This is a genomic window from Acetobacter sp. DmW_136 (assembly GCF_008690365.1).
GTDB lineage: Bacteria > Pseudomonadota > Alphaproteobacteria > Acetobacterales > Acetobacteraceae > Acetobacter > Acetobacter oryzifermentans.
This window is the reverse complement of record NZ_VHON01000020.1, coordinates 1-53,830: the sequence shown is the minus strand read 5'-3', so window position 1 is coordinate 53,830 and position 53,830 is coordinate 1. Positions and strand designations below refer to the sequence as shown.

Genomic DNA, 53,830 nt, shown 5'->3' with positions numbered 1-53,830 from the left:
CGTCAATATTCCAGATCGGGCTCCTGTGGGATGACTGAATTCTACAAAATGACCCGAAATTGCCTCAAGTGTGAGAAATCCGCGTCGAACTCGCAGGTTTGTTCGTGGGGGTCATTCTCCTTGTTATGACGATCGCTGTTCTGATTTGCGGTCCCGATTTTGTGCTGCCCCATAAACTGACCTTTGCGGGTCTGGGCTAAGTCTCAAAAGAGAGGAACTCATCATGACCAAACATGAACGTGTCGATCTCTATCAGGATGTGACCAACCGCATCGTGGAGCAGTTGGAAAATGGAGTGGCGCCATGGGTGCAGCCCTGGTCTAATACTGCTTCAGGTCCGTCGCTCCCGCTCAATGTCACCACAGGTCGTCGATATAGTGGCATCAACGTACTGCTTTTGTGGGGAACAGTACAGATGCGCGGTTTTACCTCTCAGAGATGGCTGACGTTTAATCAGGCGCGCAAAGTTGGTGGCAATGTCAGGAAGGGTGAAAAAGGCACGACTGTTTTCTATGCGGACAGATTTGTGCCCGGTGGTCAGGATGCAGGTGAGGACGCGCGTGCCATTCCCTTTTTGAAGCGCTTTACGGTTTTCAACATTGACCAGTGTGAGAACCTGCCCGAAGAAATGGCAGGATCAGTCGCGCCGCTACCGGAGCGCGTGATCGTCCCTCATGCAGAAGCGCTGCTGCAGGCCACAGGTGCGGACATCCGGATTGGTGGAGACAAGGCATTTTATGCCCCGGATCCAGACTATATCCATCTTCCCCCACAGAATGCCTATTATGAGCAAATTAACTGGTACCGCACGGCCTTTCACGAAACTGCGCATTGGAGCGGCCATAAGAACCGTCTGGACCGTGACCTGTCAGGGCGGTTCGGTTCACACAAATACATGGCAGAGGAGATCGTGGCTGAACTGACGGCAGCATTTGTTCTTGCCGAATTGAACATCACGCCAACAGTTCGACATGCCGATTACATTGGAAGTTGGATTGCCATGTTGAAGGATGAAAAGCGTGCGGTTTTTGCTGCGGCCCGTCTCGCATCACAGGCAGCGGTGTAGCGGGCCGCATAATTTGGAACTGCCAGCCAGATAATTTGGAACCCAAAAAATACCGTCTTAGGCTCGACGTGCGCGCCTATTAATGCCTCTTAAAGAGGTCTTAATAGGCCTCTAACAATCAGTGACAGGCTGAGATACCTCTGCCGGAAATGGATACGGCGGCAGCGGCCTGAACTGCCGTAGCGGTCGTCCAGCCGCAGCATCCAAATCATGGACGATCAACCGCACTGCAATTGCCTCCGCATAGACGTCCTGAACTGCTTCAGCGAGCGTCCACTCCCTACGCCTTAGCGTATCCAGCGCTGCAGCTTGAGCGTGATCGCGCTCTGCGAGAGCTTCCGCCAGATCCAGTGCTTGTTGCCCGGCATCCAGCTTGTCGCGTCGGGCCTGGGCACGGAAGCGTGCCAGACTGCCGCACCATCCTGCTACCAAACCGCCCGCTCCCTGCACGAGGCCACCGTACGAATGCCACAGATCAACCAAGCCAATCACCCGACTACAACACCTCTGTTCAGCATAAAACGCCGAATATTTGCAGCCATCGACTGCACTTCAGGCTGCGTCATCGCTCGATTTGACCCGCACCAAAACGACAATTGCGCACCCAGGCACGGGCCGTTCCCGATATCAGCATCGTACGATCCACCCACCACGAGATTTGACGTTGCTACGTTATAGCCTGTCCCCATCGGGCCAGCAGATAACGCCTGGCTGGGAGCATTTGTGAGATCATAAAACGTCACCGTCTTGGTCGCCACAGACTGCACCAACGCCACCAAAATTGGGGCAGTCCCAATCGGAACAGGTATAGACGGGTTAAAAATTTGGTGGAGGGTGCTGAACCCAGAATAAACGCCCTGAGAGAAACCCTGCCAATTAAATGTGTCAGCTGATTGTGCATTGGCCTGCACCACAACGCCAGACAAGCTCGTCCCGCCCAGAATATTGCCGAACGGGATCACTCCCAGCATCCCAGCCACCACCGGATTGCCTTGGCCTGTTGCCGCTGTGGCTGCATTGAAAAAATCAGGCACCACAACTGCAAACGCGGTAAAATCGCCAGAACCGGGTAAATTACTGATAATCGCAGATTTAGTATTGTTTACGATAATACTGTTTGCGCGCACGATAATATCTGCTGCGCCCGTAACAGTTGGCGCTTTTGCACCTGCTGCCTGATTTATCAAGCCATCTGTAACGCTACCAGATCCAGTGCGATCTCCGAACACATACCAATCAGTAATCGTAGCGTCAGATGCAGGCACAAACTCCAGAGACCGCGCGAACGACGTATTTGCGAGAGAAATTTTCAGGCCCATATCAGGCTCCATAATGGGGGAAAGGGTTGCGGATACAGGTGCCATGCTGGGGGCGTGACGCAACAGACAACAGCTTCGGGGGAGACCACGCACCAGTCAAAACATCGGGCCATTTCCCAACGGCATCGCTGTAACTAATGCCGTTGCCCTGTGCATCTAGGTAAACACGCAGCATCGTGTTGCCGTCGGCATCATCACCGAGATACAACGCACTCGGCCCTTCCACTCCGCTACCCCAGCCTGCCCAGTTGCCAGAGGTCTGCACCGTGTACGGGCCAGTCGGGCTGGTGGCTGTGGCGATCTGGATTTGACGCGCGGCTTCATCCTTGAAAAACAGTACCCACTGCCCCTTGATGCACAGCGGGAAACTGTCGATAACCTGCGGATATCCAGCTAGCGTGATGAGCTGCGGCACCGACCACGAAATTAACAAATCATCCAGCGGATGCATCTCGTAAACCTGGCTGCCGCCTGTCCCGATTATACAATGCACCACCAGCCGCAATTGGCCGTCCGCAGGGTCATGGTACCATTCCGGTGCCCACGTTTGATGTGCCGACACGCCATTTAGCGCACACTGCACGTCTGTCACAAAATCCCAGTGCCGACCGTCCGTAGACTGCCAGACTGAAAACCTGTCTTGATAACCCGCGGCGAACGAACTCGCAGTGCACGCCAACACAAACCGGCCGCCATGATACGTGATACTGGCGTCTCGCATTGTGTGTTCGGCATCAAACAGCATTTCCGTTGGCACATGCTGCCACGCCACGCCGTCGTCTGACGACAACATCACCAGGCCCTCAATACCGCCCGCCTCGTTTCCGGCCTGCGTCGTCTGGAACGCGCTATAAAGAAAGCGCCCAAATACCGGCTGCAGACTGTGTTTGGACTGCAGCGCACGCACCACGTCATCGTATTCTCGGCCCGTCAGAACACGATCCCACACCAGCAGTTCAGCCAGATCGCCAACGAAAAAATCAGTGAGAATGCCTGATGCTGAATATGATGCACCAATCAGACCGCCGCTACCACCACACACTAATGGTGTTGCCGTAAGCGCCCGCGCAACGGGCGTTGCGTGCGTCAAACCCACAGCCGCCGCAATGGTGTCTCCGTCATACGTCGCGCCGAGTATCTGCCAGTGCCCCAACGCTGCATTAAGCCTACCCGCGAACCCACTCACAGACGCAGACGTGCCAACCTGCAGCCCTTGCGCCCGGGCATACGCTCCGGGCACTCCCATTGGAATATACCCCCGCAACGACCACGCTGGGGTGCCAGCAGTAGCGCTATCGCTCCCCATAATGACCGGCTGCGCAGAGGCAGTCGAAACCGTATTGCGATAGACTGCAATAATAGTGCCCGGCGTAAATGGCAGCGCATGCGAGAGCGCTGACGTGCCGTCAAACCGCACGGCATATCCGGCTGCTGTCGCAAACCGCACAGGCGTGCCCGTTTTGACAGTAACCTGCCACGGGCTGGCAACACGGCTAGACCACGATTGCACCACACCACTGTCGTCAGTAACAACACCCACAGCAGCGTCCAGCCATAGCGCAGGCGCGTGCTGTGCAATCCGTTGCTCGTAGTCCGGCGCGTCCAGATCCACGTAGGAACCGTCAGATCCCACTAACCGCAGTGCTGACGGCTGGGAGGTATCAGCATCCAATGCGCTGCCGTCACACAGCCCCAACCCCAGCACATGCAGTGCTCCATCCTGCGCAACCTGCAGCGCAACATTGCCAGCCGCATCCCGGATCTGGAAAGGCAGCGCGGCGTCTGCCGATATTTCATGACTACCCACCAGGACAGATCGCAGCGCGTAGAGAGACTGTGCCACTGCCACCCATGAGGCACGAGCAAAATACTGCCAGTGGCCGTTAGTAAACCAGATACCGTCACCAACATTCCATGCTGCCGCACCGTCTACAGACGTTGTGCCGGCCACCGCCACCAGATACAGATCTCCCTCATTCCCCACACCACTATCCAGTTGGGGGCTATTTTTTGCGGCGTCCCAATATCCGCAATAAACTAACGGGGCGTCCCCATTCAGGGCCGCAGTCAGCATCACTTTAACCGCAGCGGCATCAGACGTAACGCCAGCAACCGCATTGGTTGCAGACGCCAGCAGCGGCACAGCCTGATCTGCAGCAGTTTTTGCATCAGCAGCATGCTGCTCTGCCACAACTGCAGATTTATCAGACTCAGCCGCAGCACCTTGAGACGTTACAGCTGACGACGCGGCTGCAACCACATTGGCTTCCAGATCATTGATATTTGTCCCGATATTTGCAGCCGCCTGCATTGCTGCCAGCTGCACAACCGCATCCAGAGACAAGGTGATCAGTTCGTCGTCGGTTTTGGTGATGAGCAGTTGCCCCTGGTCATCAACCCGGACATCTGCAATCCCGACACCAGGAGTGCCGGGCGTACCGGGCGCACTCCCAGCAATCAGGACATTAACCGGCCCGTTACTCTGCGCCTGATCCACACCAATACTCATTGTGTCACCCTATCCACGATTGCAATCGTGACCGTTCCTGTTTGTACAATTGTGCCGTCCAGTTTGCTGATACGCACATCCGTGCGCAGCATTCCTAATGGCCAGCCGGACGTGTCGCCCGGATAACTCAGTGTGTATGTGCCGGGCTGATCCGGAACAGCCGCAGGCACCAGTGGCGCAATCAGCGCGTTCTGGCTGTCCCTAAGTTCCGCAGCAATTACCGCGCCACCCAGATCAATCGGCGCGCCCTGCGCGTCCTGATTGATGCACGTCACCAAAAATGTAGTGCCGCGCTTGAACACAAAATCGCTCATGACGGGTAACCGAATGATGTTACAGTTACTTCACCGCCCTGCGCCCATGCGCCATTAGTCGGATATTTTGCCCATAGCCGGGCCTGCGTATTATTTTCGACTACAGCAGACACAGCATACACATTTGCTCCTGTGTCACAGGCTGTCACAAATGAATGCGTTTTCCATCCCGATGGAATATCAACAAGCCAACCTGCTTCTGGGCAGGGGCTTGGTATGGGTGCAGAAAAAACTTGGCAATGCATCCCCTCTGGCAACGGCAACTCTGATTTCAGAGCACAGTTGTTGATCTGGTTTTGTAGGCTGGCATCTGCCTCTTCGCGAGCATTCGCCTCAGATATAACAGCGTTTACTCGCGCCTGCGTTTCAGCCTGCACGTCAGCGTTCCATGCCAACGCCGCGATCTGCGTATTGCCAGAATATGCAAAATATGCGCGCCCATCTTCTGGATTAACACAGATAGATGTCCCTGAAATCGCGCCCGTGATACCGGGATTGGTGTTTGCAACAACCCCGTCAAGATCAGCAGCCTTTAAAAACTTATTTCCATTCTGGTCATAGATGTAACCATCACCACGAAAATAGAAATTTTCTTGCGTGCCATCAAATGCCGTAAACTGCAGGAGTGCGCCTACTCTGTAATCGCCCCCTTTGCCGTTTACGTCTGCCACAGATAACGAAACCGCCATCTTGCCGTAGCCGCACGCCGTTATCCCATCAGACCATACATAATCGCCAACCTGAATAGCTCCACCAGCTCCAGATCCACCAGACATCACGCGTGCATTGCCAGCGATAATCCAACCATCAGAGGTTACCCACGCTGCGGTATCACCGCTTTTGAGGAAATAACCTTCTTCAGATCCTGACATGATCTTGTTAATAGCTTTAAATACTTGCGTCAGATCATCGGCATCAGGCGTCAAACCTGCGCCTGTAATGAGATTCATGAGCTCTTCTTGCACCGCTGTGCGATCTGCCGCGATCAGCGATGTGCCTGCAATTCCGTTCGGCTTGTCGCGATCCTGATAAACGCGCTTTCCATCAACGGTGATATATCCAGCGGCTTTCGTCCTATCCATCAGGCTGCCTCATCTGCGTATTCAAATACAATTTCTGTTTCCGCCTGTTTGTTGCGCAATATCGGGCATTCCAGACCGGTGTTGCGGTTGGGCAGCGTAATCACGACAACAGCCAGATCAGCTGGCGTGCTGCACACAGCAGCAGCGCAAACCGCATCATCACCATCGCAGACATAGGGTTCGATCTCGGTGATCGTGATGTGATATCCGGCTGCGGCTGCCAGTTGCTGATAGTAGGCGAGCGACTGGCCGCCAGATGCAATCCAGCGCTGGAACGCCAGTTGCTGGCGCTGCGCAATCGTCAGCACGCCTTGGTCACGTCCGCACGGATCTGGACCTAAAACAGCCTCATAATCAGCCAGCAATTTTGTCGCGTTTTGCGGGCTGATTTCCAGAGCCAGAGATTCAATATCCCCCTCAATCTGCGCCAATGTTGCGCAGAACGGCAGCAGCAATTTGGCTAGGTTCCCATCAGCGCTGCGGTTCCATGGTGCACCAGGCGGAATGAAATCGCTCAGCCACTCAGCACGGATGTCATCAGCCGTCCTGCTCATGATGCGGTCTGCCACGTTACCGTGCCTAGAACGGCCAGTTCATTGTTCGGCAGCGTTTCGTCAGCAGTCGGGTTCAGCAGGTCATTGCTGTTGCCATTGATAGTGCTGATGATCGCATCTAGTTCTTCGCGATAGATGCGCCCGCCAATACCTTTGCCGGGATAATACACTGTCAGCTGAGCGGTAATCTGATCACGCGCATCAACCGTGTCTGGGTCTAGCTGGATCGTCACGTCACGTGTGACAATCTGCGCCGCAACCACATACGCGTTCCCACGCACAGGCCGCACACTGTCAATATAGGCCTGTATTTGTTGCACCTGGGCATCCGTGGCCGCAACAGGTCCGTTCATAGCTACAACAATGCCAACAGTGCCTGCACCCAGCCAGCCCGGCACTACGTTCACGTATGCTGCACCGGCTTCCTGAGCCCATTTCTGGTAATCGGCAACTGTGCCGCCACCATCGGGGTTGCGAATATTGGCGATAATACGTGCACGCCACGCCTCTACGGGCTCAATCGCAGCACCGCCCGCAATCCCTTGCGGATCTACAATGGCAGACGTCACGCCAGCCACAGGCGTTACAAGGGTCAGTTCCGTCCCTCCGGCCAGATTTCCAGATGTGCCGGTAGCACTCGCCCGCACGGGCGCAGATACAGTTGCACCTGCAGCAATGCTCGTGGCAGTTGTGACCAGCCACTGAATTGCGCCATCAGAAACCAACGCTGTATCAATGGGCAGCGTCACTGCTGAACTGGCCGTTACCAGCACGTTGCCAATAGCGGCCGTTGCCGCCTTGCGCGGTGTGCTCCACATTTCGGCATGCTGCGGCAACAGGCCGTTTTCCGTTGCTGTGGTGACCAGCAATTCCAGACAATAATCCCGCTGCCACGCATAAACCTCACGCATAGCCAGCGCCCACACAGCACCCAGAACCTGCTCTAATGTGGCAGGCGCATTTGGGTCCAGACGTACAATCGTGCCGTCATCGGCAACAAACTGCTGCGCCAGCATCGCGGATGCCAGACGTTGAACCAGCTGCTTGGTTGTGGGAATTGCTAAGGGCATTACGCAGTGCCCACTTGGCGGGTGACAGACAAAGCCCCAACAGAGCATGTCACGGCAATACCACCAGTCCCTGCAAAGGCTGCACTGGTGGCAATTTCAACATTCCAGAAGGATGCAATGCTGTCAGTTGCTTCAGCCGCGTAGGACGCAGCATGCAGTCGATCAACGTCTGACATTTTGCCGCGAGACAGAAGCCAGCTTCTGCTGCCCAGTCGCACGCCATCTTCCAGCAAAATATCGCCAATCCATCCGCGCCGGGCCAGAATTCCCTGACTCTGGCCCGGCAGTAATGGCAGATCTGTAGGCAATACGTCATCCGTTGCCGCGCGCCTGTCTGAACACAGGGCAATCAGCATGGAGGTGCCCAAGGTACGATCAACCGCGAGCGTGCCCCGGCCTGCGCCGGATGGCTGAATAACAACATCCAGCTTGCCGGTCGCATCGGTCTTCATTTTCAGGGTTGTCGGGGCACTGCTCTGCATGCCGCTGATTATAAATCAAGACGAAAGCATGCATTACCAAGCATGTTTTCGACATCAGGTTGGCGCTGAGGTAGGAGATCCCGGTTCGCCGCTGGTATGCGTGTGGTCTTTCAGGCTGACTGCATCAGCCACAACATCTTTCTTGCCTGTCACAGTGCCACCAGATGTGACGTCACCTGATACGGACAGATCGCCCTGCACGGAAGCCCCATCTTGGGTGACTGTCAAAACAGTCTGTCCGGCAACGCGCACCAACATTTGTTGGGCAGCATCTACCATCACAATCTTACCGCCTTGCAGGAAAATCTTCTGGCCGACGCTGTCATACAGCACTGTTTCGCCTTCAGCCAGATTACCCATACGGGCTTTTTCAGGATTGGACGGAGGCAAGGCAATAGGGTCGCTATGGTCTCCGCCTGCGTGCAACATGACTGTAATGGCACCATCATGCGGAACATGGCTGGCCAAGCCGTAAATTTGATAAACGGGCACCTGTGTGCGTGTGCGCCCCACATGGGTATCAACCGTTAGCGTCTGGTTCGCGCCACTGTCATCCAGATCACGGACAACACCGCGCACAAACAGATTGCGCACCCCCATAAACAGACTTTGCAGCATGCGGCTCATTTGGCGCTCGCATTTATCAGGCCGCTGCGGCGCGTGCCTTTTTTCACGCGGTCAGCATCACCTGTCAGATCATACGTGTCAGGTGGCACAACGCTAATGCGCGTGGTGTATCCTTCCTGATCTGCCACGTAGGTTACAGCCGCAATCAACATGTCCTGATCTAATCCGGCATACGGGTCTTTCACATAAACCAGCGCGTTAGGCAGCCACAAATCACCATTCGCGCCTGCATATCCCTTCACTGTGTAAACCCGCATTGTGCCGTGCGCACGTGTTGTGCGCATGCGCCAATCGGCCTGATCCTGCACCGTCCACGGCGTTGCATCCGTGCGCGGTTTCCGTGCCTTACGTGACGGCCGACGTGTGCTTCCATGATAGGCGGCAGCAACCGGACCCGGATCTGCTGTCAGCCCTGAAGCACTGCTGTCCAATTGTATTTCAGGTGCTGTTTGCGCTGCAACAGATCCTCCAGATTGTGTGGCAGCCTGAAAAACGACAGGACGGTAGCGCCGCATGGATGGATCTATGGCATGCCCCAAACACAGCACGGCACGTGCTTCATTGTGCGTTGCAGTAGGCTGTGCTGGCGCCGTGCCATTATCATCGGACAAAGGGGATGCTGTTGCATCCAGAGCAGCTTTTTTGGGCCTTAAAAGGCTCTTAAAAGCCCCTTTAACAAAGATGTCGGAATAATGCTGCCGCACATCAATGTTGAAATCCAAACGGGTAATATTAACACCGACCCGCAAATCTTCAGGCGCGCGTGTTGTTCCTGCCTTGGTCAGTTTCAGGCCGCCTATGCCATCAGAAACAACTAAAACACCGCGCTGACGGCTCAGCTTCTCAATGGTGCTCATGGCCGGTTCCGATGGCTCAACGGCAACCAGAGTGAACGGTGCGCCTGGGTCAATATCGCTGGAAACGGCAATCCCAAATGGCTTTACCAAATTGCCGACAACTGTTGTCAGATCAATCTGTCTGTATTCACCTGGTCCCAATGGGGCTGCACAGCAGTCCACCAGATCCCCAACAACGTCACGGCCCGAAAATATCATGCCTTCGTCATCGCCGCCGCCGTTGTCAGAAATCGCGCCCTGAATATTGTCAACATAGCCACGCAGGACAGTCTGCCCCGACACTTTTATGAGAACCTCATCATTCTCCCGAATACGCGCAAATTCAGGCACGTCTCCGCCAAATGCTTCATACAGGCGTTCTGTATCCAGATATCGGATACGGAAGGCACCGGCGATATCTGCCAGATCCCGACCGACCTCACAGGCTGTCCAGTCGTGCAGCGTCACGCCGTTGACCTGAACCGTCATCAGGCGGGTTTTTGTTGTTACCGAAACTGTCATGCCACGTCCGTTGGCTGCAGCACCTGCACGGTGCCCGGTCCGCACAATGCTGGGTGAGAGAGCTGATTGCGCACAATCAGATCAGCCCACACATCCTCCACTTCCTCCGGGTTTTCACCGGCAATCGCATACGCAACCAACCAGGCGCTCATCTGCCGCGAAACAGGAACATTCAGAACTGCAGGCAGACGGCCAAGACGTTCCGAAATATCGGCCGTGATTGCTGCCTTGGCATCCTGCAGGGCTGCCAGAAGCCCACTGGTTGGAATGCTGGCACCAGTGGTTGCATCCAGCGCTTCAATATTGTCGGCCAGTGTATCCAGAGCAGCCAGTAACGTATTACGCCAGGACAACGCATCCTCTTGGCTCGTGTAATCAATGCCAGAAGCCACAGCCACAGCCTGCGTCACGGTGAAAACCTGTGACGCCAGAGACAGAGAGAGCACAGCAGCCGGAGACGCCCCTTGAGCGGCGGCACTTTGGCCTGCACTTTGCAACTGATCACTGCCTGATAACAGTAACGAGGCTGTGGTGCGCGGATCTAGGGCATCATTCTGCGTTCCGCTCACTTCCTCGGCCGGAGCAATGGCGGCCGTGGCATCGGGAGAGGCCGCCGCGACTAATGCGGCCGGAACACCTACCAGCAAATCCGAAACCTGATCAGCAAACGTGGTGTCTGTGTTTGAAACAGGAACCGTCACGCCTGTGCTTAACGCATTCAATGGGGTTGCTGCTGCACTCTGCACATTCAGCTGTGCGGTAGATCCGGTCAAACCATCCCACACCCCATGCGCCTGATTGATTGTGCTACTCACAGCACTCACCAGAGCCAGTGGCAGCGTTAATGGTGACAGCACATTCCGCACCGTTAAAACCGCCTGATCCACCAGCGCATCCGCCTGTGTCAGAACATTGGTCAGCGTATCCGTAATGCTGCTGAATAGCCCCTTATCTGCGGTAACTTGGGGCGCACGCACGAAAATGGCTTCAAACGTGGCAACACGGAGGGAACGGTCAGAAAATGAAACCGTGCCAGGCTGCAACAGCTTACATTGCAGAACACCCCACCATGGATGCACCAATGTGCCAGTTCCGGCCGTCATCAGAGCGGCACGCATCCGCTTGGCGCGAATAACGTAATCATCTCCAACAATAATGCCCTGCACACGGATTGGCCCGTCAAATGCGCCAAAATCCTGTGTGCGAAAATCATCACGGCCAGGAAACCAGATCTGCACAATCCGGCGACCTGCCTGATCCTGCGAATTCGGCATGAAAAATGTCACACCGCGCCAGCTGGCCGTAGCCAGAGCAGATCCGATCAGGCCAGCACCCAAACTACCTACCAGGCCAAGCTGACTACCAAGGGAACCAGCACCAAGCCCTGCCATACTCAATGCACTGCTCATGGATTGTTCACCATGCGCCCTCGGTCAGGCGCGATGCTGACAGATCCACGCGGCCCCGATGTCTGGCGTACAGCCAATCCCGGATCATGCGTCACGTGCAGCCCAAACTGCGCACCGCTGCCCGCAGGCATTCCGGCCGGAACTGGAGATGGTGCGCTTGGATGCGCCAGCCAGGAATCCATGGCATGCCCAATTTTAGTAGAGGCAAACCACTCGTCCATGGCGTGCAGCGGCTGCATCAAGATGTGGCCAAGCCACTGCGCCCATCCGCTGATCCAGTTTCCCAGACTGGTCAGCATGGGTTTGATTTTATCCCAGTTTTTCCAGGCTAGATAACCCACGGTCACGGCTGCTGTTACGGCCGCAATAGCAATGCCAACTGGCCCCAAACCCGCAACAACGCCAACACCCAAACGCCCGATCCACATCAACAAACTGCCCAAGCGTGCAAACGGCATCTTTATGATGCTCACGCCTAGTCGGGCTAAACGCGACAGCCAGCCAGCAGTCAACGCATCCACCAATGTAAAACCCGCCTTCAGCGGAATCATTACAGCACCCAGAGCACCCAATGCAGCAGTCAATCCCAACACTGCACCCACACCGGTTACCATCGCTGTAGCCGCTCCATGCACGTGCTTGTCTAACCAGACAAATGTATTGGATATAAGATGCAGAGCTTTTGTCCCGACATTAAGAACAGGAACAAACGCTGTGCCAATCTGACGTTCAACCTGCCCCAGAGCATCTTCAAATGCCTGCACCCGGATCAATGTTGACTGCAGGCCAGTATCATAGTCTTTGGTAATCATCTCTGGTGAGGTTTGACCAATTTTTGTTTTGATAGATTCATATTGGTCAAAGTGCTTTAGGAGCGCAGATGCCGCACCAATATCTTGCTCGTTACCAAATAGATCGGCAACTGCCCTTAATCGGGTCGTTTTATTGGCGATTTTCTGAATGGAACCCAGAACATCTTCTAATGGATTAGTACCTGCCTTTTCTGCATTCTCAATCACCCCAATCATATCCACGCCGTATTTTGAAAACCGATGCTGGGCATGTTTTGAGGTGAGGGTTGTCATAAACTGATTGAGATAAGCAGTTGCTTGCCCTTCTGATCCCGTACTTTTCCGAATAACAGCCAACATTCCAGCAAGGCCGGAAAGACCTTCTGTCCCGTGCACACCAAGCCGACCAGCTTGGGCCGCCACAACAGGAAAGAGCGGTGCCAATTGCTCCATTGGTAATGCAGCTTCTTTCCCAACACGCGCAACTTCAGCTAATCCTTTGGGTAATGTTTTTTCATCAATTCCTAAGTTTTCCTGAAGGGCGAATGCCGTCTTTGCCACTGCTTCAGGAGCCGCATTATATGCAGTGGATATTTTAGCAACTGTTGGTGTGAAACTCATAATCCGATCAAGCGAATACCCTTCCATACTGAAGAAAGATGCCGCTTTCACTAGATCTGTGCTACGTTGGCCCGTTTGTTGAGCTATTTTGTTTATGCGCTGGCCAAGATCATGTGCGAATACGACATTATCTTGGCCAGTCTTGCCTAATGTGATCCCGATATGCGTCAGATCGTTGTCGTATTCAGCCGCAGCGTGCACGGGTGCCAATACACCAAACCCGGCTGCTGCTGCGCCAAATGCGCTGCCCAGGCCTTGCTGAACAGCATCGTGAAATCCCTGTCCGGCGCTTTTCACTCCGCCAGCATAACTGCCAGCGCCAGAACGCACGCGCGATACGGCAGCCTGCAGGCGCTCCATGGCAGTTACGCCCTGCGTTGCAGCCGCTTCGGCTTCCATGCCGATTTTACCAATGCCGGTTGTGGCCGTCACAGCAGACGCGCCAGTTTCGTTCAGCGCTTCGTTCAGTCCTGTCACGCCCTCGGTTGCAGCCTCAGCAGCACCTGTTGTGCGTGTCAGTGTTTCGTTAAGAGCTGTTGCGCTTTCAGTTACCGCTTCCGTGGCTCCCGTCGTGCGCGTCAGCGTTTCATTCAAACGCTGTGTTGCCTGGGTGGCGCGTGCAACGGGCTGGGTGAATTCGTCAAATGGGTTTGCTGCCCGCTGCATACGCGCCAGCGTTTCATCAATGCGGGATAAAACAGCCTCAACACGCTGCAATGGTTCAGCAGAACCAACTGCAAAATCAAGTTGAAACTTGGCGCGTAGATCAGATGACATCAGTTCCTCTGGGCTTGCTCAATGGCTTGCCTCTGCCGTTCACACAGCCCCTGCAGCGACACACTCCAGAAAGCGATATCGCGCGGCCGCATCTCCAAGATTTCAGCCGCGCTCAGTCTTAATTCGCGGATGAGGCCTGCGAGGATGATGTTCCACTCGTCTGGCCATTGTCCAAAAAAGTGCCTGCAACCTCAGCCAGCAGCAGATAATCAGATGCCGTCACGTTATTGACGAACGCATCGCCCATGGGGCCAGACAACTGCATGGATGCCAAAATCATGGCTTCAGTGCGCGAGCCTTCGCCTTTGGCATTCAGCATCGCCACCATGTCTTTCCCCTTCAGGGGCATCATCGTGACAATGGTCACTGGCGCGCCGTCAGTAGTAAGCTGCACAGGTGTTGACAGCTGAACACTGACAGCACCCGTGCCATCAGTGCTTTTCGTAACGGCAGGATTGGAGAACACGTCTGTTTTATCGGTCATTTTACGATCTCTGAATATGTTGAGAAATTCCACGTGACAGGGCATTTGCCGCCATCATCTGTCATTGTGGGCGCATCTGTGATGAACGCATCCGGGCTCACCCATGTCTGCCCGGTATCAGCTTTGAATTGCAGCTCGCCTTCATCGCCTGGGCTGAACGTCGCCAATGACTGGCCTTTCAGAAGCAATGTTGTGGCTTTTACTTCACCGGCCTGAAATTCCTGGCTACGGTGCGCCGTCATTCCGGCTACCTGTGTCACGTTGCGGACACCGGAAAGCCGAAGGGAACTGCCTTTCTGGCAATCGTATTTCTGGCCATTCCACCAGACGGCAACAATACCTACGGACTGGGCCATTCTTACACCTGCAATTCAATGGAGCTGGCGAGTACAATCAGGCTACCAATCACTTTGATCGGCAGCTGGCAGTTCACGCGGTCTCGGTCTGTCGCGTCGCGCTCAAAAACAGCATGGGCACCAAGCGCGTCCGCATCTTCAATCCAGCCTGCGGCCTCATACAGCTTCGTCTGGCCAACCCATGATCCCAGCAAACTGGATGGCGTCACAACATTCGCGCCCGCGACATTCACCAGCACAGATCCATCATCTGCCAGTTTTGCGCGTGGGTAGGTTTCTGTAACGTAGGTATTCCATTCATACCGCACACGGCTGGCCGTTTTCGGAACCATGATATCCAGCCACGCCGTAGTAGGCACGCCTGCATCATCCGTCTGGCGTGTTGTCACCACACGTTCCAGCACAACGCGACCGTCCTGCGTCACGTTGAATGTGCTCATACCTTTGCTCAGCAGCACATTGCGCATGTCATCATCAAACAGATCCGCATCATCTGGCGCCATGCCAGCCAATGCCGTCAGCTCCAGTGTGCGCAGCTGGCGGGCAGGATCGGTGTTCAGTGCGGCAGATGCAACGGCACACAAAGACGCAGCTGCTGACCACGGAGAGAACCGGGCATTGGCTGCGGGTAAAACAGACATGAACTCACAGTTCAGGCTGGCTGCCAGTGTTAGTGCTTCGCCATACGTTGCACGCACGCCAACGTAAACATGCGCATCTAGCTTTGCCATCGCGCCAAACCGGCGGCGGCTTTCTGTTGCCAGTTCAGTCAGGGTGTTTCCGTCATTCGGCAGACACGCAATGTCGGTGTACCAAGTGTTGCTGACCGCAGCGAGCGCACCGGAAATATCTACTTCACCTGCGCCTGCGGCAGTTTGTGCAACAGTCAGGTTCATACCTGCAACGCCATCGCCATATTGCGTGCTCACCCGCACATCAATATCGCTGACCCACGCGCCCTTATCGACAGATGTCAGGCTCAGAACGCCAGATGTGGCGTCTGCCTTTGCTTCCACGCCAGTGGAAACCACCAGATCATCTGTCCACGCGGCAGCCAGAGCTGCCCCAACATCAGCGGCTTTCATGCCACTGGTCACAGTAGCGGCAATGCGTAGGCCAGATACATACAACGCCACTGTGCCAGAACCCGTTGCCGTTCCCTCTGGCGTTACAGTCCATGTGGCTGCAGCTCCTCCCGCTGGCGCTGCAACCATGATCAGATCCGCCAGCGTGTAGGGTGCGTCTGCGGCAAATGCAGCAACCATCTGTGCCGTTGCAGATCCTGCACCCGCCAGTGCCTGCGCCTGTGCTGCGCCGATGTTAGGGTAAACCGTCAGCGGTTTTCCGGTGCCAGACGTGCCAACCACCCCAATCAGCAAAACACGTAAGGGCATCGCCGTCAGGGCTGTTCCTGATGTTTTGACAACAACCTGCGCATACGCACCAGGCACGCGCCAGCCGGTTGGCACCTGCGCTACATCAATGCTCATTTTGGAGATGCCTCCTTAGTCGCGGAGACAGCCACAGGCTTTGTCTCGGTCACAGGTTTGGCATCAACACGCACGATATCGCCAAAACGCAGCAGGCGTGCCCAGAACGGATCACGCTCGTTTACGCTGAACACACCCGCAGGACATTTCCTCCCACGCGCATCCAGCACCGTGCGGCCCTTTGGCACGGCTACTTTTACAGTCATTTTTGGTCTCTCACATTCAGAACGGCATCTGGCTCAGCCTGACCGTTCACCTGGGATTTCTCTGCCAATTGCAGAAAATCATTCAGTCCATCCAGCATGGCCGCATCAGAACCGGCATCAAAACCCACATCTGGAAACACGATGTTCAGAGCCACCAGGGCCATGCGTTCTTCCAGCCAGTCCGCTGTGGGCGGCAATTCAGCAACCTGCATTTCGGCAGTGCCAACACCGTCTAGCGTCCAGCCATCCAGCATTGCCGCCGCCATGGACATAACACCGGCAACGCCCATGCCACGCAGCTGGCCGCTGCCAAGCATCAACGCTTCAGGTGTGTTGTGCTGCAGGGCAATAAATACCGGAAATGTCAGATCGCCACGGAAAAACCCCGAACTCAGACGGGAAGAGCGCTTCCATGATGCAAATGACACCGCCACCAAGGGGCTGGTTTTCAAAACCGCATCCCACATTTTCTTGCCCGCATTTGGCGCAATGATGTGATGTGTGAAAATCTTTTCCTGAAAGGCAATTTTAAGCCTGTCTGAAAGAGCTTTCAGCACAAATGCAATCGGGCCGCCATTCAGCAGAAAGTCTGGATATTGGTTATCTGACAGCTGTCGCGTTACCATAGCTTGTTTGCCCTTATGGAGCACGGGCGCGCAGCCACACGTGACCACGTGTTTGAACTATCGTTCACAGCAGTTACGTCCAGTGTGGCGCGGCCCGCACCAATATCCGCCAACCATTGCAGGGAATCCTTGCGGCCAATCCTGATTTTATCGGATGGATCGACTGCTTCTCCCTGACACAGCTCGTAGCGTGCCAATGCGCACACAGCGCGAACAAGAGAGAGCTGACGCGGCCGAATTGGTAACGCATACCGGCGCTGGAGATAGCTATCCGCAACAGCAGACGCTTCTTCCAGAGCACGGTTGATACGTTCCACATCCATGCTGCCGCGTTCGCGGTCCAGCGTAGCTGTGGCATCGCACAGTTCCTGCTGGCCGAAACGGTCAATCATGTCCTGAATGGTGGCGTAGGCCATCAGGAAACTTCCACGATTTCCAGCAGCGGTTCACTCCGCATTGCGTTCAGCTGCTTTTCGGTCAGTTTGCGCTTCGGGTAAACGGCTACCGATGGATGCTCGATACCGGCACGCCGGAAGCCGGGATCACGGCACACCACAATAATTTCCCCTGGGCGAACAACACAGCGGTGCCCATTGGAGGTCACACAAACTGCGTGCTCAAAGGTTTCCACCGCTTCTTCAAGCGCCTCTTCACGCAGATCCGTAGTCTGTTCTGCCCCTTCTTCAGGAACTGACGAGGAAAGATCAGAAATCTGTTCCTGAACTTCCTTATTTACCAGATCCTGCAATGCGTGATCCTGCTCAGGAGACGAAGCATCAGTCGCAGGTTTGCGATTTGGAGAACGTGCCATGTTTATGCTCCATTACCACCGTTCAAGCGCGGCGCTACAACCGGCGTCACAATGTCCTCAGCCGGGTTGGAACCCGGCAACCATGTCTTGCCATCGGGAGCCAGCACTGGAACCATGCCGCCCTTCACCACAGCATTCGCCTGACGCCTAAGAGTGGATGGCACAAACAAATGTGTTGGCTGAATGCCATAAGGCTCACCATCCACGCGGCGTTGGAGCGCCATGGCCGCAATAGCATCAGAAAGACTTTCAACCGTCAGGGGACGGATGGAACGATAGGCAAATTGATACATGCCGCAGCCTGCGGCACACCGGCCGTCAATGCCCCACACGAATTCCTTTTCGCTGAAAACATTTCCGTCTGTGAGCTGTGTCTTGGGCGTAATCGTGAACGGCCGGCGGTTCTGGTAAATGATCGGCTTCAGAGGATCATCACATTTGAACAGATACCATGCAGGCCCGGCGGTTTCGCCTTCCTGCGGGATAGCATTGTTTGAATAGGATGTTTCCTTGCCATTCTCATCATAAGTGGTGTGATCAGCATCAAAGAAATACTGACCGTCCATGCACTTTGTGGTCGTACCACTGTTGATGATCCCATATGCCAGCTTATCCGGCATGATGGCAGCCTCTTTACCCAGCTGAGCAAGAACAGGCTTGTAGATCCCGAACTGATCATCTTCCAGATCGTCCCGGTCAATTGCCAACGTATTTTCATATGTCTCGTTGACGACAGAAAACGCACCTGCCTTGAGACGATTGATGACGCGCGAACCAACCCATTTCCGCATGCCAGGAAATTCAGCCAGACGCGGATAGAAATTCGCGCCAGATTTGGACGGCACGTTCATGACAAACGGCCCGCTGGTGGGCGTCGCCACCTGAAGGAACTTATTAAATTCAGTTCTGATCTCAGTGGTCAGACCCTGAATATTTGGAGAATTGATTTCCATACTTCAGTCCACCAGCACAAACGGCGTGCCGTTTTCATCAAACCCAACCAGAGTGCCGACCTGCAGACGGGCAGCGCCACTGGTGGGTGTTTCGGTCAAGGAGACAGTTTCATCATCCACTGCGTAAACGGGCTTTTTCACATCAGCCCACGTGGGTTCCGTATCAAACGGCAATGCCCAGGCACCTTTTTTCAACCAAACATGGCCAGCGCCCACAGCAGGGCCAAACGTGTTGGGAGTGCCTGTATTGTCCTGCCCATGCCGAGCAATGCCGCCAATCGCCACAATAGCCTTGGGCGTGCCAGTAGCTCCGGCCTGCACAATGGACCCATCTGCGCACACGCCACAAATGGATCCACGATACACTTTGAAACCCGCAGCAACAGGCAATCCGAATTCAGGATTGGCTGCAGACTTCTTTTCCTGAAGGACGCGATCAGAGGTTAGCAAAGCTTTTCACCTCCGCATCACTGAAGACGAGGCCAGGCGCGATAGGTTTGCCCTTCGCATCTTTATTCGGCTTATCTGCACCGCTGGAATGGCGGCTCAACTGGTCGTCAGGAACATCAGGCAAGTTCGCAATGATGCTTTTCGCCAGATCAACCTTGCCTTCAGCATGCAACGTGATCAGGTCGGCCTTCAGCGTGTCATTGATGACCTTTCGGGTCATTTCATTCTCGACAAAGCGGGTGGCTTCCGTGGTGGCGACCTTGCCTTCCAATGCCTGCACCTTGCTTTGCAGTTCTGCGTTTTGCTGCGCATGGGTGCTGAGCTGTTCGGTTTTGGCACGAAGAGCTGCCAGAATGGCTTCGTTGGATGCACCATCCTGCAACCCGGCCAGTTTCAGAACGCTCGTGTGGAGTGAAAGCGCAGAACTTGCGCCCGTCAGCTGCGTGCTGACCTCCGTATCAGACGCCGTCTCGGGCAGGCCGAGCAGACGCCGGAGTTCCTTCGGGTCCATGCCCGTCTCCTGCTGTTGGTGATGAAGTTGGGTCACGCCAAGATTGGGCGTGTTTGTGAGGGCAGCGCGTGCGATGTAGGTCACGTTGCCACTCTTGTCGGAGGCAAAAACCGGAGACACACCCCGGTATGCCTTATCCGACATCAATTCAGTTCCGCGCTGGTTCCATTCCACGCGCCCCCAGATGCCATTGGCACGGGACTGCAGTTCTACAATCCACCCCAACGCCGGTGAGGAACCACCGTTGGGAGCAGCCAGATCTGTGCTGTGGTTTTCGTCAATCACCAGTTTACCACCCATCTCCTGCATGGAGCGGGTGATGACTTCCTGCGGATTGTTCAGATGGAATGGGCCACGTCCGTCACGTCCCTTGAACGTGCCAGATGGCACCAGATGCAACCATTCCGGCGGTGCACCTGCAGCGCCTTCGGGTAGCGACATGTGATAATGGACAAATTGCAGCGTCATGCTGCTGTTGTGGACTACTCAAGCCACCAATAGGATTGTGCGTGTTTTCGGCAGGATGACCATTTTCCCGGCTTCAGGAATATGGCTCTCAAATTTAGCCGCACAGAGGCGTGCGGGGTTCTACCCCCTAATCTCGGACGCAAGAAGCCTTAAAACGTCTCTAGAACCCTTTTAGGCCCTTTTAGAAACCTTTTAGAGCCTTACCATCACCCCACGATGTCATCCGCGCATGGCACGAGCCAAATATTCTTCCAGCAGATACATCACGTCTTCGCGGTCTTCCTGTGTGAAACCAAGGTAGGGACGTGCCGGAATTTCTACGCTGTCCACATGGAAGAGGATCCCGCCCATTTCAAAAGAAAGCCACCGTTTATTCTTCGGTTGAATGATTCCGCCCAATTGATGAATGCGAGAATACGGAAGAGTAGATCCCCATACCAAACTATTGCCGTGCCGTTGCACCGTCAGACTGGCATATAACCCTGTGCGTGACCAATCATCGCCACGCAAAATGCCAGGACCTTCTTTTGTCTTGGCATATAACGTGTTCAACGGTGCGTAGCTGTCCCATCGCACACCATTCGGATCTACTCCACGTTCCATGCGTCGTCGGGTATTGTTCAGAATGGCCAGCCCTGCTGCTTTCAAGGTCTCGCCCGGATCACGGCCAATGGCAGCAATCCTGTCTAGAGCAGAGCGGATGGGCTGAGTTGATCCAGAAACAATAACTGAAGGCATGGCAATGCGCCTCTTATGCTGCTATAAAAGTAGCGAATGACATGCTGTGATCTGGCGATATTCTCCCGACCAGGGCACGCTTTAATGGCGGAGCAAATTGTGGGGTTACCGGGAGGCCCCACCAGCATGTCATTCCGCATTTCTTTCTACATTCGGAATTTCCAGACTGCCTAACAGGCATTCCCGTGTGCGCATGTATCGTTTTACCTCAGCGCCATTGATTGCGTGAAACGACAGCAGATAGTTTTCCTTGCCGTTTGCGGTGCTCTTGATCAGCATCCGATAAATCTGTTTCCCATATGTGGAGAACAGCATCACATGGCGCTCACTCCCCGCAGACAGAACCATCTGCGTATCGGCCACCAACTGTGGGATCAGCTGATACTCTGACTTCTCAACCTCAGCATGATGGGTCTGGTTTTTCTTAAGGTTATCTTCAGACAACCGCAGGCTGTCACTCTCACTGCGAATAATCTTCTGGATATCTGGCGACAATGTCCCAGCCTCAACCACACCCACCGGATGTTCCAGCAGATCCTCAATCTGCTCTGCCTGAAGCGTTTGTCGCTCAACTGGTGGCAGATCAACGACTGGTTTGCCAGACACCTCTGTGACAGGCGTCAGTGCTGTTTCTGCCCGCTCTTTTTCAGCCTGCATCCACGTTGCACCGGGGTTGCTGTTAAATCCCGGATCAATCCCCACAGGCACTTGCTCTATTTTTCCTGTTGCCGGGTTTTTCCATGGGCGCGTTTCTATCGGTGGCGCTTCAGAAACACTCCATCCAAATTTCTTCAGATCGCGGCGCGAAACAGGCTCAACAGTGCAATGGCAGCGCCATCCATTGGGCGGAAAGTGCGTTGCAAACCACGGATCGTTTGCAGGCAGGATCATGCCATCCCATGCCAGATGCTGGGCACGTGGGTGCTCACAGGCATGGTGGCGGTAGCGCCAGTAGGGAAACATCTCCAGCGCTTCAGGCGTGGTCAGCTGCCTGTATTGGCCCGCTGCATACGCGGTGCTGATATTGGTCTGGTAAATAATCATGGCGCGCCATCCAGGCGTTCCATTGTATTCCCATCCATAACGCTTGGTGAGGTCTGGAAAGCCCTTCACAAGCTCTTTTAACGTTGTTTTACCACGTAGCGCTTCGTCAATACCGCGCCGGAAATCGTTCAGCAGCGCATCAGACGCGGCACCTGCAACGGTAAAGCTGCGCGCATGCGCTTCCGCTTCCAGCTCTCCGAATGTGGCAGATTGCACATTGGCTTTTTGCCGTAGGAAAGAAATCGCCTCCTTAGGTGCCAACCCAGCTGCCGATACAATGCTGTCAGGCACGCTGCATGCTCTCCAGCATAGCCGCCTCACCAGCCAGTTCAGCCATCAGCAATCCCATGCTCATGGCATGCTGGAACGCATCGTCAGACAAACCCAGCGTATCCAGCCTGTCACGTAAGTTCTCCAAGCTGGTAGCCTGTTCGAATTCCGCTCTCACAGCATCCTGCATGGATGCCAGGCCGCGTTCTGCTTCGTGGGACAGGCTCTGCGTCAGAACGTCCACCAACGCAGGTTTCTGAACCGCATGCCGCCGTAACAGTTTCCCCAGTGCGGCATTGAGTTTCAATTCCGTCTGTTCAGGATCATCCGCACCTGGAGCACGGGCGCTTTCGTTCGTGGGCGGCGGAACGTGAGCTGGATTATCCTTTGGTGGCTTGTTTTCAGGAGGCAACACGCGGGATGGCAACGGCTGCTGCGGTTGGGCCGTCACACCAATCACAACGTCTCCGTCTTCCGGCGGTGTTAAACCGCTTCGCGCATAGATATCGTCTGCACGCACCTTCAATCCTTGCGGACCTAGGTTTTGCACCAGCGCCGTAATCTCAGCCAACGGCACTTCATCAGGGCGTCCGATCACCACTTCAGGATAATTTCCATCCGGCGGAGATCCGAACTTCATGTCGATCATTGGTTTGATGATTTGATTATTGGCTGTGTGGCTGATCAGCAGGGCATCTGCACGCTCAATATCGTCCTGCACCAGTTTATGCACAGATGCAGCTGCGTGCGTGCCCTGGCGCGCATCAGTGGTGCCGGTCTGGCCTAAAACGGCTTTACTGGTCTGCTCATCTAGCCATTTGCATCGGCGTTCGTGCACATCGTTGGAACCTGCACCATTTTTCGGTTCCACAAAATCCAGTTCCATCCCCTTGGGGATCATACATCCTAGAACATTAGCGATACTGGCAACGGCCTGCCATAGTTTATTGCGATCATCATCCGTGCTGTCTGGCCCATATTTACCAACACGCATCGGTAGTCCAAAATTTTCGACAAAGACGCCCCAATCACGGGTGCTGAACAGTTTGAACAGACTGTTGAACGCAATAGCGCGTGTTAATCCAGAATGCAGCGTCAGGCCTGACCACGATGGGTGTTTGTGCACCACACAGCTGTAGGGCGGCAAAGTGGCAAACCCAATCTCTTCTACAGCACCATCAATGTCCGGCGTGAATGAACTGCCAGCATCCGTACGCATCTTAACAGTTTCGCCGTCTTGATAAGACACGTCAAACCAGCGTTGTGGGCGATACGTCAATTTGCGTGGCCAGTATCCGGCAGCATTCGCATTCCAGGAGACGGAGAGAACTGAAAACCCCTTTGCCAGTGCATCCATCATGTCAAACAATGCCGCACGCAAAATGCCCTTTTTCACCCAGTCGCGCACATAATCAGCATGTTTCTGGTGGATAGGATCAGAGCTGGCGGCTTCAACGGAAATCGGCAACTGACTGATAGTGCGTTTGCGCGTGCTCAGCACACCCAGATAATGCAAATCCTTCTGCTCAATCAGGGAACAGAATTCCTGCCATTGCTGGCTGTCACCATCTGATGCCGCACGCAACATATCTCCCACCATGGCAGGATTAACCCATTCCATGGATAACGTGCTGATTGCAGAGCGCGATCCCAGCACTGTAGGGCCAGCAACGTCCTGCCGCAATGTAGATAGCTGAATGGGTTTTCCGTACTGATCAAGCAGCGCCATGCTAGTTCCCTTTCTGGCAGGCACGCACCTGATCACGCAGGCCACCGTAATCACGCATGGCGCGATGCGTCATAGGTGTATCTGTGTGGGCAACCAGTTCCTGAGCCAGCGTTTGTTCATCCGTGCGTGAATACGGAACAAGCGTTGGGCATACGGGCTTTGGTATGTAAGCAGAGCACGCAGCCAGAAATGATATGCCCGCATACGCCCCCAATAAAATCATCAGGCCCTGCACATTGCGTGACATCAGAAGTTTCCTTTGTTCAGGCGATCCACAACATCGGCATCATCGGCAGGAGCGGTTGCCTGCGCCTGCGCCATGTTCTGCTCAACTGCTAGGGTCGTCGTATCGTTTTTGCTTTGAGCTGCGGCATCTTCTGCCGTCTGTTTCTTCTGGGCTGCCTGCCACAATGCCCAAGCAGCCCAACCGGCAGCCGCCAAAATCAGCACCACCAAAATGGTCAGACATATCCACGCAATATTGCTCATAATCTCACAGATCCTCTCAATCCGGTGCTGTTGCGAAATCCAGCACGGTCACGGGCGATCTCGTCTTCAATCGGCCAATCATGACTGGATGCGTTGCCAAATGCGGATGGCAGCGCACGTGGCACCGGCGTAAACCCATATTCTTCCGGCTCTGCACGGCTGGCGGCGTAGGCCATTGCCAAAGCCACCGCAGCATCGCCATGTCGGTTTCCAGTTTTGTCTGTGGTACGTGCATCGGGAATACGGGCCACACCGCGCACCATTTTGAGGGCACGAATATCATCCTGAATATCGCGGTCTCGCGGGAGGCTCAGCATTCCGTCTTCAAACGCAGCCTTCATAGGTGGCATGTTTTCTCGATACCAGCTTTCAGACAGCATCACGGCCTCAACACGACTGCCGTAACGCTGCACAGTCACTTCTGCCAGATACTGGCCATTGCCCCGCGCATCCATCTTCCCAGCCCGGAAGCGGGGTAATCCATCCAGAACAAAGAACAACACGCGCTTCTGTTCTTCAAACGGGATGTTTCGCAGTTCCAGCACAAAGGCCGTGCGGCGCTTCAGGTCTTTCCCGATAGCCATCACCCAGATTACGGTCAGATCTCCGCTGCGCCCGAAATCCTCACCAAACACGTAAGGGTCATTAGGGTTCAGACTATCCAGAACCGGCATGATCTCGTCACGACAGAACGCCAGCGTCTCCGTCTTGCGAATGTCTTCGGGCAAGAGGGCAAATTCTGATTTTCGATCCCAGCGAATAACTGGCACATCTACGGAACTGCGCGCTTCAATTAACGGCAATGGAATATATGTTCCCGTGCTGGGAGACGGAATGCAGAACAATTCTTCATCTGCTGCATCCCCGTAGAATTTGATAATTTTACTGCGCCACGCATCTTCTTTAACCTGCGTCCATTCGTCGCCCTTTTTCTCGCAGATCTTGCGGAACAACCCATCCCTTAAAGCATCATCAAAGGTTGTTCTAAGCAGCTTGTAAGGTTTCCGTCCGGACAGGATGTCCTGCACCAGGAGATTGAACGGGTTCGTGTCGCCATTATGGGTGCTGATAACAAGCACCTTGCCGCCCCACATCAGCAACGCCAGAGCAGCTTTCAGAAGTTCTTCCAGATCATCATGGAAGGCGGCTTCATCAATAATCACCAATCCCTGCATACCGCGCAACGCACGCGGCACAGAGGGAAGAGCCAGAACCTTGTTCCCAGATGCAAAATCCATACGAAAGACTTTGACATCTTTCTCAGGTCGATCAGGATCATGAAAAAAGCTTTCCCGAACCTCACCGACTACCGCCTGCATGATTTCCGCGTGTTCCGCGCAGTAATCAATAAATTCACGGGCCATTTCCAGATTATAGCCCATGTAAAAGACATCCATGCCACTGTCCGCCTGCGCAAGACCAGCTACAAGATCGCCAATAAAAGATGCACACCAGGACAAACCTGTGCGTCGTGACTTTTCCACGACTGTCACAGGATTTTCCCATACGGATGCCATGCAGTCAGATTGGTACTTCAGAAAGATACCAGAAAGATCAGGACTTCTTGTCATTGCTATTTACTCCGAACGCGCCCTGCATAAGCGCACGCGCTGTTTCTGCGCTGATACCGCGCTTCTTAGCTTCCGAAACAACGTGTTTTTCAGCCTGCGCTTTCAGGCGTCTTTCCACACGTTCTTCAATAGCCTTCTGGTTTTCAATGTCAGACTTTGCGCTCTTGGTGAGGTGATCCAACGCCTTTGCAAGCATCATGATGCCCTCGGGGTTGCCGTTCAGGGCAGCAATCCCACGTCCATCCGGTTTGCCGCCTTCTGCATTCTGTGCAGCCAGAAACAGATCCAGCACAGCACTATGCAAAAGCTCAATATTCAACTGGGCAGAACGGGATGCAGGCTCACCACCTAACTGGCGCACCAAGGCTTCCGCAATATTGCGGCTGTGCCGAAGCTTTGCCCCAATCTTTTCCATAGACTGCACATGCCGCCCCAGTGCAGAGCGGCTGATATGCGTCACGTCTAGTTCGCGCAGCGCGGCCAATATTTCATCAAGAGTATGGCCGTTACCACGCAAGCGCCCGATCTCATCCCTGATCTCAGGCTCTAACTGATCAATAGATGATGGGCGCGCCACGCTTAACCTACCGTGCGCCGTGCTACGCCATTCACCAGAAGCTTGCCCTGTGCGGCCAACAGGCCATCATCTGTCAGACGCACGCGCCACATCTCGCCACCCGCGCGCGGCAGCTTCTCAATGACAACACAGTGACGGTGCTGCAGAAATGACAGATCATCACGCATTGTATCACGGTCAGTATCCCGACCTGTTTCGCACACAGCCCGCAGGATCACATCTTCGCTTAGCAGACCATCCTGCATCTGGGAGAGTGCATCCAGCACCTTACGGCGACGATCAGCCGCGATTTCCATTGTAACGCTCATGCCCGAACTCCCCGCAGCATCCGACCACCACGCACAAGAGTGCGTAAAAATGCCTGTTCCTGTTCATATGCGGCATGACCGCGAGACACTTTTTTGAACGGCCCTGATTTTTTCGAGCGAAATACGCTGCGTTTCTTACGGTTTTTCATGATTTATCACCCATGTGCCCACGAATGATCGTGTGCAGCAGATCCTTGTTATTCTTGCCGTCCTGCTGAACGCCTTTCAGCAATTCGCTGATGGCAGACAACTGCACAGACTGTGCGCTGATTTCCGTTGGGATGCTTTCCAGAACAGCAACCCGATCACTCAGTTCCTGATGCGATTTTTCTAGCGCTTCATGCTGTTCAACCAACGCCCGCTGACGGCCCTGGGAAAACAGGGTAACCGCTCCGCCAATTCCGCCTAGAACTGACAATGCACCGCCAACAATTTCCCAGGGCCACACGGTCAGGCTGCCGGAGTGGCGGCTACTGCCGTTCCAGACGTTGCCGTCTGATTATCCGTCGCGCCTGCGGAAGCAGAGGCAACGGGCGTAGTCGTTGCATCCGCAGTAGATGCGGGCACAAAAATACCAGACAGATCAGCAATGGCCGCCTTAACATGCGTTACCACCAGTTCTTCAGACGGCAGCTTAATGCCCAGACCGCTCAGAATGGTCGTGGTGCCAGTCAGCGCTTCCTGAACCAGCGGGTTCGCTGTTTCAAACTTCGCAAAAGCAGACTGCAGGTCATCAATGCCGTTGTCGGCCTTCGTGACTGCTGCTTTCACTGCCGTCTGCGCCGCCGTCTCATAAACGGACAGCTTTCCACCCAGAGCGGTGGAACCAATGCTACCCAGAACGCCAAACAGACCGGGCAGGAATGTGGAGAGATTAAAGCTCATAGAGCCCCCATAAGTGCGCTGCGTCTGCGCAGAGAAAAACAGACCGAGCGCGCCCGCGCGGCCCGATCAAGATCAAACGGACAAGCTTGTCCGTTTGATTTCGGGCGCGATGTTCAGCAGGCGATGCGCAGCAAACAGGCGCGCGTCCAGCCGCTTAATCCAAGCCGCGCCGAATTGAGAAAATGATTTCAGGCTGCGGTAATAGGCTTCCTGCACAGATGCGAGTGCGTAAAGCAGCATAGCCATTTCTGCATTTTGTGAGACCACTGCCGAGAGCGTCTTTGGTCCCGGCATGCCGTCAGGAGCAACACCCAGATACGATTGCAGCTGCTGCGTATATTTGACTGACAAGGACGCACACATTTCCTGCGCCGTAACTGCAGACAAACAGGAGAGCGTTTGCGGACCGATTTCACCGTCTGGAACGGGCACACCAACAATGCGCTGCAACTCCTGTGCCGCAGCAGGTGTTCCTGCATTAAATCCGTGGTCAAACAACATCAGATCTACGCCCGCAGGCAGATCATCGCAGCGCAGCACGTCCCAAAATCGTTCTGTGGCAACCTCACGATACTGATCAACAGTAATCTGCTGCATCATGCTGCGGGTCACAGCACTGCGAGAACCCAGAACACAAGCCATCAATGCAGCTGAAATGCCGTATTTTGTGCCCGCAAGCACACCAACACCAACACGACCACCAGACCAGTTTCCCGTATCAGCACGATTGCACTGATAAGCGCCTTCTTGATCCAGCGTGAAATTCAGAGATTGTGAAAGATTGGTTTGCATGCAGGCACATTATGTTTTCCATGTGCTGCATAGAATTGTGCGTGTTTTCGTCAGTTCGGGTTAGATGCCGAACATATCCATCTGATTTGGGTTTATTCCGCGTCCGACTTTGCGGTCAAGTGATGGATCTGATTGCAAAAGGTTACTGACCTGCCGCCATGAGATACCCAGGCGGCTGGCAATTTCATTATTACTCAATCCGCGCCGTGCCAGAACATGCGCACGCCACGTTTTTACCAACGGCACCTGATAGGAAGAACCGCCATGCTGATTTACCAATTCTGCGGCTAATTCTGCGCCGTACAGGTCAGAGATGAGTGACCCAGGGGCGTTGCTCGGAACCATAATGCGTTGGCCGCCTGCGCTTTCTATAAACAGCAATGCAGCATCCTCGCCCACGGCATCAACAAGCCACGAAATAGACGCAGGAGGCTGCATTGTTATTCCTCTCATTTATTGTGTTTGAAAGGCCTTTTTAGAGGCATTCAAAATGCGTTCAACAGCATAATCGCACATCTGATCCTGTATCCTAACGCTTTCGTCCGCTGTTGTCGCGTGTTTTCCAGAAATGACAGCCTGGCGGATAACAGAACGTATCGTATCTTCCAGTTCTTTCATTTCACGTTTTTTGACATATCCCTGATCTTCAAACGGATCAGTTCGGCAAGGGTATTTTTTATTCGACTGTTATATACCCCTTGAATATACGCCCATGCATGAGGACGTTCATAACCAACTTCTTGTCCTGCTATAAATGCATCTTTCAGTGCATCCTGAATGATCATATCAAAATATTTTTCTGCAGTTTTTGTAGATCGAAATCTATGGATATTCCGTGAAATCTTAATATCAATATCGCTACATTTTTTATGTTTGATGTGGGATAGTGGAATTGGCTTCCCGTCTGTTATTTCTTTACTCATGTTGCACCTATCTGTTTAGTATTGCCAATGCCAGTTGCTCGTGCTGATCCTGACACACCATGATCCAGACGCGCCTTATTTCCATCCATCCACCCCATTCCAAATGCGTTGTCTTTCCCTTTTACTGATTTAGCCTTTCTGGATTTGCATGTGGAAAGATCACCCATGTTGGTTTTTTTCCACATTTCAATAAGAGTTTGCTCTTTCTCTGGTATTTTCAGTGCTTCAACTTTGTCTCGCGCTGCAACTACCCATCCTTCCGCATATTGATCAGCACGTCCAATGCGGGTGGCACGTTTTAGACGTTTTGGCTGCTGCTGGAGGAATTCTTTCCGTTGTTTTCGTAGTTGCCGCGCAAGCACCCCATAAGCATATCCTGCAATCTCCGCTTTGGTTTTATGCCCAATAAAATGCAGACGCCCGGCACGTGGAGTATAGACAACATCTACACCCATAGCGTCAGACACCATGCGAATCAGGAACGCAACATACCGTGGTAATACAGTGGATGTGCTTAGCAGGGCATCCACATCTTCACTTTCAATGTCTAGCAATTCCAAATCATCTTCTGACAACCCAAGTTCCGCCATCAATGCCTGCGCTTTTTCAAGCGCCAATGCGGCTTCAGCAGGATTGGCTGATTTTGAAAGAGCTAGAAGCTTTCGTAGGCGGTCACGTAGTTTTTGATCAGACATCTTGTGCTTCCATACGCTTGCGCCAAGCTTTCAATCCTTCAATCACACTGCGTGCAGCAGGTTCGTCCAGAAACTCAGGAGCACTCACGCCTGTCTGGCGCTGCACATATGCGCGCAATGCGTCCTTCGTGCCGCCGCTCCGCAGCATGGGAGCCATATCGGCCCAAATAGCGTAAACTTTACGCACCCAAGGCTTATGGCTCGTTTTCTTTGCCCTAAAGCCCAAACGCTTCATTTCTTCCAGAACGTCGTGCAGCTGACCGATAGAAAGTTCAGTAGAAGACGTTTTCTTGGTGACCCGTTGAAGGAGGGCGCGGTAATCCGCGTCCTCCAGTCCCAGTTGTTTGCGCGCAACGTGCAACTTCCGCGTCATTGCTGTGCGTCCGGTATTTGTATTTTTCTGCGCACTCATAGCGCTGTTCCCTAAACGGAAATTTTCGAGAATTGCAGCACAATCTGCTGCCAGTCCTGGTCATGACGTTCCCGCCAGTAAAACCGCAGGTAACTTTTGCTGCTCGTCACCTCAATGCTGTTGGCAACAGCGTCCAGCACATCAGGCCAACGTGGGTGAGACAGTTTGATGCGTCGCACCTGCTGTAGCCGCTCAACATTAACGCGACCGGTTTTTTCATCAGGAACAAAAGCCGCTTCCAGAAGCAAGCGAATGTCTGGATTAACGTCCTCCATCAGATCATCCAGAACCTCGCCCATCAGAGCCTGGGCTGCCACGATATCTGATGTAACACGCCGAAAATCCGCAATGGAGAGATTCACACGGAAGCAATCGTCCATGCTAGATGCCTCAATCTGACCACGAGAATTTTTCCGTTTTTTGGCCCGATAATGCGTAAGCAGTTTTTCCTCATAATCTTCAATCTTGGCATACATGCGCGCTTTCGTTTCCCGCATTAAATCATGCAGAGCTTTCGCATCTCCAACCATTTCAACAGCAAAATCGTTTGCCAGAAGTGTGCTGGTCGCAACCTTTGCTCGTGGCCACGGGCCAGAGCAGGTCATAACGGTGCCTTCGCGATTAACTTCGATCATTTCTTTATCTTTCAATGCTTCGTGTCGGTCGGTGCGGCTGCTGCGTCAGTCTGGATCTGTTCCAAAGAAATCTGCGCACGCAGCAAAATGGCAATGATCAGAGCGTGCGTCGCCGCACGCTCTGCATCGTGATAGATTTGAACGAGATGCTTCTGGTTCTTTGACAGATTTTGATCACTCCCCAGGTCGTGCATGAACGCACCAAGGGAAATCCTGTCTGCCATACCTTTCAGTTTCGCCACAGATGTCGAAAAATCTATGCGTCCGGTTCCAGATAATACCTGTTTCAGATGCCTTTTTACGGCTTCTGTAACCGCATCAATATCAACGGTTACATCGTGCATGACTGCACCTCCTGAAACTCGGCATCAATAATTTCCGGCATCGTTTGCACGGGCATCCGCAACAAAGTGAAGGCCGCCTCCAGATCACTCGCCATACGGTCAAACCAATCTGCCGCTTCCTGCCGATCATGGCACGACAACACAGTAACGTCCTTGGGTTGTGCATACATCTGCGCGCCTACACGCAATTGCCGAACAACACTGCCGATCTGTTCGAGTGGTGTAGCCATTAGATTGCCTCCATCTGGGACAGAATTTCACTGGCCGTTGTTTCGGCCGGATAGGATTCAAAAAACTCGCGCACCACTTGCCGACGCTGATCACCGGCAATGTGTGTTTCGTGACGCAATACAGCGATCAAATGGCACGCGGTTGCCGTAGGATCGGCACTCCGCAAGAATGCGCGAATATCCCGTAGGAGAGCGCGGTAACGCTCATCCTGGGCAAAAATAGTTCCCGCAACAACTTCCGTTAGAACGTCATGGGGAACGGGCATTTCCAATGTTGGCATCGTATTATCCCTGCACCCGAATTTTAGGGAACTCGCCGGTCATGTGTTCACCCCATGCCAGTTCCAGATCACGTTTATTGATTTGATTTCGATCGTTTACACGCGCGATTTTGGTTGCGTTCCGCAACACTTTGGTCATGCTTCGCAATCCGCCTTCACGCCGTCCAATTTCCTTTGCGTACATCAGCACTTCCTCATTCTGGATGTTCCATGCCTTCAAAATCTCGCACATGTCCCGGCTACGCGGCTTATTGATCTTCCTGCGCAGTCCAATCCGTGAAAACAGCTGGGCATAATCAGATGTGCGACCCAGGCCATCGAATTTGGCGTTCAGCGGTGCGTTCCCGATAAACACAACACCAATCTTCGCCTGGTCATGGATAGACCGCAGCTCCTCAACCGCCTTCACGCTCAGGTGTTGCGCCTCGTCAATGATCAACAGCCCCTCGCTGCCCTTCAGGCGACGGATAATTGCACGAGCACGACGCACACCTTTGTCATTGCAGCCCAGAATTTCCGCCAGTTCCTGCAACACTGCCGAAGGGCTGCACATGCTAGGGTCTGCTGTTAGCATCCACACATTGTTCGTCTGCAGCTGATAGGCTTCTGCGGCCATTGTTTTGCCCGTTCCCGCGTTCCCAGAAATCACGGCCAGATCCACATCGTATTGGGAGCTTTCCATGATGTTCATCAATGTTCTGGCAGTTTCGGTGACAATAAAACCGGGAACAATTGGGCGTGCCTGGCGTGCACGCTCCTTGCTATCTTGCGCTTCCAGCCATGCCTGCACCTTATCCGCAACGCCTTCATTATCCCCAGCATATTTGCCAGATGAAAATGAACTCAGAACCGGTGTGCTCAGGCCAATTGCATGCGCAATCTTACTCCAGCTCAGTCCGTCACGTTCTTTGCGTTCCACAAATGCTGCACGAAGGCGTGCGTGGTCGTTCATAACCTCGGCCATGTTCAAAAATTCCCCGTTATTTTAAGCTGTATTTGCTCTGTTCTTAGTCTTCGTCAGTATCAACCAGCCGCAGAGAACGTTCTGCTGGCCGGGTGCGGGCGTTATACTTTGTCAGCCAATCTTCTTCATCATCATCGTCATGCGCCACAGCTGCATTCCCGTGGCTAATTGGCGCTTTCGGGCGTAGCGGCCGCACAACTTTGGTTTCAGGCAGATCCGGTTCTGGTGTTTCCACGTCTCCGTAAATACGCGCCAATTCCTGCCGATTAACACGCACTTCCGCTTTTTGAAGCTCCTTTGTAGCCCGTTTGAACGCCTTATACGCGCGCGCTTGGCTCTGCGCTGCCTGTTGGTCTGCAAATCCCGCCTTCTCAACACAGCTGGCAGCACCCAGATACGTGCCGTCAATTCGGTAAACATGCAGATCATCCTGCAATGCCTGCGGGTCAAACCGAACAATCACAGACGTGCCGCGATGTTGATGCAGGAATTCGGCCCAATACCGATTGTCAGCCAGAGAAATCACACCATCGCGGCGCGCAACGGTCACGCTTTCCGCTGCCATCAGGCACAGTCTGCGCTGCTCCTCCGTTGCAGTTACAATCTCGCCACGGTTCGCGGCCTGCGCGTAACTTTCCGCAAATACGTGGTCAAAACTGAATTTACCCTGGCATACGTCAGAGCGACGGCCGACGCGTGCATTATGTTCCCGAATACCCTCGGCAACCACTGCCAAAAACACGTCTAGATCCACAGCATTGCTGCCGTAGTTCTCTGGCTTGCTGGTAACCGTATTACCCGTATAAGCCCCGGCAAAACGCGGGTGTTTTGCCAGATCACCTGCCAGATCACGCCAGGCACGTTCAATCGGTTTGGAACGTCCGCTGTATGGCGTAGCCCAGTGCACCTCCACACCCAGCAGGGGCAGGATACCCATTGGCTCATCATCACGAACTTTGAACCGATAACGGTTCTGCACGCCGCCGGTCAGCCATTTGGATGCAAAGTTTCGCCCGTTATCCAGCCAGCATTTTTTCGGAATGCCGTATTTGGCAACCATGTCGCCAAATGCCAGACGCACGCATTCCTTGTTTTCAGAAACATCCACCCGCCAAGATAGAATTTTGCCACTGTAAATGTCCTGAAACCCAACTAAAACGGGCCTAACAATCTGCTCCTTGCCGTTCTCAATCCAACGCACGAACACATCAAACTTATGCCCATCCGCATTGACGGCTTCCAGAGCATGAAACACCGTATGGTCACGTTTCTGTGCCGGAAACATAGTTTTCAAAGCCTGTTCTCCCTTGCGGCATAATGTCACCAACTCAGGCGGCAACGCATCCATGCGGCGTTTGAGTGTTTTGGCTGACGGCAAATTCCAGCCGTTCTTGGCCGCATGATTTTCCAGACGCCGCATGCACGCACTGAATGTTGGCTGCTCCAGACGTAGGAAATCAGATTTCAGAATGTCCCACGCCTCAGTCGGGCAATCTATCCGTTCTGGCCGCTTCGCATAATGTGGTGCTAATGCAGCCAGCCAGTCACAATGGTTCACACCACGCACGGCACGATACCAGCGGTGAATGGTTGTAACCCCCACATCTTCATCACGACTGATCTGGATGATGCTGAGCTTCTTCTGCAATCCAGCAGCTACCAGCATTTCAATTGCCATCAAGATACGATGTGCCTTTTTCGCCCGATTTTTCAGGTTTTCCGGCAGGGCATCATAACGCCGCCACAGATCCTCGCGCTCGCGTTTCTCATCGCGTGCGTCAGGTTCTGCTTCTTTTGCATCCTGCGCCTTAATCGCCAGAGCTGCACGGGCAGGTAGCGGGAGCACATACGGTGTGAACTCATATCCACCACCACGACCGGCCCGCTTACGCCATGATTTGCCTTCGTTCTCTGGATCAAGCCAGCGCTCTTCTTCAATACGCACATTGATGCCCCGTTTAGTAGCAGGCATCCCTGGTAGCGCCAGTGCAGCCAGTTCAGCAGGCGAGAACCACTGAACACCATTCATCAGAACCGCCCTCCCATCTGCCGACGCAGGCCATTTTCCATCCGAGCAAGTTTCTTTTTCTGTTCAGCCACGGCTGCCAATTCAATCATCGGCAGATACCGGCTCTCAATCACAGACCAGCCACGCGGTGCAGCCATCAGTTCCAGCAGTCGCCGGTCCTGCGTGGCGCCAATCAACGCATCAAACCGTGGCACACTGATCTGGTGCCCATCGCGCTGCACGCTGGCATAGGCATTCAGCATGTTGATGCTGACAGGCCGTGTCAGGAGATCGCTCATACGCTCGCAAACCTCTGCACGACTCAGGCCGCAATCATCCAATGAAACTGAAATGGCGCGTGCCAGTTGATCAGAAAACGTGTTGCCGCGTATCAGGAACGGGTCAAACGCAGCCACAGGTTCGGGTGGCGTCCAATCCAACAGCGAAAGTTGGCGCTTATCTTTGCGGATCATGCTGCCAGCCTTTCATTGCTTAGCCGCAAATCAGCATCTGCCTGCACAATTTCCAGAAACACGCTTTGCGGGCAGTCCATGGCCCATAGCAGATCAAACAGCATGTTCATGCGGTGCGGATATCTGCCGCGTTCCATGGAACCAACTGAGTTTTTGGTAAGTCCGGTTTCTGCTGCCAGATCTTCAATCTTCCAGCCACAGCGCAGACGTTCACGACGGATGATTTTTCCCACATTAGCTGACAGGGCAGCCGCATTTACGTTTTTCATTCTGCGTCTCCCATGTGCATTTCAGGTTCAAGATAGGTATGGAATTTCATTCGTGTTGCGCTGTCAGCCTTTTCCCAAAGCGCAACCAACTTGTCGTAAAGGGTTGGTTTTTTCTTGCGGGGCTTGCCGCTGATCTGCCTGATAATCTCGGCAACATTTTTCACACCCGGCCACTGCACGACAAAATCCGCCACCTGACGCTGCATGTCAGGAGTTTCACGCCCCAGTGCGTCCAATTGTGCGCCGCTGCCTGCCAGCCATGTGTTGGCAATTTTTTCGCGCACATCAGGAACAATTTTGCTATAGAGAGCAACAGAGCGCCGGATGGATCTGGCATCTAAACCGAGTTTCTGGGCAGATGCCTCGGTAAAGGACGGTATCAGGTGGACAAGATTGTCCATCTGATCCGACCGTCTATCACCCCCACGCTTAGTTTCGGGGTGCAACGCCTCGTAAATTTCTTTCCGCTTCGCCAAAAATGTCGCCCTATCAAGCGGGCTCAATTCACGACGGCAGATATTCTCGTCAATTTCCAGCAGCTGCGCTTCAAGATCATCAGCTTTCACCACAACAGCAAACGCTGTTTCTATGCCTGCCAACTCCAGAGCACGCAGACGATGCGCACCGGCAATCAATTGGTAGCGCTTGCCAGATTTCCGCACCTCAATAGGTGTGCGCTGCCCTTGTTCCTGCATGCTGGCGGCAATAACAGCCGCTGCATCCACATCAATCGCACGCAGGCGTTCACCAACGTCAATTTGCGAAAGCGGAATAGACACTACTGATAGCAGTGGCTGAGGAACCTGCACGTTCATGCTGCCACCTCATTTTGACGGTGCGCAGCGCACGGCAGCACAGTAGGAGTTCTGTCAGCACGAAACGAAACAGGAGTGCCGTCTAAATGATAACGTTCCGGCCAGACGCTTTCCGGTGTCATTCCCAGCTCCGTGGCAATAAGCTTTTCCAGAGGTGCGGAATATCCTGGCTGGCTGATCGCGTTAGAAACTGTATTGGGACTACGCCGATGCAATTTTGCAAATGCACTAAGAGTCCCAAATTTCTTCCGCAAACGCGTTTTAATATCTTCGGGGTGCAACCCACTTGGCTTTCGTGCCATATAGAGTCTCCTAAACCTTAGCCCGGCGGCAACCGGGCTCTCTTTTTCGTCAATCCGCGTGAGAAATAACGGGGAGTGAACACCGTGAGAATACACGAATATAAACCACCCAAAACCCCAAAAATGTTTTTCCCACTTATTTCCTGTGGATTAAATGTGGATAATTTACATTATTGGCTGTTTTCTGCGACTTCATGAAATGAATAACCAACACAATCCTGATTTCCCAGTTCCTGAAAATAAGTGGGAAATTACAAATGTGTCAGATCGGCTACGCGAAGCTGTATTGGCAGCGGGCGGGAATAGAGCAGTGTCGGAAAAATCAGGCATTCCGCTTAGCACGCTTAATACCTACATCGGCGGTCGCGATATGCGGGTATCTGCTGCTGCCAAATTGGCATTTGCCTGCAATGTAAGCCTTTCTTGGCTTCTTCTGGGTCAGGACGCCGACGAGCCATTATTGAAGATCAATCTTCCTCAAGGCCAGTCCTTACCCTCACAAGCAAACGACGTTGCCTACATTGACTATTACAATATCGCAGCATCTGCTGGTTATGGGGTATGTGCAGATGCTGGCGTAAGACCAGAAAAAGTGGCGGTTTCCTTGGCGTTTCTCAAGGGTGATCTTGGGCTTGATCCTAACTACGTTCTCATGCTCGAAACCAGTGGTGACAGCATGGAACCCACACTCCGTTCTGGCGATCGCCTGTTGGTCGATACCCGGCGTAGACATATTCTTGACGGCATTCACGTCCTGGTCGTGAATGGTGGCTTACTGGTTAAAAGACTTTCGTCAGAACCAAGTGGCAAAATCTGCATCGCATCAGATAACCACCTCTACAAAGAATTCCTCACTGATGCGTCCCGTTTCCGCTGGGGAGAACCAGATGGTGATGACGCAATCACAATAATAGGCCGCGTAGCCTACAGACTACAGGCAATGTCATGACTAACAAATCCAATGGAGCATACATAAAGGCTACTAGATTTTTTCTGATTATTACCTTTTGTCTTATAATTTTATTGTTTGTAATAGGTTTCTTTATGAAATCTGATGATATTTATTATGACTATGATTTTTCATCACAAGAATATAAACATCCAGTTCTGCATGTCGACAATGTGCCAAAGAATATGATTCCCATTGCCCAAAAGGCATTCGATGCCCTTCTGGATGCTTGCCCTGGGCTCAAAGCTGCATCATCGCGCGGAGAATCTTGGGATGTCTTGGCATTTCCGGAGAGGTTGGGAGGCCTCAGTCCTCTAAAAGATGTCTCATTCTTATTTGAGACAGATATTAATAAAGAAGTATTCTCAAAATTCCCCAAGGGACTTCAAGACCCTCAGTGGGGAAATCATATTATGTACCGTATTGACCTGGTAAAACATGGTGTATGGATGGATTGGCCTACAGATATATGGCTTTGCCATGAATCTTTATTTGGCAATCAATCTAGTGATCAAGACTTTATTATGGGATATCAGCGGACATGGCATCAGTCGAATGTATTCAAGTCTATTCCAGATATGCCCTCTTTGCCTGATGGTCCACTTTCCCATCCAAAAGTAACTCCATACCATCGGCCCAATATTAAAGGTGGTTCTTCACAAAAATATGTATCAGAAGCCATGTCTTATCTTGGCAATTGCACCTCATGGACAGGTGACTTGTCTTGTATGAGTGCGCAGGACAAATTTGTTCGGCAGTATGTTAATGCTCTTGCTGGTGATTACGCTGCTCAAAAAGATGTAATATTTGATTTCATGTTACCTGAAGATGAAGATGGCCCGGTGAAAGCAAGTAAAATACAAGGATGTGCTTGGGCTCAGGTTGTCGCATATAGCGGTTCTCCTTATGTGACCAAAACAGATCGCTCAATGATGATACTGGATTGCGATGGATTGCAGGCTCCAGATCTGGACGCTTCAAAAATTCGAGCTGCTGCAATCAATCATGAGATCAAAACAGCGCACGTTCATCGTCTGCCAGTCCCTGAGATTGAATATGATCCTCGTAGCGGGAAGAATGAGACCGAAGCCGATTAAAAGGGTTTTAAAAGGTCCTTCATCAAAATAGAATTCTTTATAGGTTGGGTTCCAAACTTGGTGTCCTTTTGGTCAAAATGCCTATCAGGTTCCAGACACCACACACCGGCATAATCATAAGGGCTACCAACCGCCCAATTATGCCGACACCAGCAGTTTTCCTCAGGTTCTCATCCCATCAAATCCCCGCTGATCCCATATAATCCCGGTTTCCCAGTAGTTCCATTCCCTGTGTCCCCTTACAAGCGGAATACATATTGGCGTTTCAGAGTGACGCCAGCCGCGTAACCTCAGACCATTCACAGATGGGGGCCTGAATGGGACACGGGACGCAGGCTCTCGTGTCCGTATTCTGGGCTAATCCGAATACGATGCCCCCGTCAGAGAGTGACACGTTGCCAGACGGTCGGAGCTTATGGCTCTGCACTGTACTAGATCGGCGGGTAGAGCGTGAGATCATCTTCCAATATGCACCGCGTGTTCGTCCGGGCTCAGGCTGGTCTTACGGCTGGTCTCCCTTGCTCGACCCGCCACAACGCTGGAGCGGCAAACGCAAGGCGGATGCCCGTCGCCGAAATCTGCGCAAACGCCTTGAGAAGACGGTACCGCTATTTGCAGATCAATTCGAAGAACAGGAATTGCGGCGCAGACCCGATTACTTCGATCCAGACAGTATTGACCGAAAACAGTTACGCAAATGATGGCCCATCTTACAGCATAACTGGAAACGGGAGAAACCCTACCATGAACAGACAGTATTATACGTCCCCCTTTCAAGGGGGCGACAATCCTTTGCGTGTTGGAACCATAGCGCTTGGCGCAATCTACCGCATGCCTTTGGGGGACTATACTGGTCCACGTCAGCCATGGATCATCGAAGCCTTTTTGAACGGCGAATATCATGCTTCTCGACGTGATCCCCGAACTAATAAATGGCTGAGTGTGTTCATTAGCGGCAGATCAGAACGTGTTCTCATGCGCAATCTTGCCAATGGCAAACGAATGACCATGGCGACGCATTGGCTAGTCAGTAACGCGTGTCTCTTTGGAGATAACAATGCCTATCCAGATCTCCCAGATCTTGGACGGTTTTACCGAAGGTCACACGACATAAAAGGCAGGGATGAACGAAAAAATAAGAAAAAAACAAATAAGAAAAAAAGAAAATACAGCGCACAGCCGCACAGGCGCGGCGTAAAGCCTGGGACCATATGCTTGATAGCAGCCGTCCGGGGCGTCAGTCATGAACACGTCAGAAATTAGCATCCCGGCATTTTTTTAAACCCGTCGCATCATGGACGCGCAGGCTTGGTCTTCAGAATAGGAGGACCGACATGCACGGATCAGCTTTCGCGCCGTCTGGCACCGGGCAAATGCGTACATCAGAGATTGGGCCTGCGGAAAGAAAACTTTTCTCAATACCCCCTCAGCATGGCCAACATTGGAGCGCAGATCATGGCAGATAACCGTGACATAGACGCCCAGCGCGATGAACTGGCAGTATTGCGTGATCGTGTGCGGTGCGAAGTGGTGCTGGAGCGTGAAGGATATCGTCTTGATCGTGCGGCTACGGCCCAACGCTCGGCGAAAAACCTCAAGTTCCGTCGGGGTGAAGGTGAAATCATTATTGTGAATCATGGCGGAAAGGGCTGGTGGGATCCAACAAACCCTGACCGGAGTGCTCGAGGTGATGTCTTCAAATTGGTTCAACATCTCAAACCCGGCCTCAATCTTGGGCATGTACGGCGTGAATTACGCAACATGATCGGTCTGGAGCCGAGTTACGAAGTCCGAGAACGGATCAAACCGGTTGCGGAAGAACAAGGCAAAAAGCGTGATCCGGCTTGGATGTGGGAACATCGCAACCCGCCACAGACGGGATCAGCGGCATGGTGTTACCTGTCCGAAGAACGGGGACTTCCTGATCGGGTGCTTGAAGCAGCGGTCAAACAGAACCTGTTGCGTGAAGGTCCCAATGGGACTGCGTGGTTCGCACATCGTGACAATCAAGGTGCTTTGAGTGGCATGGAAATGCGTGGTCCGGAATACAGGGGATTTTCCACTGGAGGAATTGGCAAGCGCCTTTTCCGATTTGAGGCAGATCCAGGCACGCAACCATCGCGTATTGTGGTAGCTGAAGCGGCTATTGATGCTCTGTCCTTTGCTGCAATGGATCGTTTCTCCAGCAACACACTCTACTTGTCCACGGCTGGGGGGATGAGCCCGGAAAGTGTGAGGGAATTGAAGCAGCTTTTGGCAGCAGGGGCAAAGCAACCTGAGGGGCGGCTGGTCATCGCAGTCGATAACGACCAGCAGGGTGATCATTATGCTGCAATGTTTTCAGAAATGGCTCAGGAAGTCGGATTGTGGAATGGTCGCGCTTCACCAAAATCACCCGGATCCGACTGGAATCAGGTTTTGCGGGCACGCGGCAATAAGGAGAGCGTGACTCCTCGCCCTTTTCGCGAACTGGCAGGATCGGCGACATCCACAACGCCGACACCTCAGGTTGCAGCAGGTTGGGTGGATGATCTCAAACTACGCAAACGTCATCAGTCCGAACAAGTTCCGATGACTGCTCAGGCCACGACATCGCTGAGGCGTTCGGGATCTCCTTCAATGGGAGGTCGCTAACATCATGTTCGCCCAGGATCATCATGCACAGAAAAGCGAAATTCATGACCCGAACTGGAGGCGTGCCATTCAAAGTGTTTTTCATGGCGCAGAATCAGCCCGAAAAGTGTGGGCGCGTCACGTTGTCGATCCAGCGCTGACACCTTGCCAGTTTGTCAACTGCACAGATGGCACCTGTGATCTGATTGGGGTGGTGATTGGGGGCACGATACCAGACGCAGAGGATCCGCGTCTTTGGGACACAGAAAGCACGTTTACCCTGCTGACCGAAGATGCCGAAATCCTCATCGTCAAAGGTTGGTATGCCACATCATTGGAACAGTTCGTCGAATCAGGAACAGAGGGAGTTGAAAAAATGAAATCACAAGATCAGACCTATCGCGATGACATCCTTGATGTTCTGGTTATCAAGGCCGGTCTCGCGCAACAGCTTGATCAGTCTCCGGCCGCCAAGGGTTTTTGGGACATCCATCTTGAGCGTCTTGGAGCAGCTGAATGGCCTGAGGGTCCGCTGCCGCAGTGTCTGGTGCGGTTTGATGAACGGGAAAACCCACGTCTGGGACTGGTGATCAGTGGCGCGTGGATTGCTCCTATGGGGGATTGGGATCTGACCCAGCCTTTTCTGGCCATCTCGATAGATGGTGAAATCATGCGCAGTGAAGGCTGCCTTGCAGAACAGGTGAGCGTATTATGAGTGCCGCGCTAAGCATTCCACCACGTTTGGCGCCTGTTCTGGAGGATCTGACCGCAGCTCAGCGGGCTGCTTCTCTTGCTCTCGGTCGATTGCTCGTACTTGCTGGGGCTGGCACAGGTAAGACCAAGACCCTGACGGCAGGTGTCGCGACGCGGATTGAACTGTACGGCATGGAGCCTTCGCGTATTCTCTGCGTCACCTTTACCAACAAGGCAGCCCGTGAAATGCGTGAGCGTATTACGCGGGCTTGCGGAGAGGGGATGGCGCCTTCATGGCTCGGAACGTTTCATGCGCTGTGCGCGCGCCAGTTGCGTGCTGAACCAGACATTGCCCATTTGCGGCCAGGATTTGATATCAGGGACGCGGATGACGCGCTGGCAATTGTCAGCCGTCTGATCAAGTCTGTTCCTGTTGAACAGCTACCGCGTCCGATGGAGGGCGAGCCGGGAGATGCGCGTCAGATTGCCAAAATGGCAGAACGTATCTCACGTCTGAAGGAAGAGCTGGTGACGCCTGAAATGACGGGGCATCATGTGGAGGCCATGATTGCGCGGGCGCATGCCCAGAAGCGTTTCGTTGACGATGCAGGCTGGCGTTTTGTTGTCGGGTTGTATGCACGCTATCAGAGTTTGCTGCGTGAGCAGAATGCCGCGGATTTTGGCGATCTGCTGATGTGGCCTACCTTGACCATGCTTCAAAACGAGACCTATCGCTATCGGTGGTCCCGCCGTTTTACAGCTGTCATGGCCGACGAATTTCAGGACGTGAACCGCGCCCAATTTCTCTGGCTCAAAATGATCTCTGAGGTGTCAGGAGAGCTTTTTGCTGTGGGCGATGATTCACAGAGCATCTATTCCTGGCGTGGCGCAAAAGTCGGTTTCATACGGGGGTTTTCTCAGGAATTTCCCGGGGCCAAGACGTTCAAGCTGGAAGAGAACTTTCGCTCGACCGCTCATATTCTTGACGCATCCAATGCAATTATTGCTCAGGATCCCTCACGTATCCCAAAAACACTGTCCACACGAAAAGGCGCGGGCAAACCGATTGAAGTGCTGCAATTTTCCTATATGAGCGAAGAGGCTGGCGCCATTGCTGCCGAAATTGGCAGGCGTGCTGCAGCAGGTTGTCCGTGGCATGATATCGCCGTGATCTACCGTCAGAACCGTCTGAGCCGTGCGATAGAGGAAGCACTGATTCAGGCGCGGGTGCCTTATGAAATTGTAGGCGATGTCGGCTTTTATCAACGTGTTGCAGTCAAGGATGCCCTTGCTCTGGTTTCTCTGGCCGCGCGCCCGGATGATCGTCAGTCTGATGAAGCCTTTCGGCGGGTGGCCAATCGGCCTGCACGTGGCCTTGGCGCCAAGGGGTTGGGGGCCATTGAACTGACGGCACGTGAGAAGGAAGTGTCCCTATTGGCGGCGGTCCGTCACACCCGTCTTTCCCAGAAGGCTTCCGTATCTCTGGCAGCTTTTGAACGTGCTGTCAGGGAAATCGGTGGACGCAACGATCTGAGCGTAGGGGAAAAGATGCGTCTGTTGCTCGAAGATACGGGTTATTATGACATGCTCCGTGCGGATGAGAGTGATGAGGCGGCGACCCAGATGGAGAACTTGGCTGAGTTGGCCGCAGTTGCTGACCGCTACCGCAAGGTTGACCATTTGATGGAACACGCCGCTCTGGCTTCTGGAGCCCCCGGAGAAAAAGGGAAGGAGCGCGTGCAGCTGCTGACGATGCATCGCGCCAAGGGGCTGGAATTCCGACATGTGTTTCTTCCTGCGTGGGAAGATAGTCTGTTCCCAGGCAGTAATGCGCGGAATCTGGATGAAGAGCGCCGGCTGGCCTATGTCGCGCTGACACGGGCCATGGAACAGGCAACGATCACCTGCTGCGATTATCGTCAGGGAACATCGTCCATACCGTCCCGGTTTTTGGATGATATTCCTGCCGACAACCGGATCCGTCACTGGAACTGGCAGGATGGTCGTGGATCACTGTCCAGCAATCGACCGACATGGGAGCAGACCCAACGTGCACTGAATGCGCTGGGGATCTGATCATGACATTCCCTACAGATAAGGAGACACGATTACCCGCGCAGTTGGAGCCTCGGCGTTGGCCCCACTACTGCTGCATTTGCAAGGCGGGCGCGGTGTTCGGCGCGAACACGCATACAGGCGAGATCATGTGGTACTGTGCAAAATATCGGCATCTGATGCGCCCTGTCCCGCCAGGTTCTATGCCTTGGACATCAGGACGAAGTTGATGCATGCCAGCAGTTGGCGGAAACAAATAATATGAATGCAATAAAAACCAGCGCCATCCTTGTCGTAGTGGGCACCGTGGCCGGTCTGGTCGAAAAATACAGGCCGGAAGTGTATGAAACGGTAAAGTGATCTGGCACAGTCCAAGAGCAAAACTAGACCGAATGTGGCGGACATTGAAGCCATCTTCACCAAGTGCCAAGCCGATAACACGGCCATCGAGTCCGCAGAGCACCGGATTTTGAGTCTGGCGTCATCATTGCTGGTGGTGCGGTCTGATTTTTGGGGGAATAAGTGACCAAGAGCCGCCATAGGTAGCGGACAGGTTCTTGGTTGTCGCACATATAATAAAAAATGAACTATTGAGCCATAAGCTTTTTTGCTTTTCGGCTTCTATGACTATCTGCTCCTGTAGTAATTCGGGAAACCGTTGTTGAGCTAATACCAAAATATTTTGCTATTTCATCTAATGTCTTACCATTCTTTCGATATTGAATAATCTCCTTTCTCTGAGCAGAAGTAATCTTGGAAGGGCGTCCCATTTTTTTCCCTTGCGCAATAGCTCTAGCTCGCCCTTCAGATGTACGATTACGAATAAGATCACGCTCCACATCAGCTAAACCACCCAAAACAGCAAGCATAAGCCGACCCGTACTGGTAGATGTATCGGTCCACGGCTCTGAAATGGAATAAAACTGAGAATTTTTTTCCGTTATTACTTTAACTATAGAAAAAAGATCAAATGTGCTGCGTGCTAACCTGTCCAAGCGGGTTACCACAACTATCTGCCCTTCCTTCAACCGACTAAGTAATTTGTGTAATTCTATCCTTGAGGCATCTGCGCCGCTCGCTTTCTCACAATAGATACGATGGCATCCGTATTCTTTTAAAGTTTTTATCTGAATATCTAAAGTCTGGCCCACTGTGCTTACACGAGCATAACCAATTTTATCACGCGATTTTGATGAAGTCATATAATCATAAACGACCGACATTTTTCAAAAGTTTCTTGCTAAAATCTTGAATTGCGCACTTTTTATGATTTATTTTTACTAACAAAATAAGTTTTTGTTGCATAAACAGTTCTGAATGTCATAAATACTTATAAGAGTCGTGAGTGTGGCACAGAGCAAATCCGCTCTTTGCGCAATTCAAGACATTTGATTGTCCTCTCAGAGATGCCCGACTGTCCTACCGTCCCAACCACGCATGTAGTGCACCATATAGTCAGCACCAGCGATGGAGAGTGGCGCTGCCAGCCCCTGCAACCCTTCGATACGAGCTTCGTCACGACGCGCAGCAATGAAAGCCAGTGCGCCTGATCTGGAGAAAAGCCGGAAAGCATCATCCTCTCGCAACTGGAAGCGCAAAGGGACAAGGTCAGCCAGACCACGGGCGACATCATGAGGCGTGGGGTCATGCTCTGGCACCAGGGAACGAAAAAGAGCACAGGCTTCCGGGTCCTCCTGAATGTCCAGCAGCAGCCCTTCAAAACGCCCGAGCGTGTTGTGCCTGGCAAAGCCAGGCACCCGCGTTCCATTCACGATATGGAAGGCCGTCCGCCCCAGTTGGCGCACAAGCGCACTCATGATGACATCCTCCCGCGAAGCGCATCCAGCCGGTCCAGCACCTGGGCATCACGGGACGCGATTTCGGCAAGCCGGGTCTGATCTTCCTCGGCTTCAAACTCTGCCATGAGCTCCTGATGCAAGTCTCTGGCAGCGTCATCCTCCTCGCTGTCCCATTCCCCAGCATCCGGCGCTTCACAACCAGCCGGGCAGCAGCCGTAATCAATGCCGTGCGCGCAGCAGCCATCGTAGCGGTGATCAAGTGCCTCGGGTGCGTAATCGCCTTTCTGTTCGGCGTAAGCCTTCAGGGCGGTGGCCTGATCGGATGGAAGGTGGTGTGCCTTGCGATCGATCTCTTTTGTCAGTTTCTGAACATAGAGTTCATAAGAACAGCCGCAGCCATGGAGGGCTACATGGCAGACATCATCATACAGTTTTTCGACATCATACATGAGGAATACTCCAACCGGGGAGGCCGGGTCTGTTCCCCGGCCTGACAGGAGAAAAGGGTCGCTCTAAAAGGGGATCTCGTCGTCCAGATCAGCGTTTGACCGGGAGGCATCCCATCCCCCACCCTGCCGGGCTGGAGCCGTATTGGCGGGCGTGCCAGAGTTCTGAGGGGCGCTGCTGTATCCGCCGCTCTGTCCGCCCTCCTCTGCGTGGCGTGTATCCAGAATGGTCAGCTCCCCATTATAACGGGGCAACACAACTTCCGTGGTGTAGTTGTCCTTGCCGTCCTGACCCGTCCATTTCCGGGTCTGAAGCTGGCCTTCGAGATAGACCTTGCGGCCCTTGCGCAGGAAACGTTCGGCTACATCTGCCAGACGTTCATTGAACACGACGATCTTGTGCCATTCCGTGCGCTCGCGGCGTTCGCCGGACTGGCGGTCATTCCATGTGTCGGATGTGGCGAGTGAGAAAGAAACGATCTTCTGACCGGACTGGGAATGATGCACATCGGGGTCTTTTCCGAGGTTGCCGACAAGAATAACTTTGTTAACGGAACCAGCCATAACACATATCCTTCACTTCTATACTTACAGTTTAACCTGATTTACTGGAGGTTTGTGTGGTTTTTCCTTCCGTACACAAGTAAAAGATAGCACGACTGCGCACGAAATGCAAGAAAAAACGACATTAAATCGCCCATAAATAAAGTTTTTTCTTATTAAAGAAAAACAAAACCCGTCTTCATTTCCGTATGCCCGTTCTTTACTTACAAATAACAAAGTAATGACAAGTATAGAAAAGAACGGCGGTGAGGATTAGCACGAAAGTGGCGAGACCCCGATGAGGGGGCTCGACATCTCTTAGCGGCTTTGCCGCTTAGAGATGCTGGGCGAACGTACCCCGACAGGGGCGCCCCGGACGTTTCTGCAGAACACGCATCAAGGTAGCTGCGGGCAAAGAAGCCTTCAGATCCACACGAACGCCAAAAAGAAGAGGAAACTGAGGAAGCATCAGATTGTCCGTCAGAATCATCTTTACGGCATGATCTGTAAGAGACCGAAAAACGGAAAACCCACGACCATGACCTCAACCACAGCCAGCACCTGACCTCAATAAAAGAGGACAATGGGTGCAGTGATGCCCTTCATGAGCCTTGGCAGGACTAGGTTTTAGGGGGACTGGAACAGGAAAGCGTGGGCAAAGTCCAAGAGCTGCCGGGGCGCAGCCCCGGCCGTTCATAGTTGGCCAGCGCAGCTGGCCCCCTTTTCACCACGCACTGACGGCTGACAAGGAAAAGGCAGCACTGAGGCCGCCCTTGCGATTATGGGTTATGAGGAGCCTGTGCTTCGAGCCTGTCGCGCAATTTGTTAAGGCGGCGCAGGATTGGGCCTAGAGCGAGACCAAAAATGAGTGTCCCACCCAAGAAAGGCACAACAACCAGCAGCATGTTAGAAATAAAATCATTCATGGTCTGCGTCCTCCTTTCCATCTTCAGGATAGCGGATAAAGGCGAGAATGAGCAAGGAAATGGTTTCGACGATCAGGGCAATACAGCCCGCCAAGATCATACCTTAGCTACTCACATGCACCTGCCCCGTAAAAAGTGGGGTGATGATGCCCGCACCTGAAATGCTGAATGCGGTAGTTTGGAAAGCCCCTGCAAGAGCCTTAAGCCTGCCTTCCTGAGATTTCCGGGTCTGCCTTGAGCGGTCAGAAAGCGGCGCTCCCGGTCTGTAATCTGTTTCGTGTCCATCCCATTCTTTCCGGTGTGAAGGATGAAAACCGGGCGGCGGAGCCGCCCGGTCGCCATATCAGAAACCGAGGGCGTCGGCCTGTGCGTCGGCAATCTGCCGGTCAAGAGAGCGGGCGGAATTGCGGCTGTAGGGCTTCCATTCGGAGCCGAAATATTCGGCGTAAGCCTTGGCTGCGCCGTCTGCGAGGGCAGCAAGGCCATAGGCCTTCATACCGAGTTGAGCGGCAAATTCACGGGCAAAGGCGGCGCGGTTTGCCTGTCCATCGATGCCCATGCGATCTTCGTCGCGGTTTTCGTTTGTAAAGCCAGAGGACAGTTCACGGGCGGCCTGCCGCTTGGTTTCGTAAAACTGGGCCTGCCCGAAAGCAGAGGCCACACGCGCGCCCACGATGCGCTGCATGTGCATTTCAAGAGCGCGGTAATTCTTTTCGCCGTTTACGGTGGTTGCAAGAATGGGTTCCATGATCTTGATTTCGTCCATCACGGAATTGTAACCGGCCCCGAACACTTCATCGGTGTCCACTTCATCAATGGCAAAGGCGCGGGCAATAGCTGCGGCCTGTGCATCGGTGGGAATGAGTGCCTTGACGGCTTCAAGGGTTGCGATGGGGGCTGCGGCCTTGCGGTCCACGGTTTCCTGAAAGGACCGGGCGCGGGATGCGTTTTTTGTGGCCTTTGCGGCTTTCTTTTCTTGCGCTTCGGTATGGGCTTGGGCGATAGCAGTAGCAGCGTTTGACATGACCAATCTCCTGTCTGGCGTTAGCCCCGTTTCAGTGTGGGTAGCACTGGCGCGGGGCGCTTTGTGTTTGGGAGGTATTTCCCTCTCACAAGTAAAAGATAGTACAAAACGCCCAAGTATTGCAAGAATAAAATGCAATGAATACAAGAAAATATCCAATTTATTTCTGTTTACAGAGAAATTTACTTCTTCTTTATTTTCCGTATGCCCTTTATTTAATTACAATGACGTAGAAGATGCGAGTATAGAAAAGAACGGCGGTGAGCATTAGCACGAAAGTGGCGAGACCCCGTTTAGGGGGCTCGACATCTCTTGGCGGCTTTGCCGCCAAGAGATGCTGGGCGAACGCACCCCGACAGGGGCGCCCCCGGACCTTTTCGGCATTTTTTCACAGACGACAGGGCTTACGGGGAAAGGAAATGTAAAAAGCACACAACCTTTCAGTCAGCGGACAGCAAAATCACGATGATATTAAAGCCGTCATTTTCCTATCTGGTCGCATAATGCCCTTCTAGAGTGTCCAATATTGACGTGAAAGGAAGAGGATCTCGTTGATGATCAGCGATAGAGACCAGATCAGCAGCATGTTTCCCACGCATCTGCAATCGGTATTGGAACAGCTTGTCAAAATCGCGCATCAGAACGCAGTGGAATCGGATGAGATCAGCTTTGCCCCTCGTGATGAACTTGCGACAGTGGACCTTGTTGTGGCGGCACTCGCGAGCATAGGCATTTACATCACGACACCTTGTGCCTTCCAGATCTGGCTTCTGGTATCCGAAAACAATCAGGCGCACTGGCTGGATGGTCCTGCCACATCGCATGAGACGCTCGCCTTCATCATGGATCTCTGCATGGAGATCCACAAAGATAAGGACTATGTTGTTTTTTCAGGGATAGGCTAACTGCGTGAAGCTTCGTATTTATCCCGCCTTTGGTGCGCCCAATCAGACGGCATGGATCCCCTTTTTTAACCGCAGGCTCGAAGCCGTGCGATGTGCCTTGAGATAGGTCACACCAATCATGATGGTCTGAGGCTCTGCCTTTCCGGTAGCCAGTTCATCCATCATGCGGATGAAGAACTCCAGCACTTCCAGCGGTTGTAGAGCGTCTTGCGTGGGCCGTATTCCCAAGGTGCATCACGCCAGCACAGGCCATTGCGGTTCACGAAAATGATCCCGCTCAATACGCGACGGTCATCAACGCGAGGTTTACCATGGCTCTTCGAAAAAAAAGGCCGCAGACGCTCCATCTGCTCGTCCGTCAGCCAATACAGGTCGCTCATCTTCAGTCTCCTTACAGAGCCTGAATCAGATTCCTGCCGTCAAATCAATGGAGGCACACGCCGAACGGACGGCGGCCTACCGGGCCACTACAGGATAGTCAGCCCCACTAGGGGCTTCAGTTTACCCTTTTCAGGTCCGTTTCGAGATACGCAATGCCTGTGCATCGCGCATAGAGCGGAAAGCCAGAACGATGTGCTTGCTAAAAGCGGGGCTGAACTGGCCACGTGCAGCCCGTTCTTCCAATGTGTAGGACGTTTCGAGGATGTCGTAATTCACTTCGTCCACCATCACCCACAGGGACATGTCCGTATCCAGCTTCGCCCTGCGAGCTTCAGTTTCAGGAATCAGCACGGCTTGACGCTCGGCGGCAGGCTCTTTGCTCGTGATTGGCAGGATAAAGAGGTGATGCTGGCCGTCCCGGTCGATGGCGACGACCACGCAACTCGGCCGCTTTTTCCGGCCTTCCGTCTCGCCTCGTAAATCCTGCCATTTCCAGAGATAGTGATAGTCGATGACCTGACCGACACGCGGGAAGTCATCGACCATTCAGATAGTCCTCAATCCCCTGATCGCACAGAGCAGCAACATCTTCAGGCATATCATTGACGGCATAAGCCTTCTGGTTGCCTATATTCCTGCTGATCAGCGTCTCGTATCGCTCCATCGACATAACGACAAATCTGGGCTTGCGATGCTTGGTGATGGCAACGGGGGCGACGGCGGCGGCCTCAAAAAGGTCACCGGTGTTGCGGGTCAGGTCGCCCGATGCAAACTGCTTCACTGGCCGTATCCTTCCACGGGTTAATGTCAAGAATATACAGAAAACATGAATATTTTTCAAATTAAATCGTAGGGAGGAGCAGCGAAGGAGGCGGCCTATCGGGCTTCTTCGGACAAGTCATCACCATACCGCACAAAATTCAGGATAGTCCCGAAAAGTCATGCCGAGCGCCACTCCCTGTTGTTCCTAAACCAGTACGAGCTGGCGTTCCCGCACACCCAGCTTCGCCCAGCGGATGAAAAGCTGCGCCGCCCGCCGCCACGGCCCCAGTTCAGCGGGAATGCTTCGCCATTTTGCGCCATTATCATGACGCCAGAAGATCGCTGCTATCGTGCATCGCAGATCATGCGGCGGTGTCTTACCCTTAGGGCGAACCGCCTCTCCTTTTCCAACAGGTCACGTCTTTCACTTACCTCAGTCTCAGATTAGCCTCCTCCCCATTTAACCTGACATCATTAGAGGTTGGTACCCTCTTCGTAGTTTTTCTACTCCCCGTTGCTGTGACCCCGTTCTTCGGGCGCCTCATTGGCACTATTGGTCGTATTCATTCCTTTGTTCTCTCTCAGGCTGCAGGACTGATCGGAATTACTCTGACACTTTCGTCCACCCTCCCCTTAATTATTCTTGGACTTGCTTTTTCACGCATGGCAGTTTTCGCTGGTCAATCGTATGCCACTGGATACACTGCCCAACATGCCAAGGCTAACCTCATGGACAGACACACGCCTTCCTCCCAGTCTGGAGCATCCAGTCGTCAGACCGATCTGTTTGGATACCGCAAGCCGCGCGCACCACGGCGCTACCTGGCACACATGAGTGGTGTTGGAGATCACAACTGTTTTTACGAACAGGGCAATACATGCGTTGCCCTGATTTTCATGCGTCCACTGTGGTTGGGAAAGTGGCTGGCTTGAACGTCGGAACAAAACACATGTTCTGCAGGGCTTACCCTGTGCGGTGTGCAACGATCAGCCAAAGGAACCGGTGGCAGAGTAACTCCGTGCAATACCAGCGTTACCTTAAATGGGTTTTTCCATTACAGGTCAGAGATTTAGTATTGAGACGACATTCAGATAACAGAAAGACAGGCGCAATGACAGAGTCCGCATCCGTTCACGAACCTGACACACAAAAGGTGGAGCAGACCGTTACAATCATATCAGCCTACGTTGGCCACAACACGGTCAGCGCCGAAGCCCTTCCTGATCTGATCAGATCAGTCTATGCGACGCTCGATAAACTCTCACTCTCCCAACCTGCTCCTGAAAAGCCAGGGAAAGCCGCAACGCCTTCCGTTACGCCAGTCCCTGACGTCACACCTGCACCACCAGCTCCCGAAAAAATCGTATCTCAGGAACGCACACCGGCGGTCCCCATCAAGCGCTCGGTCTTTCCCGATTATATCGTCTGTCTTGAGGACGGTAAGAAAACAAAGATGCTGAAATCCTACCTTCAGAGACATTTCAACCTGACGCCTGAAGAGTACCGCACACGCTGGGGATTGCCCCCAGAATATCCCATGGTGGCCCCAAACTATTCCGCACAACGGGCCGCCATTGCCAAGCGCAACTCTCTGGGGCGACGTGGCGATGACACCAATGCGACACTCTCATCAGGTGAAGCAGACATCCCCTCAGACCGGAAGGGACGCGGTCGGAAAACGAAATAAATCCGAGCGTTGTACAGAAAAACCATTTCTCGTTTTCGGTCGCATGACGATGGGTGACACCAGAGACATCGCACGCGAAAAGGAAAACGAGAAATGGACAGTAATAGCCTGAGCATAAACGTACTTTTATTTCTGTTGCTTTATTCTGTTGTGGTTTTCATCGTCACCTGACTTTGGTTTAGCGAACGAAAGCAGGGACTGCTCGCGTTTTTTTTACTTATTCTTCCTGCCTTTCTGGCGGCATGGTGTGGGGGGACGGACAGTCTGTTCGGCGCTGACCCCTGATTAACAGCAAGAAGAGAAACAATCATGATGGGTCTTCAAGAATACCAAAGCGATATGGTTAAAGGCGGTATTTTCGGCACCTTTGAAATGCTTTTTGGGACCATCGCTATCGGGGCTGCTTTTAATGCTTGCCCAATCACGGCAAAACTGATGATTCTTCCTTCAGCAGTGTGTGCCGTCATCGCTTGGCGTTACATGATGAAAGCAGGCGATAGGGTTTAAGACTGATGCATCCTGCCTGCATAACAGACTATGCAGGCAGGACCGTCTGTTCACTAGAACAACTCAGCGTTCCGCGACTGTAATTTCTTCATTAGAGGCACCCTGGACGAACTGAGCACGCTGACACTTGCCATGTTGTAAATTGGCCTCCCATCCATATCGCCGTATGCCAACAGGGCTGCGGCATCTTTGATGACATGCAAAGGTCTGAGATACCACTCATACCTATCAGTGCTCCCAGACGGGCCGAGAAGCGTCGTGAGCTTCTCGACGCGGATTTCTCACACTTGAGGCAATTTCGGGTCATTTTGTAGAATTCAGTCATCCCACAGGAGCCCGATCTGGAATATTGAC

The 53,830-nt window shown here is 53.2% G+C and carries 70 protein-coding genes and 3 pseudogenes; 15 read left to right on the top strand and 58 right to left on the bottom strand.

Features of this window, described 5'->3' with window-relative positions; genetic code table 11:
- Positions 1-223 precede the first annotated feature (223 nt).
- Positions 224-1,066 carry an ArdC family protein gene (locus FKW31_RS07820; protein WP_150178218.1) on the top strand — a complete coding sequence of 281 codons (843 nt, stop codon included), beginning with the start codon at positions 224-226 and terminating at the stop codon, positions 1,064-1,066.
- A 111-nt stretch (positions 1,067-1,177) separates the two neighbouring features.
- On the opposite strand, the gene FKW31_RS07815 is transcribed toward FKW31_RS07820, so the two are convergent.
- The 48 genes from FKW31_RS07815 to FKW31_RS07585 all read right to left on the bottom strand — a co-directional run bounded on the left by FKW31_RS07815 (position 1,178) and on the right by FKW31_RS07585 (position 37,088).
- Entirely contained in the window at positions 1,178-1,549 is a 372-nt protein-coding gene (locus FKW31_RS07815; protein WP_150178217.1) for a hypothetical protein, read from the bottom strand.
- A 5-nt stretch (positions 1,550-1,554) separates the two neighbouring features.
- A complete protein-coding gene (locus FKW31_RS07810) occupies positions 1,555-2,430 on the bottom strand; it encodes a hypothetical protein (RefSeq protein ID WP_139018853.1) in 876 nt (291 codons plus the stop codon).
- A complete protein-coding gene (locus FKW31_RS07805; protein ID WP_006115527.1) occupies positions 2,387-4,894 on the bottom strand; it encodes a hypothetical protein in 2,508 nt (835 codons plus the stop codon). Before FKW31_RS07805 ends, FKW31_RS07810 begins: the two co-directional genes overlap by 44 nt.
- On the bottom strand, positions 4,891-5,208 hold the full coding sequence (locus FKW31_RS07800) for a hypothetical protein (RefSeq protein ID WP_035353526.1): 318 nt from the start codon (positions 5,206-5,208) through the stop codon (positions 4,891-4,893). The genes FKW31_RS07805 and FKW31_RS07800 overlap by 4 nt, the downstream gene beginning before the upstream one ends.
- A complete protein-coding gene (locus FKW31_RS07795) occupies positions 5,205-6,290 on the bottom strand; it encodes a hypothetical protein (RefSeq protein WP_006115528.1) in 1,086 nt (361 codons plus the stop codon). The genes FKW31_RS07800 and FKW31_RS07795 overlap by 4 nt, the downstream gene beginning before the upstream one ends.
- The gene (locus tag FKW31_RS07790) at positions 6,290-6,844 is read right to left on the bottom strand and encodes a putative phage tail protein (RefSeq protein WP_050793096.1); all 555 of its coding nucleotides are present in this window, start codon (positions 6,842-6,844) and stop codon (positions 6,290-6,292) included. Before FKW31_RS07790 ends, FKW31_RS07795 begins: the two co-directional genes overlap by 1 nt.
- The gene (locus FKW31_RS07785; RefSeq protein WP_035353523.1) at positions 6,841-7,914 is read right to left on the bottom strand and encodes a baseplate J/gp47 family protein; all 1,074 of its coding nucleotides are present in this window, start codon (positions 7,912-7,914) and stop codon (positions 6,841-6,843) included. The genes FKW31_RS07790 and FKW31_RS07785 overlap by 4 nt, the downstream gene beginning before the upstream one ends.
- Positions 7,914-8,366 carry a phage GP46 family protein gene (locus FKW31_RS07780; RefSeq protein WP_050793097.1) on the bottom strand — a complete coding sequence of 151 codons (453 nt, stop codon included), beginning with the start codon at positions 8,364-8,366 and terminating at the stop codon, positions 7,914-7,916. The genes FKW31_RS07785 and FKW31_RS07780 overlap by 1 nt, the downstream gene beginning before the upstream one ends.
- A gap of 84 nt (positions 8,367-8,450) precedes the next feature.
- Positions 8,451-9,023, bottom strand: coding sequence for a phage baseplate assembly protein V (locus tag FKW31_RS07775; RefSeq protein WP_006115531.1), 573 nt, complete (start codon positions 9,021-9,023; stop codon positions 8,451-8,453).
- On the bottom strand, positions 9,020-10,381 hold the full coding sequence (locus FKW31_RS07770) for a phage baseplate assembly protein (RefSeq protein WP_035353519.1): 1,362 nt from the start codon (positions 10,379-10,381) through the stop codon (positions 9,020-9,022). The genes FKW31_RS07775 and FKW31_RS07770 overlap by 4 nt, the downstream gene beginning before the upstream one ends.
- Positions 10,378-11,790, bottom strand: coding sequence for a DNA circularization N-terminal domain-containing protein (locus tag FKW31_RS07765; protein ID WP_006115533.1), 1,413 nt, complete (start codon positions 11,788-11,790; stop codon positions 10,378-10,380). Before FKW31_RS07765 ends, FKW31_RS07770 begins: the two co-directional genes overlap by 4 nt.
- Positions 11,787-13,979: a phage tail tape measure protein gene (locus FKW31_RS07760; protein WP_006115534.1), complete on the bottom strand. Its 2,193-nt coding sequence runs from the start codon at positions 13,977-13,979 to the stop codon at positions 11,787-11,789. Before FKW31_RS07760 ends, FKW31_RS07765 begins: the two co-directional genes overlap by 4 nt.
- 118 nt (positions 13,980-14,097) lie before the next feature.
- On the bottom strand, positions 14,098-14,463 hold the full coding sequence (locus tag FKW31_RS07755; protein ID WP_035353516.1) for a hypothetical protein: 366 nt from the start codon (positions 14,461-14,463) through the stop codon (positions 14,098-14,100).
- A complete protein-coding gene (locus FKW31_RS07750; protein ID WP_006115535.1) occupies positions 14,460-14,819 on the bottom strand; it encodes a phage tail tube protein in 360 nt (119 codons plus the stop codon). Before FKW31_RS07750 ends, FKW31_RS07755 begins: the two co-directional genes overlap by 4 nt.
- A gap of 2 nt (positions 14,820-14,821) precedes the next feature.
- A complete protein-coding gene (locus FKW31_RS07745; protein WP_006115536.1) occupies positions 14,822-16,309 on the bottom strand; it encodes a phage tail sheath subtilisin-like domain-containing protein in 1,488 nt (495 codons plus the stop codon).
- Positions 16,306-16,515, bottom strand: coding sequence for a hypothetical protein (locus FKW31_RS07740; protein WP_035353513.1), 210 nt, complete (start codon positions 16,513-16,515; stop codon positions 16,306-16,308). The genes FKW31_RS07745 and FKW31_RS07740 overlap by 4 nt, the downstream gene beginning before the upstream one ends.
- Positions 16,512-17,141 carry a hypothetical protein gene (locus tag FKW31_RS07735; protein WP_035353510.1) on the bottom strand — a complete coding sequence of 210 codons (630 nt, stop codon included), beginning with the start codon at positions 17,139-17,141 and terminating at the stop codon, positions 16,512-16,514. The genes FKW31_RS07740 and FKW31_RS07735 overlap by 4 nt, the downstream gene beginning before the upstream one ends.
- Positions 17,135-17,557, bottom strand: a complete 423-nt coding sequence (locus FKW31_RS07730; RefSeq protein WP_006115537.1) for a gp436 family protein — start codon at positions 17,555-17,557, stop codon at positions 17,135-17,137. The genes FKW31_RS07735 and FKW31_RS07730 overlap by 7 nt, the downstream gene beginning before the upstream one ends.
- Positions 17,557-17,952, bottom strand: a complete 396-nt coding sequence (locus tag FKW31_RS07725; protein ID WP_006115538.1) for a hypothetical protein — start codon at positions 17,950-17,952, stop codon at positions 17,557-17,559. Before FKW31_RS07725 ends, FKW31_RS07730 begins: the two co-directional genes overlap by 1 nt.
- Positions 17,953-17,954: 2 nt before the next feature.
- Entirely contained in the window at positions 17,955-18,905 is a 951-nt protein-coding gene (locus tag FKW31_RS07720; RefSeq protein ID WP_006115539.1) for a Mu-like prophage major head subunit gpT family protein, read from the bottom strand.
- A gap of 3 nt (positions 18,906-18,908) precedes the next feature.
- Positions 18,909-19,355 (bottom strand): hypothetical protein, encoded by a 447-nt coding sequence (locus FKW31_RS07715; RefSeq protein WP_035353507.1) that lies wholly within the window; start codon positions 19,353-19,355, stop codon positions 18,909-18,911.
- Positions 19,342-20,334 (bottom strand): phage protease, encoded by a 993-nt coding sequence (locus tag FKW31_RS07710; RefSeq protein ID WP_006115540.1) that lies wholly within the window; start codon positions 20,332-20,334, stop codon positions 19,342-19,344. Before FKW31_RS07710 ends, FKW31_RS07715 begins: the two co-directional genes overlap by 14 nt.
- Positions 20,335-20,553: 219 nt before the next feature.
- Positions 20,554-21,072 (bottom strand): phage virion morphogenesis protein, encoded by a 519-nt coding sequence (locus FKW31_RS07705; RefSeq protein WP_006115541.1) that lies wholly within the window; start codon positions 21,070-21,072, stop codon positions 20,554-20,556.
- A 129-nt stretch (positions 21,073-21,201) separates the two neighbouring features.
- A complete protein-coding gene (locus tag FKW31_RS07700; RefSeq protein WP_157772567.1) occupies positions 21,202-22,407 on the bottom strand; it encodes a phage minor head protein in 1,206 nt (401 codons plus the stop codon).
- Positions 22,400-24,115 carry a DUF935 domain-containing protein gene (locus tag FKW31_RS07695; protein WP_100070281.1) on the bottom strand — a complete coding sequence of 572 codons (1,716 nt, stop codon included), beginning with the start codon at positions 24,113-24,115 and terminating at the stop codon, positions 22,400-22,402. Before FKW31_RS07695 ends, FKW31_RS07700 begins: the two co-directional genes overlap by 8 nt.
- A gap of 1 nt (position 24,116) precedes the next feature.
- A complete protein-coding gene (locus FKW31_RS07690) occupies positions 24,117-24,362 on the bottom strand; it encodes a hypothetical protein (RefSeq protein ID WP_035353501.1) in 246 nt (81 codons plus the stop codon).
- Positions 24,362-24,604, bottom strand: a complete 243-nt coding sequence (locus tag FKW31_RS07685; protein ID WP_035353499.1) for a hypothetical protein — start codon at positions 24,602-24,604, stop codon at positions 24,362-24,364. Before FKW31_RS07685 ends, FKW31_RS07690 begins: the two co-directional genes overlap by 1 nt.
- Positions 24,601-26,175 (bottom strand): hypothetical protein, encoded by a 1,575-nt coding sequence (locus tag FKW31_RS07680; RefSeq protein ID WP_035353497.1) that lies wholly within the window; start codon positions 26,173-26,175, stop codon positions 24,601-24,603. The genes FKW31_RS07685 and FKW31_RS07680 overlap by 4 nt, the downstream gene beginning before the upstream one ends.
- Positions 26,159-26,752: a DUF3486 family protein gene (locus FKW31_RS07675; RefSeq protein WP_006115547.1), complete on the bottom strand. Its 594-nt coding sequence runs from the start codon at positions 26,750-26,752 to the stop codon at positions 26,159-26,161. Before FKW31_RS07675 ends, FKW31_RS07680 begins: the two co-directional genes overlap by 17 nt.
- 2 nt (positions 26,753-26,754) lie before the next feature.
- Positions 26,755-27,060, bottom strand: a complete 306-nt coding sequence (locus tag FKW31_RS07670) for a hypothetical protein (RefSeq protein ID WP_139018854.1) — start codon at positions 27,058-27,060, stop codon at positions 26,755-26,757.
- Between the two features lie 145 nt (positions 27,061-27,205).
- On the bottom strand, positions 27,206-27,508 hold the full coding sequence (locus tag FKW31_RS07665; RefSeq protein WP_035353493.1) for a hypothetical protein: 303 nt from the start codon (positions 27,506-27,508) through the stop codon (positions 27,206-27,208).
- A 2-nt stretch (positions 27,509-27,510) separates the two neighbouring features.
- Positions 27,511-27,945: a hypothetical protein gene (locus FKW31_RS07660; protein WP_035353490.1), complete on the bottom strand. Its 435-nt coding sequence runs from the start codon at positions 27,943-27,945 to the stop codon at positions 27,511-27,513.
- 72 nt (positions 27,946-28,017) lie between these two features.
- Positions 28,018-28,737 carry a glycosyl hydrolase 108 family protein gene (locus FKW31_RS07655; protein ID WP_035353488.1) on the bottom strand — a complete coding sequence of 240 codons (720 nt, stop codon included), beginning with the start codon at positions 28,735-28,737 and terminating at the stop codon, positions 28,018-28,020.
- A 60-nt stretch (positions 28,738-28,797) separates the two neighbouring features.
- Positions 28,798-29,175: a hypothetical protein gene (locus FKW31_RS07650; protein WP_050793088.1), complete on the bottom strand. Its 378-nt coding sequence runs from the start codon at positions 29,173-29,175 to the stop codon at positions 28,798-28,800.
- A 15-nt stretch (positions 29,176-29,190) separates the two neighbouring features.
- Positions 29,191-29,355, bottom strand: coding sequence for a hypothetical protein (locus FKW31_RS16025; RefSeq protein WP_156100439.1), 165 nt, complete (start codon positions 29,353-29,355; stop codon positions 29,191-29,193).
- The gene (locus tag FKW31_RS07645; protein ID WP_035353485.1) at positions 29,352-29,660 is read right to left on the bottom strand and encodes a hypothetical protein; all 309 of its coding nucleotides are present in this window, start codon (positions 29,658-29,660) and stop codon (positions 29,352-29,354) included. The genes FKW31_RS16025 and FKW31_RS07645 overlap by 4 nt, the downstream gene beginning before the upstream one ends.
- Complete coding sequence (locus FKW31_RS07640; RefSeq protein ID WP_006115410.1) at positions 29,657-30,355, bottom strand: DUF2786 domain-containing protein; 699 nt, start codon at positions 30,353-30,355, stop codon at positions 29,657-29,659. The genes FKW31_RS07645 and FKW31_RS07640 overlap by 4 nt, the downstream gene beginning before the upstream one ends.
- A complete protein-coding gene (locus tag FKW31_RS07635; RefSeq protein ID WP_006115411.1) occupies positions 30,348-30,767 on the bottom strand; it encodes a regulatory protein GemA in 420 nt (139 codons plus the stop codon). Before FKW31_RS07635 ends, FKW31_RS07640 begins: the two co-directional genes overlap by 8 nt.
- An 11-nt stretch (positions 30,768-30,778) precedes the next feature.
- The gene (locus tag FKW31_RS07630; protein WP_096884251.1) at positions 30,779-31,402 is read right to left on the bottom strand and encodes a DUF3164 family protein; all 624 of its coding nucleotides are present in this window, start codon (positions 31,400-31,402) and stop codon (positions 30,779-30,781) included.
- Positions 31,403-31,413: 11 nt separating this feature from the next.
- Positions 31,414-31,746 carry a hypothetical protein gene (locus FKW31_RS07625; RefSeq protein ID WP_035353482.1) on the bottom strand — a complete coding sequence of 111 codons (333 nt, stop codon included), beginning with the start codon at positions 31,744-31,746 and terminating at the stop codon, positions 31,414-31,416.
- Positions 31,734-31,976 carry a hypothetical protein gene (locus FKW31_RS07620; protein ID WP_035353479.1) on the bottom strand — a complete coding sequence of 81 codons (243 nt, stop codon included), beginning with the start codon at positions 31,974-31,976 and terminating at the stop codon, positions 31,734-31,736. The genes FKW31_RS07625 and FKW31_RS07620 overlap by 13 nt, the downstream gene beginning before the upstream one ends.
- Positions 31,976-32,257 carry a hypothetical protein gene (locus FKW31_RS07615; RefSeq protein ID WP_035353476.1) on the bottom strand — a complete coding sequence of 94 codons (282 nt, stop codon included), beginning with the start codon at positions 32,255-32,257 and terminating at the stop codon, positions 31,976-31,978. The genes FKW31_RS07620 and FKW31_RS07615 overlap by 1 nt, the downstream gene beginning before the upstream one ends.
- 4 nt (positions 32,258-32,261) lie before the next feature.
- Positions 32,262-33,221, bottom strand: a complete 960-nt coding sequence (locus tag FKW31_RS07610; protein ID WP_035353473.1) for an AAA family ATPase — start codon at positions 33,219-33,221, stop codon at positions 32,262-32,264.
- Positions 33,222-33,264: 43 nt separating this feature from the next.
- Positions 33,265-35,250 (bottom strand): transposase domain-containing protein, encoded by a 1,986-nt coding sequence (locus tag FKW31_RS07605; RefSeq protein WP_006115414.1) that lies wholly within the window; start codon positions 35,248-35,250, stop codon positions 33,265-33,267.
- The gene (locus FKW31_RS07600) at positions 35,250-35,702 is read right to left on the bottom strand and encodes a hypothetical protein (RefSeq protein WP_006115415.1); all 453 of its coding nucleotides are present in this window, start codon (positions 35,700-35,702) and stop codon (positions 35,250-35,252) included. The genes FKW31_RS07605 and FKW31_RS07600 overlap by 1 nt, the downstream gene beginning before the upstream one ends.
- The gene (locus tag FKW31_RS07595; protein WP_006115416.1) at positions 35,699-35,971 is read right to left on the bottom strand and encodes a helix-turn-helix domain-containing protein; all 273 of its coding nucleotides are present in this window, start codon (positions 35,969-35,971) and stop codon (positions 35,699-35,701) included. The genes FKW31_RS07600 and FKW31_RS07595 overlap by 4 nt, the downstream gene beginning before the upstream one ends.
- A complete protein-coding gene (locus FKW31_RS07590) occupies positions 35,968-36,786 on the bottom strand; it encodes a ParB/RepB/Spo0J family partition protein (protein ID WP_006115417.1) in 819 nt (272 codons plus the stop codon). The genes FKW31_RS07595 and FKW31_RS07590 overlap by 4 nt, the downstream gene beginning before the upstream one ends.
- Positions 36,783-37,088, bottom strand: coding sequence for a helix-turn-helix domain-containing protein (locus FKW31_RS07585; protein WP_050793089.1), 306 nt, complete (start codon positions 37,086-37,088; stop codon positions 36,783-36,785). Before FKW31_RS07585 ends, FKW31_RS07590 begins: the two co-directional genes overlap by 4 nt.
- Positions 37,089-37,287: 199 nt before the next feature.
- On the opposite strand from FKW31_RS07585, the gene FKW31_RS07580 reads away from it, so the two are divergent.
- From FKW31_RS07580 to FKW31_RS07550, 7 genes are all read left to right on the top strand, one after another.
- Positions 37,288-38,037, top strand: a complete 750-nt coding sequence (locus FKW31_RS07580; RefSeq protein ID WP_050793090.1) for an XRE family transcriptional regulator — start codon at positions 37,288-37,290, stop codon at positions 38,035-38,037.
- A complete protein-coding gene (locus FKW31_RS07575; RefSeq protein ID WP_006115420.1) occupies positions 38,034-39,134 on the top strand; it encodes a hypothetical protein in 1,101 nt (366 codons plus the stop codon). Before FKW31_RS07580 ends, FKW31_RS07575 begins: the two co-directional genes overlap by 4 nt.
- A gap of 317 nt (positions 39,135-39,451) precedes the next feature.
- Positions 39,452-39,835 (top strand): hypothetical protein, encoded by a 384-nt coding sequence (locus FKW31_RS16405; protein WP_238332775.1) that lies wholly within the window; start codon positions 39,452-39,454, stop codon positions 39,833-39,835.
- A gap of 43 nt (positions 39,836-39,878) precedes the next feature.
- Positions 39,879-40,397: a hypothetical protein gene (locus FKW31_RS07565; RefSeq protein ID WP_238332774.1), complete on the top strand. Its 519-nt coding sequence runs from the start codon at positions 39,879-39,881 to the stop codon at positions 40,395-40,397.
- A gap of 192 nt (positions 40,398-40,589) precedes the next feature.
- Positions 40,590-41,768, top strand: a complete 1,179-nt coding sequence (locus FKW31_RS07560) for a DUF3991 and TOPRIM domain-containing protein (RefSeq protein ID WP_166443390.1) — start codon at positions 40,590-40,592, stop codon at positions 41,766-41,768.
- 4 nt (positions 41,769-41,772) lie between these two features.
- On the top strand, positions 41,773-42,462 hold the full coding sequence (locus FKW31_RS07555; RefSeq protein ID WP_087636547.1) for a hypothetical protein: 690 nt from the start codon (positions 41,773-41,775) through the stop codon (positions 42,460-42,462).
- Complete coding sequence (locus FKW31_RS07550) at positions 42,459-44,516, top strand: ATP-dependent helicase (protein WP_087636546.1); 2,058 nt, start codon at positions 42,459-42,461, stop codon at positions 44,514-44,516. The genes FKW31_RS07555 and FKW31_RS07550 overlap by 4 nt, the downstream gene beginning before the upstream one ends.
- A gap of 566 nt (positions 44,517-45,082) precedes the next feature.
- Here FKW31_RS07550 and FKW31_RS07540 read toward each other — a convergent pair.
- The 5 genes from FKW31_RS07540 to FKW31_RS16020 all read right to left on the bottom strand — a co-directional run bounded on the left by FKW31_RS07540 (position 45,083) and on the right by FKW31_RS16020 (position 48,209).
- On the bottom strand, positions 45,083-45,718 hold the full coding sequence (locus FKW31_RS07540) for a recombinase family protein (RefSeq protein ID WP_087636545.1): 636 nt from the start codon (positions 45,716-45,718) through the stop codon (positions 45,083-45,085).
- A gap of 177 nt (positions 45,719-45,895) precedes the next feature.
- Positions 45,896-46,312 carry a hypothetical protein gene (locus tag FKW31_RS07535; RefSeq protein WP_019089358.1) on the bottom strand — a complete coding sequence of 139 codons (417 nt, stop codon included), beginning with the start codon at positions 46,310-46,312 and terminating at the stop codon, positions 45,896-45,898.
- Positions 46,309-46,743, bottom strand: a complete 435-nt coding sequence (locus tag FKW31_RS07530) for a hypothetical protein (protein WP_019089359.1) — start codon at positions 46,741-46,743, stop codon at positions 46,309-46,311. Before FKW31_RS07530 ends, FKW31_RS07535 begins: the two co-directional genes overlap by 4 nt.
- Before the next feature lie 63 nt (positions 46,744-46,806).
- On the bottom strand, positions 46,807-47,304 hold the full coding sequence (gene ssb, locus FKW31_RS07525) for a single-stranded DNA-binding protein (RefSeq protein ID WP_019089360.1): 498 nt from the start codon (positions 47,302-47,304) through the stop codon (positions 46,807-46,809).
- A 758-nt stretch (positions 47,305-48,062) separates the two neighbouring features.
- Positions 48,063-48,209, bottom strand: coding sequence for a hypothetical protein (locus tag FKW31_RS16020; protein ID WP_157894002.1), 147 nt, complete (start codon positions 48,207-48,209; stop codon positions 48,063-48,065).
- Between FKW31_RS16020 and FKW31_RS16015 the strand changes: the two genes are divergently transcribed.
- On the top strand, positions 48,208-48,369 hold the full coding sequence (locus FKW31_RS16015) for a hypothetical protein (RefSeq protein WP_166443389.1): 162 nt from the start codon (positions 48,208-48,210) through the stop codon (positions 48,367-48,369). The two genes, FKW31_RS16020 and FKW31_RS16015, sit on opposite strands and share 2 nt — an antisense overlap.
- Positions 48,370-48,552: 183 nt before the next feature.
- Here FKW31_RS16015 and FKW31_RS07520 read toward each other — a convergent pair whose 3' ends face one another.
- A complete protein-coding gene (locus FKW31_RS07520; protein WP_019089472.1) occupies positions 48,553-49,233 on the bottom strand; it encodes a hypothetical protein in 681 nt (226 codons plus the stop codon).
- Here FKW31_RS07520 and FKW31_RS07515 point away from each other — a divergent pair.
- On the top strand, positions 49,232-49,504 hold the full coding sequence (locus FKW31_RS07515) for a hypothetical protein (RefSeq protein WP_150178215.1): 273 nt from the start codon (positions 49,232-49,234) through the stop codon (positions 49,502-49,504). The genes FKW31_RS07520 and FKW31_RS07515 overlap by 2 nt on opposite strands.
- A 280-nt stretch (positions 49,505-49,784) precedes the next feature.
- Positions 49,785-50,138 carry a hypothetical protein gene (locus tag FKW31_RS07510; protein ID WP_150178214.1) on the top strand — a complete coding sequence of 118 codons (354 nt, stop codon included), beginning with the start codon at positions 49,785-49,787 and terminating at the stop codon, positions 50,136-50,138.
- Here the strand turns inward: FKW31_RS07510 and FKW31_RS07505 are convergent.
- The 4 genes and pseudogenes from FKW31_RS07505 to FKW31_RS07490 all read right to left on the bottom strand — a co-directional run.
- Positions 50,134-50,518: pseudogene (locus FKW31_RS07505) on the bottom strand (transposase); the annotation flags it as partial. The gene FKW31_RS07510 and the pseudogene FKW31_RS07505 overlap by 5 nt on opposite strands.
- 130 nt (positions 50,519-50,648) lie before the next feature.
- The gene (locus FKW31_RS07500) at positions 50,649-51,065 is read right to left on the bottom strand and encodes a hypothetical protein (RefSeq protein ID WP_087636454.1); all 417 of its coding nucleotides are present in this window, start codon (positions 51,063-51,065) and stop codon (positions 50,649-50,651) included.
- Positions 51,055-51,300 (bottom strand): type II toxin-antitoxin system Phd/YefM family antitoxin, encoded by a 246-nt coding sequence (locus FKW31_RS07495; RefSeq protein WP_019089469.1) that lies wholly within the window; start codon positions 51,298-51,300, stop codon positions 51,055-51,057. The genes FKW31_RS07500 and FKW31_RS07495 overlap by 11 nt, the downstream gene beginning before the upstream one ends.
- A gap of 189 nt (positions 51,301-51,489) precedes the next feature.
- A pseudogene (locus FKW31_RS07490) lies at positions 51,490-51,681 on the bottom strand (transposase); the annotation flags it as partial.
- Between FKW31_RS07490 and FKW31_RS16670 the strand changes: the two are divergent.
- The 4 genes and pseudogenes from FKW31_RS16670 to FKW31_RS07470 form a co-directional block, all read left to right on the top strand.
- Positions 51,681-52,001 (top strand): annotated as a pseudogene (locus FKW31_RS16670) (MFS transporter); the annotation flags it as partial. The pseudogenes FKW31_RS07490 and FKW31_RS16670 overlap by 1 nt on opposite strands.
- A 9-nt stretch (positions 52,002-52,010) precedes the next feature.
- Positions 52,011-52,214 carry a hypothetical protein gene (locus FKW31_RS07480; RefSeq protein ID WP_019089468.1) on the top strand — a complete coding sequence of 68 codons (204 nt, stop codon included), beginning with the start codon at positions 52,011-52,013 and terminating at the stop codon, positions 52,212-52,214.
- A gap of 179 nt (positions 52,215-52,393) precedes the next feature.
- Complete coding sequence (locus FKW31_RS07475) at positions 52,394-52,969, top strand: MucR family transcriptional regulator (RefSeq protein WP_087636455.1); 576 nt, start codon at positions 52,394-52,396, stop codon at positions 52,967-52,969.
- 309 nt (positions 52,970-53,278) lie between these two features.
- Positions 53,279-53,476, top strand: coding sequence for a hypothetical protein (locus FKW31_RS07470; protein ID WP_019089465.1), 198 nt, complete (start codon positions 53,279-53,281; stop codon positions 53,474-53,476).
- Positions 53,477-53,830: the final 354 nt, after the last annotated feature.

Excerpts from the sequence above, each read along its gene's own strand:
- FKW31_RS07470 (WP_019089465.1), top strand. The coding sequence starts at position 53,279 with ATGATGGGTCTTCAAGAATACCAAAGCGATATGGTTAAAGGCGGTATT.
- FKW31_RS07595 (WP_006115416.1), bottom strand. The coding sequence starts at position 35,971 with ATGAAAAACGTAAATGCGGCTGCCCTGTCAGCTAATGTGGGAAAAATC.
- FKW31_RS07500 (WP_087636454.1), bottom strand. The coding sequence starts at position 51,065 with ATGGTCGATGACTTCCCGCGTGTCGGTCAGGTCATCGACTATCACTAT.
- FKW31_RS07635 (WP_006115411.1), bottom strand. The coding sequence starts at position 30,767 with ATGAGTGCGCAGAAAAATACAAATACCGGACGCACAGCAATGACGCGG.
- FKW31_RS07765 (WP_006115533.1), bottom strand. The coding sequence starts at position 11,790 with ATGAGCAGTGCATTGAGTATGGCAGGGCTTGGTGCTGGTTCCCTTGGT.
- FKW31_RS07610 (WP_035353473.1), bottom strand. The coding sequence starts at position 33,221 with ATGGCCGAGGTTATGAACGACCACGCACGCCTTCGTGCAGCATTTGTG.
- FKW31_RS07655 (WP_035353488.1), bottom strand. The coding sequence starts at position 28,737 with ATGCAAACCAATCTTTCACAATCTCTGAATTTCACGCTGGATCAAGAA.
- FKW31_RS07810 (WP_139018853.1), bottom strand. The coding sequence starts at position 2,430 with ATGGCACCTGTATCCGCAACCCTTTCCCCCATTATGGAGCCTGATATG.
- FKW31_RS07580 (WP_050793090.1), top strand. The coding sequence starts at position 37,288 with ATGAATAACCAACACAATCCTGATTTCCCAGTTCCTGAAAATAAGTGG.
- FKW31_RS16020 (WP_157894002.1), bottom strand. The coding sequence starts at position 48,209 with ATGAATGATTTTATTTCTAACATGCTGCTGGTTGTTGTGCCTTTCTTG.
- FKW31_RS07770 (WP_035353519.1), bottom strand. The coding sequence starts at position 10,381 with ATGACAGTTTCGGTAACAACAAAAACCCGCCTGATGACGGTTCAGGTC.
- FKW31_RS07820 (WP_150178218.1), top strand. The coding sequence starts at position 224 with ATGACCAAACATGAACGTGTCGATCTCTATCAGGATGTGACCAACCGC.
- FKW31_RS07705 (WP_006115541.1), bottom strand. The coding sequence starts at position 21,072 with ATGCCTTCAGTTATTGTTTCTGGATCAACTCAGCCCATCCGCTCTGCT.
- FKW31_RS07555 (WP_087636547.1), top strand. The coding sequence starts at position 41,773 with ATGTTCGCCCAGGATCATCATGCACAGAAAAGCGAAATTCATGACCCG.
- FKW31_RS07585 (WP_050793089.1), bottom strand. The coding sequence starts at position 37,088 with ATGGCACGAAAGCCAAGTGGGTTGCACCCCGAAGATATTAAAACGCGT.
- FKW31_RS07775 (WP_006115531.1), bottom strand. The coding sequence starts at position 9,023 with ATGAGCCGCATGCTGCAAAGTCTGTTTATGGGGGTGCGCAATCTGTTT.
- FKW31_RS07795 (WP_006115528.1), bottom strand. The coding sequence starts at position 6,290 with ATGGATAGGACGAAAGCCGCTGGATATATCACCGTTGATGGAAAGCGC.
- FKW31_RS07695 (WP_100070281.1), bottom strand. The coding sequence starts at position 24,115 with ATGGCGCTGCTTGATCAGTACGGAAAACCCATTCAGCTATCTACATTG.
- FKW31_RS07565 (WP_238332774.1), top strand. The coding sequence starts at position 39,879 with ATGAACAGACAGTATTATACGTCCCCCTTTCAAGGGGGCGACAATCCT.
- FKW31_RS07625 (WP_035353482.1), bottom strand. The coding sequence starts at position 31,746 with ATGCACGATGTAACCGTTGATATTGATGCGGTTACAGAAGCCGTAAAA.
- FKW31_RS16015 (WP_166443389.1), top strand. The coding sequence starts at position 48,208 with ATGGTCTGCGTCCTCCTTTCCATCTTCAGGATAGCGGATAAAGGCGAG.
- FKW31_RS07650 (WP_050793088.1), bottom strand. The coding sequence starts at position 29,175 with ATGCAGCCTCCTGCGTCTATTTCGTGGCTTGTTGATGCCGTGGGCGAG.
- FKW31_RS07745 (WP_006115536.1), bottom strand. The coding sequence starts at position 16,309 with ATGAGCATTGATGTAGCGCAGGTGCCAACCGGCTGGCGCGTGCCTGGT.
- FKW31_RS07560 (WP_166443390.1), top strand. The coding sequence starts at position 40,590 with ATGGCAGATAACCGTGACATAGACGCCCAGCGCGATGAACTGGCAGTA.
- FKW31_RS07535 (WP_019089358.1), bottom strand. The coding sequence starts at position 46,312 with ATGAGTGCGCTTGTGCGCCAACTGGGGCGGACGGCCTTCCATATCGTG.
- FKW31_RS07480 (WP_019089468.1), top strand. The coding sequence starts at position 52,011 with ATGGACAGACACACGCCTTCCTCCCAGTCTGGAGCATCCAGTCGTCAG.
- FKW31_RS07755 (WP_035353516.1), bottom strand. The coding sequence starts at position 14,463 with ATGACCGATAAAACAGACGTGTTCTCCAATCCTGCCGTTACGAAAAGC.
- FKW31_RS07670 (WP_139018854.1), bottom strand. The coding sequence starts at position 27,060 with ATGAGCGTTACAATGGAAATCGCGGCTGATCGTCGCCGTAAGGTGCTG.
- FKW31_RS07690 (WP_035353501.1), bottom strand. The coding sequence starts at position 24,362 with ATGTCACGCAATGTGCAGGGCCTGATGATTTTATTGGGGGCGTATGCG.
- FKW31_RS07615 (WP_035353476.1), bottom strand. The coding sequence starts at position 32,257 with ATGCCAACATTGGAAATGCCCGTTCCCCATGACGTTCTAACGGAAGTT.
- FKW31_RS07660 (WP_035353490.1), bottom strand. The coding sequence starts at position 27,945 with ATGAGCTTTAATCTCTCCACATTCCTGCCCGGTCTGTTTGGCGTTCTG.
- FKW31_RS07540 (WP_087636545.1), bottom strand. The coding sequence starts at position 45,718 with ATGTCGGTCGTTTATGATTATATGACTTCATCAAAATCGCGTGATAAA.
- FKW31_RS07680 (WP_035353497.1), bottom strand. The coding sequence starts at position 26,175 with ATGACAAGAAGTCCTGATCTTTCTGGTATCTTTCTGAAGTACCAATCT.
- FKW31_RS07805 (WP_006115527.1), bottom strand. The coding sequence starts at position 4,894 with ATGAGTATTGGTGTGGATCAGGCGCAGAGTAACGGGCCGGTTAATGTC.
- FKW31_RS07550 (WP_087636546.1), top strand. The coding sequence starts at position 42,459 with ATGAGTGCCGCGCTAAGCATTCCACCACGTTTGGCGCCTGTTCTGGAG.
- ssb (WP_019089360.1), bottom strand. The coding sequence starts at position 47,304 with ATGGCTGGTTCCGTTAACAAAGTTATTCTTGTCGGCAACCTCGGAAAA.
- FKW31_RS07735 (WP_035353510.1), bottom strand. The coding sequence starts at position 17,141 with ATGGTAACGCGACAGCTGTCAGATAACCAATATCCAGACTTTCTGCTG.
- FKW31_RS07520 (WP_019089472.1), bottom strand. The coding sequence starts at position 49,233 with ATGTCAAACGCTGCTACTGCTATCGCCCAAGCCCATACCGAAGCGCAA.
- FKW31_RS07790 (WP_050793096.1), bottom strand. The coding sequence starts at position 6,844 with ATGAGCAGGACGGCTGATGACATCCGTGCTGAGTGGCTGAGCGATTTC.
- FKW31_RS07720 (WP_006115539.1), bottom strand. The coding sequence starts at position 18,905 with ATGGAAATCAATTCTCCAAATATTCAGGGTCTGACCACTGAGATCAGA.
- FKW31_RS07750 (WP_006115535.1), bottom strand. The coding sequence starts at position 14,819 with ATGGCCCAGTCCGTAGGTATTGTTGCCGTCTGGTGGAATGGCCAGAAA.
- FKW31_RS07530 (WP_019089359.1), bottom strand. The coding sequence starts at position 46,743 with ATGTATGATGTCGAAAAACTGTATGATGATGTCTGCCATGTAGCCCTC.
- FKW31_RS16405 (WP_238332775.1), top strand. The coding sequence starts at position 39,452 with ATGGGACACGGGACGCAGGCTCTCGTGTCCGTATTCTGGGCTAATCCG.
- FKW31_RS07600 (WP_006115415.1), bottom strand. The coding sequence starts at position 35,702 with ATGATCCGCAAAGATAAGCGCCAACTTTCGCTGTTGGATTGGACGCCA.
- FKW31_RS07740 (WP_035353513.1), bottom strand. The coding sequence starts at position 16,515 with ATGACTGTAAAAGTAGCCGTGCCAAAGGGCCGCACGGTGCTGGATGCG.
- FKW31_RS07645 (WP_035353485.1), bottom strand. The coding sequence starts at position 29,660 with ATGAGTAAAGAAATAACAGACGGGAAGCCAATTCCACTATCCCACATC.
- FKW31_RS07515 (WP_150178215.1), top strand. The coding sequence starts at position 49,232 with ATGACCAATCTCCTGTCTGGCGTTAGCCCCGTTTCAGTGTGGGTAGCA.
- FKW31_RS07575 (WP_006115420.1), top strand. The coding sequence starts at position 38,034 with ATGACTAACAAATCCAATGGAGCATACATAAAGGCTACTAGATTTTTT.
- FKW31_RS07800 (WP_035353526.1), bottom strand. The coding sequence starts at position 5,208 with ATGAGCGATTTTGTGTTCAAGCGCGGCACTACATTTTTGGTGACGTGC.
- FKW31_RS07640 (WP_006115410.1), bottom strand. The coding sequence starts at position 30,355 with ATGTCTGATCAAAAACTACGTGACCGCCTACGAAAGCTTCTAGCTCTT.
- FKW31_RS07685 (WP_035353499.1), bottom strand. The coding sequence starts at position 24,604 with ATGAGCAATATTGCGTGGATATGTCTGACCATTTTGGTGGTGCTGATT.
- FKW31_RS07730 (WP_006115537.1), bottom strand. The coding sequence starts at position 17,557 with ATGGCCTACGCCACCATTCAGGACATGATTGACCGTTTCGGCCAGCAG.
- FKW31_RS07760 (WP_006115534.1), bottom strand. The coding sequence starts at position 13,979 with ATGTCATCTGATCTACGCGCCAAGTTTCAACTTGATTTTGCAGTTGGT.
- FKW31_RS07725 (WP_006115538.1), bottom strand. The coding sequence starts at position 17,952 with ATGGCACGTTCTCCAAATCGCAAACCTGCGACTGATGCTTCGTCTCCT.
- FKW31_RS07620 (WP_035353479.1), bottom strand. The coding sequence starts at position 31,976 with ATGGCTACACCACTCGAACAGATCGGCAGTGTTGTTCGGCAATTGCGT.
- FKW31_RS07630 (WP_096884251.1), bottom strand. The coding sequence starts at position 31,402 with ATGATCGAAGTTAATCGCGAAGGCACCGTTATGACCTGCTCTGGCCCG.
- FKW31_RS16025 (WP_156100439.1), bottom strand. The coding sequence starts at position 29,355 with ATGAAAGAACTGGAAGATACGATACGTTCTGTTATCCGCCAGGCTGTC.
- FKW31_RS07605 (WP_006115414.1), bottom strand. The coding sequence starts at position 35,250 with ATGAATGGTGTTCAGTGGTTCTCGCCTGCTGAACTGGCTGCACTGGCG.
- FKW31_RS07710 (WP_006115540.1), bottom strand. The coding sequence starts at position 20,334 with ATGACGCTGCAATTTGTCCATTATCACATGTCGCTACCCGAAGGCGCT.
- FKW31_RS07475 (WP_087636455.1), top strand. The coding sequence starts at position 52,394 with ATGACAGAGTCCGCATCCGTTCACGAACCTGACACACAAAAGGTGGAG.
- FKW31_RS07780 (WP_050793097.1), bottom strand. The coding sequence starts at position 8,366 with ATGAAGACCGATGCGACCGGCAAGCTGGATGTTGTTATTCAGCCATCC.
- FKW31_RS07785 (WP_035353523.1), bottom strand. The coding sequence starts at position 7,914 with ATGCCCTTAGCAATTCCCACAACCAAGCAGCTGGTTCAACGTCTGGCA.
- FKW31_RS07590 (WP_006115417.1), bottom strand. The coding sequence starts at position 36,786 with ATGAACGTGCAGGTTCCTCAGCCACTGCTATCAGTAGTGTCTATTCCG.